Below are 57,671 nucleotides of genomic sequence, written 5' to 3' on the forward strand. Positions count from 1 at the left end.
TTTCCATTTATGACCTCAATAGAAATATCATCTTTTTCAGAAATAGCCAACATATCCTCCGTCATGATTTTCCCGTTCTTTGTCACTATTATTTCATTCAAAAAAGCACTATCAATTTGCAATGTAGGGAAAACTCCCGGATCATCTTTCACGTATACTACCCCGTTAGTTATCCAAATCTTCCCCTTTAATAATTGCTTTTTGTAGCTAGCAAAGCCTTGGTAATCAATCAATTTCTCTACTTTTCCCTTAACTATTTCGCCCTCCATAAGTAAACGCCTCCATTCTCAGTATCTTTCTCAGTATATCCTATTTCCCATTCGAAATATACCAATTTTAGGCTTCTCTATATACCTTATCCAATTTCTTAATTTTTTCCACACAGAATTTCTACTTTATGACTCTTTCTTTGAAAAAACATGGAACACGATAGCTTTTTTGTAGCTTATTTTATTAATTAGTTTTTTTAAATTCCTGTTAGCTTTCTATTGCTTTATGCTTTATGGTATGATTAAAGACACCTACTATCCTTGTTGAGAAATTTGCAAAGGATTGAAGAAGTTTAATTTAGCTGTAGGCGACGATAGTGATAGTAACTTCTCTAATGAGTTAGATGAGTAGAACTAAATATGAAGGTTTAAAAAACGAGTATTAGAAAGGTGATAAAATTGAATTTTAAAGAATTCGAAGAATATTTAGACGCAAATTTAGGAAGTAAAGACATCTTTTTTGAAAAAGCTATGGAAGACCAAATGAGAAGGAACGCTAGAAGACCACCTGCAAAAAGATGGAATGAAGCAAAATTAGAACGGGCTGTTAATAGAATGTGGATAGACATTGTTAGAAGTATCTATGATAAATTTAAAATCACGATCAATACTAAGTCTGCTGATCCCTATCAAGCTTGGATAGAGTTTTTCGAAAAAAATGAAGCTTTAGAAAACTTAGATGAAATGATGAATGATTTAGAATTTGAATAAACACTCATTGGAATAACGAGTTCCATACAAAAAGAGTTCAGACACTTGTCTGAACTCTTTTTGTATTATTTATTCGTTTTAAAATGGTGAGCTTACATCATGCCGCCCATTCCAGGATCCATTCCCATTCCGCCCATTGGAGCATCAGGTTTTGGTTGGTGAGCAACAACAGCTTCAGTCGTTAACAATAAGGCTGCAACACTTGCTGCATTTTGTAAAGCTGAGCGTGTTACTTTAGTTGGATCAATGATACCAGCATCAATCATATTTACCCATTCATCCGTAGCTGCATTGTACCCTACGCCTAAGTCAACGCCTTTTAGTTTTTCAACGATTACTGAACCTTCAAGACCAGCATTCGTCACGATTTGGCGAACCGGTTCTTCAAGAGCACGAATAACAATTTTAACCCCTGTTGCTTCGTCGCCTGTTGCTTCAATTTCTGAAACTTTGCGTTGAACGTTGATTAAGGCTGTTCCACCACCGGAAACAATTCCTTCTTCAACAGCTGCACGAGCTGCATTCAAAGCATCTTCAATACGCAATTTACGTTCTTTTAATTCTGTTTCAGTAGCTGCTCCAACTTTGATAACGGCAACTCCACCAGAAAGTTTAGCTAAGCGTTCTTGTAATTTTTCTTTATCAAATTCAGAAGTTGTTTCAGCTGCTTGAGCTTTCAATAAAGATACACGGTGTGAAATAGATTCAGCAGAACCGGCACCTTCAACAATTGTTGTTGCATCTTTTGTTACAACGACTTTGCTTGCATGCCCTAATTGATCAATAGCTGTATCTTTCAATTCTAGACCTAAATCTTCAGTGATAACTGTTCCGCCAGTTAAGATAGCAATATCTTCAAGCATCGCTTTACGACGATCGCCAAATCCTGGAGCTTTAACAGCAACAACATTGAATGTTCCACGTAATTTGTTTAAGACTAAAGTAGGAAGAGCTTCACCATCCACATCATCCGCAATAATCAACAATGGGCGCCCTTGTTGTAAAATTTGTTCTAATAATGGAAGGATTTCTTGAATGTTTGAGATTTTTTTATCTGTGATTAAAATATATGGATTTTCTAAATTAGCTTCCATTTTATCATTATCGGTTACCATGTATTGAGAAAGATATCCACGGTCAAATTGCATTCCTTCAACTACCGTTAATTCTGTTTCGATTCCTTTAGACTCTTCAATTGTAATAACACCGTCTGTTCCAACGCGTTCCATTGCTTCTGCAACTAATTCTCCTGTTTCACTGCTTCCTGAAGAAATAGATGCAATTTGAGCGATTGCTTCTTTTGAATCAACTTGTTTAGAAATAGCAAGCAACTCATCTACAGCAACTTTTGTCGCCATTTCGATACCGCGACGGATTCCAACTGGGTTAGCACCAGCTGTTACATTTTTCAAACCTTCGCGAACGATAGCTTGTGTTAAAACAGTCGCTGTTGTTGTACCATCTCCAGCTATATCATTTGTTTTAGAAGCTACTTCTGAAACCAATTGTGCTCCCATATTTTCAAAATGATCTTCTAGTTCAATTTCTTTAGCAATCGTAACGCCATCATTTGTAATTAATGGTGAGCCGTAAGATTTTTCTAAAACAACGTTTCTTCCTTTGGGTCCTAATGTTACTTTAACAATATCTGCCAAAATATCTACACCACGCAACATTGATGCACGTGCGTCTTCAGAAAATTTAATATCTTTTGCCATTTTTCCTTCACCTCATTAATTTAGTTTGTTCAAGTTTTTACTCGTTATATTTAATCTATGACTGCAACGATATCGTGTTCTTTTACCACTAAATATTCTTTACCGCCGTATTTCACTTCTGTTCCAGCATATTTTTCAAATAACACAGTATCGCCTACATGTACTGACAATGCTACTGTTGAGCCGTTTTCCAAAACACGACCTTCCCCAACAGCGATTACTGAACCAGTTTGAGGTTTTTCTTGAGCTGAACCCGGTAAAACAATCCCACTGACTGTTTTTTCCTCTTCCTTAGCAACTTCAATGATGACACGATCTCCTAATGGTTTTAACACGTAAATCCCTCCGTTTAAATTATTTCTTCTGTTTTAGCACTCAGACAACTCAAGTGCTAAACTACTTCTTTATCATAACAAATATAGAAAAGAATGCAAGAATTTTTATCTCGCTTCCAATCCCTTTTTAGTTGGAACCTCTTTTATCGAAAAGTAATCTTTGTCTTCTATAGAAGTAGGATTTCTTTTTCACTCTTTTATGGTATACTGAAAAATGAAGTTATTTTCAATTTATCTAAATTTTAGCAGTTGTTACTATTTCATTAGAGAGCTTTTTACGTCTAATAAATAGAACTATCACTAAACTGGGTAAAAAAGAGACTCAATTATTTCGAAAAAAAGAAGGTATTGATCATGATAAAAAAGATCACTAGTCACACATCTATTTTAATTATTGTTTTTTATTTAATTGCTCAATTTTTACCAGTATTTATCATTTCAGCAACTCCAAAAGACTTCCAAACAGAAGCTTCAATTTACGGAACAATCGTTAGTTTTTCTTTAGGAGCCATCGCTATGCTTATACTCAATCGAAAATCTACTATCCGAAATTCGTTGACGTTAAGTCCTTCGTTACCTTTAAAAAGCATTCTTTATTGGGGAATCATTGTTGGAATACCACTCGTACTTTTAGCACAATACATCGCAAATATTATTGAAATTTTAGTATTGGGGCTTCCAATAGACTCTGCGAATACTCAAAATATTCTTGTGATTGTAGAAAGTTACCCTATCTATATGATCATCGTTTCAATTATGGGACCCATTATGGAAGAATTCGTTTTTAGAAAAGTCATTTTTGGTTCCTTATATGATCTTACAGGCGGTATCGGTGCAGCAGTGATTAGTTCGCTTATCTTTGCTTTTATGCACTTTGATGGACATATTTTACTTTACTCTGCTATGGCTTTTGTTTTTTGTTTCTTGTATAGTAAAACAAAAAATATAGCAACTTCAATCATTGCGCACGTCGCTATGAACACAATTGTGCTCTTAACAAGCTTCTTACAATAGCTTGCTAAGTATTAGAAAGGAATTTTCATTTGATAAATAAACGGAATTTTATAATACAAGTTATCTTCACTTACTTGATGTCAGGAGTGTTCATCTGGTTTGCTGTTGATTCTGTTGGCAACTCAGGCTGGACATTTTTTTCTATCCTCTATGTTTTGTTTTCGACAAGTTATTTTGTTAGAGCTTCAAAAATCCTTGAAATTTATTTCAAACTAAAAAAAGGAAACAAACCTTAATCGGTTTGTTTCCTTTTTGTTTAATTACTCTTCTGTTGGTTTGTAATGATCTAAGAAATAAATCAATGTTTGAAGTTCATTTGTTAAATCAACGTTTTGAACTCTCACAGTGTCTGGTACAGAGATTCTAAAAGGTGTAAAGTTCAAAATCCCTCTTACATTTGCTTCAACTAATCGGTCAGTTGTTTCTTGTGCTACATTTGATGGAATCGTGATAATAACAATTTCAATTTGTTGAACTTTCAGTTGTTCAATCATATCATCCATATGGTAAATAGGAACACCACTTAAAATGGTACCTACGATTTCTTTATTTATATCAAACGCGGCACTGATCCGCATATTATTGCTTTGATGGAAGTTATAGTTCAATAAAGCATGTCCTAAGTTCCCTACTCCAATTAGAGCAACATTTGTTAAGCGATCTTGTTTAAGCGTTTTGCTGAAGAAGTTCATCAAATCCTCAACATCATAACCGTATCCTCTTTTTCCTAAAGCACCAAAATATGAAAAGTCTCTTCGAATTGTTGCACTATCTACTTTAATAGCCTCACTCAATTCAGTTGAAGAAACACGTACTTTTCCGGAATCGTGTAAGAATCGCAAATAGCGATAATAAATAGGCAATCGCCTAGCCGTTGCATTGGGTATTTTTTTTTCTACCATTCTTTTTCCTCCATCAGTTATAATCAAATTTCTTCAATTGATTTGCTGTTTCAAATTTCACAAGCAAACAATTATATATTTTCCTTCACAATCTTTTTTCAAGTGAACGGTATTATTATATCACTTCCCTATTATATTACTACCACTTTTTTTGTTTTTTTTATAATTTCATATACTTACTATTAGTTATATTACTAAAATTCACATGAATCCTTGTGAATTCACTTCTGAAAAGTTAGCCTATAATGGATAGTAATTTCCCTTGAACTAAATCTATGCTAAACTACTATTGAGAATGATGAAATGAGGACCAAGACTATGATTCTATTACAAGCACAACATGTTGCCCGTTATTTTGGAGCAGAAGTGTTGTTTGAAAATATTTATTTAGAAATTCAAGAAAACTCTCGTATCGCTTTAGTTGGAAGAAATGGTACAGGTAAATCGACTCTTTTAAAAATGATTGCAGATATCGAGCAACCTGACTCTGGAAAAATTGTTAAAGGCAAACAAGTCACTATTGGGTATTTGGCTCAAAATACTGGTTTAGCCTCTGAAAGAACTATATGGGATGAAATGTTACTGGTTTTTGAACCTGTTATCCAACTTGAAAAAGATTTGCGTACTATTGAAAAACAACTTGGAGATCCAGAGCTGCTTTCTAATGAAGAACTATACCACGCAACATTAAATCGCTATGACCAGATTCAGCACCGCTTTCGTGAGGAAAACGGCTTCGGATATCAATCTGAGATTCGTTCTGTCTTACATGGTTTTCGTTTTTATGAAGAAGATTATCTTAAACAAATCAACCAACTTTCGGGTGGCCAAAAAACGCGATTAGCTTTAGCAAAATTATTATTAGAAAAGAAAGACTTACTGATTCTTGATGAGCCAACAAACCATTTAGATATCGAAACATTAAGCTGGCTGGAAAGCTATTTGCAATCTTACAAAGGAGCATTGCTGATTGTTTCTCATGACCGTTACTTTTTAGACAAAGTCGTAAATGAAGTTTATGAGATTAGCCGTAAAAAGATTTCTCATTACAAAGGAAATTATTCAAGGTATTTAGATCTTAAAGCGGCACAACTTGAGCAAGAATGGAAAGAATTCGAGAAACAACAAGGCGAAATTGCTAAATTAGAAGATTTTGTCAACCGTAACCTAGTTCGTGCATCAACAACGAAAAGAGCGCAAAGCAGACGGAAACAGCTAGAAAAAATGGACCGGATTGATAAGCCTCAAGGAGACGAAAAATCAGCTCGTTTTTCATTTAAATCAGAAAAAGCAAGTGGCAATGTGGTATTGTCTTTAACTAATGGTGCAATTGGTTACGACGATACTATTTTATCTAGTCCTATTGCATTAGATGTGCGCAAATATGATTCTATTGCGTTAGTTGGACCAAATGGAATTGGAAAATCTACGTTGTTAAAATCACTCATTGGACAACTTCCACTAATCCAAGGTGAAAAACAAATGGGTACAAATGTATTATTGGGTTATTATGATCAAGAGCAATCTGATTTGAATTCAACTAAATCGGTTCTAGCAGAGCTTTGGGATGATCACTCAACGACTCCTGAAAAAGACATTCGTTCTATTTTGGGCAGTTTCTTATTTTCCGGGGCAGATGTTGAAAAATCAGTTTCATCCTTAAGTGGTGGTGAAAAAGCACGTTTGGCTTTAGCTAAACTGGCTATGAATAAAGACAATTTCCTCATGTTGGATGAGCCTACGAATCATTTAGACATCGACAGTAAAGAAGTATTGGAAAATGCTTTAATTGATTTTGATGGGACATTGTTGTTTGTCTCTCATGACCGTTACTTTATTAACCGAATTGCGACAACCATCATTGAACTCTCTGAAAATGGCAGTACCCTTTATTTAGGAGATTACGACTATTACATTGAGAAGAAAGCTGAACAAGAAGAGTTGCGTTTGATAGCTGAAGCTGAGACCGCAAAAACAGACAAAAGCGAACCTGTACCAACGATCAAAGCAAATCGAGAAATCAATAAAGAAGAGCAAAAGTTGCTACGCCAATTGACGCGTCGAATTGAAGCGATTGAATCAGAAATGGAAGAATTTGAAACGATTATTACAAATTGCGAAACCCAATTAATTGATCCAGAAGTATTCGGAGATCATTTGCGTGTGCAAGAATTAAATGTAGAAATTAACGTTGCTCAAGAGAAATTGAACAATTTAGTTCATGAATGGGAAGAAAAAAGTCTACAATTAGAAGACTTGCAATAAAATAGCTCAAAAAAAGAAATTGGAATAATCCAATTTCTTTTTTTGGGCTAATTTTTACCATTGATAGCTGAGTTCATGTGAAAAATTGAATTTCTAGAGGAATAGGATTGTTTGTAGCCCTGTAAAGTATTTAATGCGAATGACACAGCGTTAACGATGTGTTCGAGGCATGAAAGCTCTTTAGATTTTAGGCTTAAAACGGTACCAGGGCTCTATACAAGCGAATCCGTCTATTCCATAAGAAATTTTTTAAAAGCATCCACAGTATTTGTTGAATAACCATTTTTTGCTTTAATTAAAAGTTAATCCTGGTTTAGCATTCAACGCATAATCGGTGAATTGATCTTTTTGGTATTGAATAGATGCAGCTGCTCCAATCATAGCTGCATTATCCCCGCAGAGCGACAAAGGTGGAATAATCATTTCTACATCTGGCAATTCTTCAGCCATTACTTTTGTAAAAGTATCACGTAACCCTTTATTTGCAGCTACTCCTCCTGCTAAAAGCAATTGTTTTACATCATATTCTTTAGCTGCTCTAAGCGTTTTTGAAACCAATACTTCAATCACACTTGCTTGAAAACTAGCAGCTAAATTGATATCATTTAAGGGTTCACCTTTTTGGTTAGCATTATGAACAGTATTAATAAAAGAACTTTTTAGTCCGCTGAAACTAAAATCATAATTATCTTCTTTTAGCATCGCTCTTGGAAAGTGATAGGTATCTTCTCCAAGGTGGGCCATCTCATCAATTTTCTTTCCACCTGGATAAGGCAAACCTAGTACTCGTCCAATTTTATCATAAGCTTCCCCAGCTGCATCGTCTCTGGTTTCCCCAATAATTGTGTAGTCCCCATCTTCTTTCATGTAAACCAGCTCAGTATGACCGCCACTAACAACCAGCGCTAGAAGTGGAAAAACAAGCGGTTTAACCAATCGATTAGCATAAATATGTCCTGCCATATGATTGACAGCAATCAAGGGCAATTGGTGAGCGTACGCAACAGCTTTCGCTGCATTAACCCCAATTAAAAGAGCGCCTACTAAACCTGGGCCTTGAGTAACCGCTACTGCAGATAAGTCATCATAGCCAACTTTAGCTTCCGTTAAGGCTTCTTCGATACATTGGGTAATTTGTTCAACATGGTGTCGACTGGCAATTTCAGGAACAACACCGCCAAAACGCATATGACTTTTTATTTGTGACGCAACTATATTTGAATGAACGATCGTTCCATCTTCAACTACAGCCACACTTGTTTCATCGCAACTCGATTCAACAGCTAAAATTAAATTTCTCTTTGCAGACATACTTTTCACTCTTTCTCTAATGAACTCTTTTTATATGCTCAATTGCATAATCAAGGCATGGTCTACTGGACCATGGTAATAGTTTTTACGAACAGCAATCGTTTCAAAGCCTAGTTTTTTATAAACAGCGATAGCTGCTTTATTTTGCTCTCGGACTTCTAAAAATAATTTCTTTATTTTTTTGGCTTTTAAATATTCTATAAAAGAGCGCAAAAACAACTGACCAATTCCTTGATTTTTAAATGGCGTCAGAATACCAAATGTTGTTATTTCAGCTTCATCAAAAAGCAGCGTATAACCGATGAATCCTATTTTTTTATTTTTTTGTAAAGCAATCCCATATTCATTATAAGTTCCTGTCAATTCGCTCTTATAAATTTCAACAGACCACGGACTTCCATGTGGATAACTATTTTCAGCTAATTGATACAATTCCTGTTCGGTTAATGCTGAACTTTGATTAAACGAAAAAAAAAATTCTCGATCTGTACACTGATTATCCATTACTCAAATCCTCATATAAATTTACTCATTTCCAGTGCATCTTCTTTATCACCAGTATAGTAATCTATTTTTATTTTTCCCTTTTGAAACCCCAACTCAGCATATAGGCGTTGCGCAGTGTCATTTGAAATACGAACTTCTAGACTCATTTTTTGCATACCTTCATGCTCAGAAATTTTTTGCAGTTCAGAAATCAAGAACGTAGCGATTCCTTGTTTTTGATAATTTGGAATAACAGCTACATTTGTAATATGGGTTTCTTTTTCTACTAACCATGCACTAATAAACCCGATAGCCTTATTAGATTCCCGAACAATCAAATAAATAGCCCGGTTATTGGTTTTCATTTCCTGTTCTAGCGCTTTTTTATTCCAAGGTGTTTTACCATTGTAACAAAGTGTTTCTATTTCTAAAATATCTGAAATATCTGATACTGACGCGATTGATGCTTTCAAAAAAGAACCGTCATTCAACTGAATCATTTCTCGCTCTAGTCTTGCCCGTTTAGCTAAATTCCCGCTAAAAAAAGGGCGTATAAGCGAATCAATTTCTTCATTACTAAACCACTGCTTAAATTTTTTCAACATACGCTTCCTCCAGTTGATCTGGATGTTCTTTGCGCCAATTTTCCTCCGCTTCTGCTAGTTTCAAGTAATCAGGCGTAAACATGTGAGCATCCACAGTTTCTTCCTTTAATCCTAATAAGCCTAAAACACTTGCTTTTGGAAGGTTGTCTTTTAATGGAGCTTCATACACCCGGTTCATTAAATAACGTTCAAATGTATCTTTAAATAAAGATTGATCTTCGCCAATTAATTCAAATGTTCCTTCTTTTTTACTCAAGTATTCAGCCCACTGTTCAGCCGAAATGTGTTTGTCGTCTTCGATTTGAATCAATTCCCCATTTTGCCATTGGTATAAACCCGTATAAATATTTTTACGGCGAGCATCAAATAAAGGCACAAGATAATGCGGTGAAGATTCACAGTTTCCAGCTAAGGTTTTCAAGCTAGAAATACCCACTAATTCAACTCCTAGAGTCCAAGCCAACGTTTTGGCAACCGTGACACCAATTCGTAAACCTGTATATGAGCCTGGCCCTTTAGCGACTACTATTCGATTTAGGTCACTGGGTTGCCATTGTACATCCTTCATTAATTCATCAATAGCAGGCATTAAGCGTTCGCTATGATTACGTTTGATATTTGTTGTGATTTCTCCTATAACTTTCTCATCATCTAATACCGCAATACTCATTGCTTGATTCGATGTATCTATTGCTAATACCTTCATGAAACGGCTCCTTTTTGTCCAACTTAATTCTAGCTTTATTTTAGCACATATCTCTTGAAAACTTAAATTCCTAATTTTTGACTAATCTTCTGAAAGCGTATTAGTTGATTTTTTATTTCTAAGAAGTTATGCTTTATTTGTAAAGATAATTCTTATCATTTTTCCAAATATTCAATACTATACGTGATTTATTTGGTCAGATAAAATTATCGCCGTAAAAAAATCTAGTTTCATAGGAGGAATTGTTCATGGATAAAGATAACGGAATGAAAGATAAAGCTAAAGGTATTAAAGATAAAGTTGTCGGTGAAGCTAAAGACTCATACGGTGACGCAACAAACGATCACAGTAAACAAGCTGAAGGTAAAGCTCAAAAAGCCAAAGGCGAAGTAGAAAAAAAAGTCGGTAAAGCAAAAGACGAGTTTAATGATAAGAACAATAAGTAAGAATTAACTTTGTTTCCCCCTAAAGAGTACTGCTAACGTGGTACTCTTTTTAACTTAAATTTTTTTCTAAGGAGGCAATCAATTGGCTAAAATTTTAATTACTGGAGCGACTGGAACAATTGGAAAAGTGTTAACGTCTCATTTAAAAAACAACCATGAATTAACTTTAGTGGATATCGATTTCTCTAATTCTGACAAAGAACTTGTGGCAGGTACGGTCATAAAAGAATTGGATTTATCTGTTTTGGCTAATTGGAAAGGTCTATTAAACGGAATTGAATACGTCATCCAATTAGCTGGAGACCCCAGTCCAGATGCTGAATTTTACGACAGTCTTTTAGATTTGAATTACAAACTTCCTCATAATCTTTATATGGAAGCTTCAAAAAATGACTCTGTTAGACGAATTATTTTTGCCAGCTCAATTCATGCTGTCGATGCTTATCCGCAAAATGTTCAAGTAGCTACAAATGACCCGGTTCGACCTGCTGACTTATACGGTGTATCTAAAGTTTACCTAGAAGGTTTAGCAAGTCATTACGCTTTTACAACTGGTCTAGAATCGATTGGTCTTCGAATTGGAGACTTCAAAGAAAACGATAAACCTGCTTTAGATGCACCAGAGGCCATGGCAAATTATTTATCTGGTAGAGATATGTGCCATCTTATTGACTGTTGTTTAACAGCTCAGTTGAAAGAACCTTTCTTATTAGCCAATGGCATTTCCAATAACACTTTTACCCGTTTAGATATCGATCAAGCGAGAGTGGATATTGGCTACCATCCAAAAGATAATGGATTTAATCTGTATGGGTATTTCAAGAATGATTAACTAAAGAAATGGCTTCGTTACTCCCTTAAGAGAGAAACGAAGCCATTTCTTAATTAGGACGTGTTTGAAAAACTACTAAGACTCATTGCGTCTGGTCAAATAGAAAATGACTTCAAGTTGGTCGAATGAGGACTTATTGTGCATACTCAAATAGAAATTGATTTTGAGGTGATCGAATAAAGACTCATTGCTTCTACTCAAATGGAAAACGACTTTGAGTTGGTCGAATGAGGGCTTATTGCGTCTACTCAAACAGATAACAATTTTGATTCGGCCTATCGCAGCTATTTTTCTCGTGATAAACTAGTTTTAAAACACCCCCTAATTTTCCCAATCATTGTACTCACTTTTCCGAATCATTTTCACTTCATAAATAGCTTTTATGACGATTGCTACTACTGCACCTATTAATGCTCCAAAAGGACCAAAAATAAGCAGACAGACAATTGTTGAGATGAATGTGTAAAGCGGTCTTACCCCAATTTCTCTACCTGTCACAAAAGGCTCAGCAATTTGGCGAATCACGGTAATAATGATATAGACCAAGCCTAATTGCCACGCAATAGTTGTATTCCCCATTAAGAAGTGAACAAGTGCCCAAGGAATCATGATAATTCCACTTCCTAAAATAGGGATAATATCGACTACTGCTACTCCTAGAGCTTTTATTCCCCAGTAATCCATTCCTATGATAAAAAATCCAATACATAATAGAATAAATGTTAACGCCGCTAATTTTAATTCTGCTTTGAAATAACCCTTAATCCCTTTTATCGATTTAACTAAAATTTCTTTTATATCTTCCATTGTCATCCCTCCTTTTTCCATTTATTTATTTCTTTATTTCATTGTACGAGATTCATCATATTCTGTAATCCAACTTGAGTAGTATCTTTAATCATACAAAAAAATCCTATTAAACGCCAACAGTACGCTACTGCCGTTTGATAGGATTTCCTTCAGTTACTTTTTATTTTTTTAGATGAATGCCATGATTAAGAAATTCAAAACAAACAATAATGTTGAGACCCATAATACAGGATGAATATCTTTACTTTTCCCTTTGACTACTTTAACAATAACGTAGAAAATGAACCCAGCAGCGATACCATATGAAATGCTATAAGATAATCCCATAAAGATAGAAGCAAAGAATGCTGGAATAGCTTCTTCTAAATTGTCCCACTTGATTTCTAAGAATGAAGACATCATCATCACACCGACTAAGATTAAAGATGCAGACGTTGCTTGAGCAGGTACAAGTGCGACTAGTGGTGAGAATAAGCTTGTTAACAGGAATAACACAGCTACAACAACACTTGTTAAACCGGTTCTTCCGCCGGCGCCAATACCAGCTGCACTTTCAACAAAAGTCGTTGTGTTAGATGTTCCAAAAATAGCGCCTACAGAAGTTGCGATAGCATCTGCGAATAAAGCTTTATCCATTTTTGTTTTAAAACCAGTACTATTGTCTAATGCTTCTTCATCTTCTTTAGTAAAGATACCTGTTTTGCGGCCAGTTCCAATAAATGTTCCAATCGTATCAAATACATCTGACAAACTGAAAGCAAAAATAGTCATGATTACTAAAGGCAACCGTGACGCACTACTGAATAAAGAAATCATTCCTTCACTCCCAAATGCAGCACCAAAAGTCGTTCCTAGTTCTGTAAAAGCACTTCCTAAAGAATTAGCTGGGTTAGAAATGACTGAAACGTCTACTACACCCATTGGAATTCCAATAATCGTTGTAACAATGATACCAATCAGAATAGCTCCTCTTACATTTTTCACTAATAAAATGACAGTGATAATCAAACCAATCAAGGCTAATAATGATCCAGGACTTGTAAAATTCACTAATGCAGGAACAATCCCCCCACCAGTTACGACACTTGAAATACCATCCGAATAAGAAGCTGTTGCATCAAAAGGTGCATTATTAATCGTTTGGATATTACCTGGTTCAGAAGTGAACTGAAGGAATCCTGAGTTTTTAATTCCGATGTAAGCAACAAAAACACCAATTCCAGCACTAATCGCATGTTGCAGACTTTCAGGAATCGAACGAATAATCATTTTACGTATCTTTGTTACCGTAATTAATATATTAAACAGTCCACAAAGAAAGACCATTGCTAAAGCTTCTTGCCATGTAAAACCTAGTGCAAAGACAACTGTATAAGTAAAGAAAGCATTCAATCCCATACCTGGTGCCTGTGCATAAGGTACATTTGCAAATAATCCCATCACTAACGTTCCAATAGCCGCAGCAATCAAAGTTGATAAGAAAACAGCTTGTGAAGGCATCCCCGTTAAAGAAAGAATTGCCGGATTGACAAAAATAATATAAGACATTGCGAAGAAAGTCGTTAGTCCTGCTGTAATTTCAGTACCTACCGTCGTTCCATTTTCTTTTAATTTAAAAAACTTTTCCATTTTACTATATCCCCACTTTATTTATATTACAAAGTGAACCGTACTAGTTAAATCTACTGAGTTTCAGTCTTTCTACCTAACTGTTGGTAAAGCAATAATTACAAAAACAATATAAATAATCACAGTTATCCCAATGCATCTAATGTATCTCTAAATAAACTAAAATGAGTTTATTTAGAACCAATAGTCTGAACATTTACGGTGTTCGGTAGAAACTTAAAGCCCATATCGCTTAATTATATTCGGTTCTAAACATTGCAAGTTAATTATATAAGATGATTTTTTATAAAACAACCTTAAAATGTATATTACATTAAAAAAATCAGTTGATTGTTCGTGTTTTACTCGAAATTCGCTATTATATCACTATTTTGTTTAATTACCGTCATTTTTACTCTTATTTGTTTCTAATTCTCAACCGCTTTCTTTTTCCCATCACTTATTTTCAACAAGCGTTATCTTTTCTAATTTTTCTTTAAATACGTTACAATAGACTCAAACAATACAGGAGGGAATTATTATGGATTTCACACAGGTAAAAGGGTATAGTGAATTAGATTCAGGTCAAATCAGCTGGTTGACCAACGTTTATGCGCAACACATGGACACATTGGATGATCCTCCTAAATATACTAAAGAAAATATTGATGAAGTCCTATGGAATAATGAACTTCAAACAATGGATGTTCACTTTAACAATGGTGAAATTGTTCATTACAGCAGTAATGGAGACTGGCATTACGAATAAATTCGCTTAAAAAACGGCCACTTACTTTTGATGAAATAAATCATCAAAAGTAAGTGGCCGTTTTTTTATTAGAAACACCGCTCTTCTCAGACCAAAAAACATGAGGCTAGCGAAACTTGTTAGTTAATCTATTCGTCATACTGATTTAACTAAGTCATTGTAACGAATTCTTCAGCTCCAGTAGGGTGAATCGCTACTGTGTTGTCAAAATCAGCTTTTGTGGCACCCATTTTAATGGCTACTGCAAATCCTTGGACCATTTCGTCTAACCCTTTTCCAAGTCCATGCAAGCCAACAATTTTTTCGTTTCCTCCTTGGCAAACCAATTTCATATAAGTTTTTTGTCGGTTAGCTGTTATGGAACTATGCATAGAAGTAAAAGTAGATGTGTACACTTTGATATCTGCTTCTCCATACATTTCTTTAGCTTCTTCCTCAGACATACCAATCGTTCCAATTGGTGGATGACTAAAGATAACCGTTGGAATATTCGTGTAATCTAAAAATGAATTTGGTTTGTTATTAAATAAACGTTCAGAAAGTCGACGTCCTGCAGCTATAGCCACAGGCGTTAATTCAATATGTCCGGTCACATCTCCAATAGCATAAATATTTTTGGCCGTTGTATTTTGGTATTGGTCCACTGTAATGTATCCACCAGCATTTAATTCTACATCCGTTACTTCAAGGTTTAAGTTTTTTGTATTTGGTTGACGGCCAATCGCCCATATAAGTGTATCTGTTATATGAGTAGATCCGTCTTCAAAGTGGATCGTTAAAGTGCCGTCTTCATTTTTTATGACTTCTTTAGGAATAGAATGAGTATGCAAAGTTGCACCTTCTCTGGCCATTGTTTCAACCAGTCCTTCCACAATGATTGAATCAAAGTTCCGTAATGGAGCGTGCTTTCTAACAAATAAATGAGTATCTGAACCTAACCCATGTAACACACCTGCTAATTCAACAGCAATATAACCTGCACCAATAATCGCTACTCGTTCAGGTAATTCCGTTAATTCAAAGAATCCATCTGAATCAATTCCATATTCTGCACCAGGAATTTTTGGTAACTCAGGACGTCCGCCTGTTGCAATCAAAAAGTGATCAGCAGTTAGTTGCTCACCATTTACTTCAATCGTATGTGCATCAATAAATTTCGCGTATCCATTGATCAATTCAACGTTGTTGTTAGTTAAGTTTTTTTGATAAATCGTGTGTAGACGCGAAATATAATTTTCTCTATTTTTTACTAATTTTTCAAAATTCAATTGACTATCTTTGATTGTAATACCATAGTCTTCTGCATATAATTTCATATCATCTAGCATTTGAGCGCCATGCCACATAACTTTTTTAGGCACACACCCTACATTCACACACGTTCCACCAATAGCATTTCCTTCAATCAAAGCAACGCTTGCTCCATGCATTCCTGCACGGTTAGCAGAAGCAATCCCGCCACTTCCTCCACCAATTGCAATATAATCATAATGTTTACTCATTTTATAAATTCCTACTTTCTTCCATATGCTTACTTAAGTATAGCGAATTATTAGTCACAAAGAAAGGAGAAGCTTTTGCAAGATTCATTTGCTCGTGTAATTATTCTGCAAGATTCTTAACCTCTTCTTTAAAATGGATTTAATAAGTGAGCTGTTTATGCATTTATTTTTTAGTTGTTGCTACAGGATCTGCTGGCATAATAATATTCAAGATTAATGCTACTAAACAACTTATTACAATCGCTGATTCTCCAAATAAAATTGCTACTAAATCGGGTAAACCTGCCATCGCTTCAGGAACTTGAGTTAATCCTAATCCAAATACTAAAGAAAGACCAATGATTACTTTTGAACGATCTGTTAAAGGCTCTGCCGTTAATATACCAATTCCTGTTAGTGTAATTTGAGAAAAAATGATAATAGAAGCTCCACCAATAACTGCTTGTGGTAAAGTAGAAATCATCGCTCCAAACTTAGGGACTAACCCAGCAGCTATTAAAAAGACTGATCCAACCGCTACAATATAACGACTCATCAACTTAGTAAAAGAAATCATCCCAACATTTTGACTAAAAGAGGTGTTCGGTAAAGAATTGAACATAGCTGCTAATGCAGAAGTCACTCCATTTGCTATGATAGATCCAGATAGTTCTTTATCTGTTGGCTCTCTATCTGACCCACCCATCGTTATTGCGGTAACATCTCCAACTGTTTCTACTGCTGTAACGACAAACATAATCAACATAGGTGCGATAGCACCCCATTGAAACGTCAATGGGAAATAAAAAGGTTGAGGCAATGAAAACCAAGTTGCTTCTTTTATTGGACCAAATTCAACCATGTTAAGAGCAACCGCCACAATATATCCTATAACAATAGCAATTAAAATAGATGATGTTTTAGCCATACCTTTACCGAATTGATTTAAAATTAAAACTAAAAACATAACAAATAAAGAAACTGACCAATTTTTCATTGAGCCAAACGTTTCAGACCCATTTCCACCAGCCATAGCTTGAATACCTGTTGGGAGTAAGGATAAACCAATCGTCAACACGACTGTTCCCGTAGCAACTTTTGGAAAAAATCGTCTTAAGGGTTGTAAAATAAATCCTAATCCTGCACAAAAGAGCCCACCAACGAATGTAGCTCCTAGTAAACCAGAGATACCGTATCCACTAGCGATTGAAATATTAGTTGGTAAAAAACCAAAACTAGTTCCCATTACAACAGGAAGCTTAGCCCCAACTTTCCAGATTGGGTAACACTGTATTAACGTCGCTACCCCAGCCATTACCATTGCACTTTGGACTAAAACGGTTAAATCTCTGCCGGAAATTCCAACTACTTTTGCTACAATTATTGGAACGGCTATATTACCTAAAAACATGGCGAAGATATGTTGCAACCCTAGCGGAACTGCTTCCCTCAATGGAGGAATACCATCTACATCATACTTGCTTCTATTAAAGGGTTTATTTCTCTTCATCGAAGAAAGAAAGTTCATTTAATCAGCTCCTAATTTATACTTATAACTCACGCCTAACTCCGTCGGATACCTTCAATTTTTTCTATTTTCAAATGTTTTCTACTAATTTTCCGACCGCAAAATCAGGTCCTCTATCTTTAGATACGTTGCTCCAATACGTTAGCTCTTTATGATCTTGACTTTTTAATTTTAAAAGAGCAGCTACCAATTTTTCTTCTGTAAACGTGTTCGGATCCAATATTTCAGCTAATTGTTTCATTTCACAATCATAAGCAATATTAAATTGATCGCTTGAAAAAGGTAAAATAATCATTGGTTTGCCATAATAAAGTGCTTCAGTAAAGGTATTGCAACCTCCGTGAAAAATGACGCTATCCATATAAGGCATTAAAGCTTTTTGTGGAATAAATTCTTCAATAATAACAGAATCAGAGCGATATTCGTTTAATTTTCCAGCATTACTTCCTGCTGAAACAATCAAAAGTGAATCTGGATTAGCTTTCTTTGAGCCGATTATTAACTTTTCAAGTACATCCACTCGATTAGATAGAAATGTTCCTAGAGTAATTAATAGTCTATTCTTTTTATCTTTTATTTTGTTTTGCCACTCTTCATCGAGTGTCTCTTCTTCAAAGCAATTACCCATAAAAATTTTATTGGGTAACTGATTAGTATCTTCAATCGAGTCAAAATCAAAATAATTATAAAGGATTGCTTTATCTGAAACTAGACTAAACGCATTTTCTATTGGTTTACGATTGCTCGAACTTTCTTCTATCATTGTATTAAAAATTTTTGTAAATTCGTTTTGAGTTTTTCTTGAAACTTGTTTTAACTCGTGTAGCTGTTTTTGATTCACAGGTATTACAGAAGGCCAATCATTAGGGACACCATAGTTCTCATTCTTCATTGGAATCGTTCGTGGATGAGGTGGACAAAATGTTACAAAAGGAAGCTCTAAGGTATACAACCCTAAAGTAACTCCATAGGATAAAATATCCACCACATATAAATCTACCTCTAAAGAATCAGCTATTTTTTTGATTTTCGAAACGAGTTCCTCCGGTTTATAAAGCATGTCTTTTTTTCTATGCTTAGACTGTGTAATGAGCGTTTCGACAGCTCCTTCTCTGGTTGATTCAAAAAACTCATCTAATCTATCTTTTTCTGAATCAGGCTGGTTCGTGATTTCAGCTTTGCTAATATTTTTATTTTTACTGATATCTATTTCATAAAAAGATAAGTTTGCTTGTTCAACTTGATTTCTAAACTCACTGCTACACCCAAACGTTACCTCTTTCCCGATTTTTTTAAAACTCTTCGCAAGAACTAGTAAAGGCGTAAAATGAGAATAAAAAGGAGGACTTATAAAAAACAGATGATTAGCGTTCATTCACTTTGCTCCTTTCGAATGATAAATAAAACAATAAAAATTCTTTAGCTATTTCTTCCATAGAAAAACGGTCTTTGACGGTTTTTTCTCCAGCATCTTGTATTTTTTTAAAAGCTGCCGGATTATTTTTCAATCGCTGAATAATGAGTTCTGTTTCTTCAGAAATGGTTTGCCAATTGGAAGTATCAATTAAAAATCCATTGACATCATTCTCTAAATAACTTTTTACGCCTCCTCTTTCAGGTCCTAGCACCAAGAACTTTTGTGATAAGGCTTCTAGAATAGCTATTCCAAATTCTTCTTTTTTACTTGAACAAAGATAAATTTGTGGATAATTTTCTTGATGCTCCATAATTTCATTTTCAATCATTCTTATGTTTTCATTTGACAAAGCACCAATATGACAGAATTTATCTCTCAGATGTGGGTGTTCAGTGAAGTATTCTTCAAATGAATGAATCATTTTCATTTCATCATTACTAGGATTCTCTATATCTCCACCAATCAGCAATAAGTTATACACATCTGAGATGCTCGAATTTCCCCATGCTTTTAACAATTCATCTTGAGATTTTAGCTGTTCTAACCTCCCTACATTTAAAATAATTGGTCGATCAAAAAATTCTTTTTTCAAATTGACTTCTTTTAATTCTTTGTTATGAGTTGATTTCTCATCACTATTTTTTGAATTCCCATCAACTTTTATTCCTTCACTAATCATCCACACGGTTTCTTTTTTATCTTCTTTAAGTAATTGTGGGAAATAAGATTCTAATTCTTTTCCCATTATATGATTACCTATTCCAACTATTTGATCACTTTCAAAAATTAATTCGTCACCTATCTTTATTTTATTTAATTTTTGAAAAAAGTCATTCGCATCAAAGGATTTTAATGTTCCATCGTTATTGATCATGTTTCGATGCGGATCCGGCGTTAAGGTGAAAACTAATTTTTTACCTAATTCCTTGCTTAAAAGTGCTACTGCTTTAGACGCATTATCTAAATAGCGAACATGAAAAATATCTGGTTCAATTTCTAATTTCTTTAAGAACCTATCAATTGCTCTTTTAATAAATTGTTCCTTTTTTAAATAAGGATCTTTAATTGTTTCATCGATATAGATAGGGACTCTCAGAAATAAATGGTTATCAGAGTAAAAATTCATCAGGGATTTATTATGGGACCATTCATTTGTAATTGTTAAGGTTACAACTAGAGAAACTTCTTTTGACTTAGACAACTCACTTCCTAGTGTCTTCAAAAATACCGCCATTCCACCATTATTGCCTTTTCCACTATTCTCAAAATCGCCATAGAACATTGATTGTAAAATTGTTAGCCCATTATGCTTAACGAGTTGTTCTCTATTGATGATAGCCATATAATCACTGAACAATTTTTTATTTGTTTGAAAAGGAATTAGACGTTCAATGTCTTCATAATTTAGTTTTTCTAGTGAATAAAGCTCTACCAATAAATCTATCAACTGAATTTTAATATTAATTGGATAATCTTCTTTCAGCCACTCATATATAATTGATTCAAATCCCTCTACTTTAAAATGATAAAGATAGTCTATTACTATCGAGAAAACATCCAACTGCTTTATGTGGTAGGTTACTAAATTTCCCACCATTTCTTTAGTCAATACGTCCCTACCACATTCAATACAACTATCTATTAAGGCATAAACAATTGCTCCATTTGTTTTCTCTTTAGACAACAGATTAATCACTTCTTTATCGAAACCTTCCTGAGTAAGAAGGTTATTGTTGTCCATAACTAACTTTACTAGATACCGATCTAGGTAGTCGTTTTGCCCTAAATAAGCAAGACCTTTAATCAGTTCACTCTCTTCTAGTTCTTTTTTTGTACTGAGTTGTATAATCTCTTTAAACGATTTTAAAAGGATTTCTAATTTTAAAGTATCCACAAGATTCTCTTCTTGATATTTCTTTAAAAAGAATAAAGGGAATGAAGAATTCTGTTCTTTCTCAAAATAATTATTCCTCAATTCAATAAACTTATTCATGGTTTACCACCTTTCTAAAAGAAATCGCATTCACCTTATTCATTCAACTACTGACATTTTTTCTGTTTCAAAACGATGTTTTTAACTAAACTCTTAGAAAATATTATAGCATAGTGCCATAGTAACCGTTAAAGAACCGACTTTGTTTATTCCTGTAGGGCCTGCCCAACTACCTAGTGAATCTAATAAAAACTTAGGAACTAATAATAAATGAATATTACCGTTCCTTAAGTTTTCGAAATTTGTTGTATCACATATTAAAATGATTTTTTTAACGTAAATTCATCGAAGAATACGTTATATTTAATGCCATTGCTTTATCAGCAACCATTTTATTAATGGCTTTATAATAAAATAAATACGAAGCAGTCCCGAATAAGGCTGCTAACAAATAGGATAATTTTGTAAGGCATAACTTTCATTCAACTCTTTTTCACTAGCTTCCAAAAAAAACGATTGTACTCCTATCCATTAGCATATAAACATCACTATCGTCGTCACAAGGGATAAAACCGTTATGTCTGATTGCTCCAATTAAGATTCCTACGAAAAGCTGGTACTAGATTTTATATTTTTCACACAATTGATTAAACTATAATAGAATTTCTACCTGAATGTTTTGTGCCTCTTTAATGCCGACACTTAATCCGAGAATGTGAGTTCATTTTTTTTGCAAATGAAAGATAAGATGATTTTTCCCATTTTTTTCGATTTACAAATCATTCTTCATTTAAGATTGGATAAGGTATAATAGGATTGAATGATTTTTAGGAGGGATTTTTTGAAAAAAGATACATCTTTTTATTGGACACTATTTTTATCTACTTTTACATTAAGTGCTTTTACTTTTGGCGGTGGGTACGTAATCGTTCCACTGATGCAAAAACGTTTTGTAGCTGAATTAAAGTGGATTGATGAAGAAGAAATGCTTGATTTGGTAGCCATTGCTCAATCTTCTCCCGGCCCAATTGCCGTTAACGCTTCTATTATTATAGGGTACCGAATGGCTGGCATTCGAGGGGCACTTTTATCTGTAATCGGTACTTCTTTACCACCTTTAATCATTATTACAATCGTTTCCTATTTTTACTTAGCTTTTCGTGATAATCCTATTGTAAATGCTGTCTTATTTGGTATGCAGGCTGGCGTCGCCGCTGTTATCGTAAATGTGGTTATAAATATGGTTAAAGATATAACAAAAAACAAACTAATTTTGCCTATTGTCGTCATGATCTTATCGTTCATTGCAGCAGCATTTACTTCAATCAATATTGTCGTCATTTTGTTTATTTGTGGAGCTATAGGGGCTTACACGACCCATAAAGAGACACAAAAAACTAAAGGAGGACTAAAATAAATGATTTATTTGCAATTATTTTGGAGCTTCTTCCAAGTCGGTGCTTTAAGCTTTGGGGGCGGTTATGCCGCATTGCCATTGATTCAAGAACAAGTAATTGAGCAACACAATTGGTTGACAAGTACCGAGTATATTGATGTATTAACTATTTCACAAATGACTCCTGGACCGATTGCTTTGAACGCTTCAACTTTTGTTGGTACAAAAGTTGCTGGAATTCCTGGCTCCCTCGTTGCTACTCTAGGTTGTATCACACCTTCTGTTATCATTGTTTTGTTGTTAGCAGTTCTTTATTACAAATACAAAGGTCTCTCTTTAGTACAAGGAGTCATCAAAGGGTTGCGCCCAGCTGTAGTCGCTTTAATTGCTTCTGCTGGATTGTCAATTTTATTAACGGCTTTGTTTAATAAAGATACTCTTCCAATTCAATGGGCTGAATTAGATTTAATTTCTTTAGTTCTATTTATGATAGGTTTAGTTTTGTTACGAAAAACCAAAATTGGTCCTATCTATGTCATGTTAGCAGCTGGTCTGGCTAGATTAATCATTTATGGTTTAACGACTCTTTAGATCAAATTGTTTTCCAGAAAGCAGGTGTCTATATGTTTGAATTGGAATATAGCGAAATTTTTCTTCGCTTGATAATGTCTGTTGTGTTTGGAAGTACTATTGGATATGAACGTGAAATAAAAGGCCATGATGCTGGTTTACGAACACATATATTGGTCTGTGTGGGTGCATGTATTATTACTTTAGTTCAGTTGCAAGTAACTTACAGCACGGTTGAAATGGCATTAAGTGAATCAGATTTAACGCAAGTTTTAAATACAGATATGACACGGATGCCAGCTCAAATCATTAGTGGTATTGGATTTTTAGGCGCTGGTACGATTATCGTAACGAAAAAAAGTGTGACAGGATTAACCACGGCTGCTTCTATTTGGACTGTTGCTGGTTTAGGTATAGCGGTAGGAATGGGAAGCTATTTTCTAGCTTTAATCGGATGTTTGATTATCTTACTCGTTTTACGTGTCATAAAAAAAGTATTTCGTGTTCAAAGTTCGAAAAGAATTGAAATTTATTATACAAACCGTGAAGAAACTAAAAAGTTTTTGACCCGTTACTTTGCTAATATGAGCATTAATGTCCTTGGTTTAGATTACAGCGTAGATACAAATAACGTAGAAAAAAATAGTTACATCAACCTTTATACACTTAGTTTGCCAGACACTATTTCCATTTCTTCAGTAGTAGAAGATCTTTCTGAATTTGAACATATTCGTCGAATTCATACATTAAGAGAAAATTAATTGTAAAATTTTCAAAAAAAGAACAAAAGTGAAAACTCACTTTTGTTCTTTTTTTACGCTATAAAATTGACGGTGTCTCTCTAGTGTTTATTCAAAAACAACTGGTTAATCACTACTAAACCAATTCCTACTAAAGAAAGTATGGCTCCTAGAACTAAAAATGGCGGTTGATACGTAAAGGTAACTTCTGAATTTCCAGCTGCTAGCGGAAGTCCAATGAAGCCTTCATTAACTATAAGCGTTTCAACCTTCTCTCCATTCACTGTTGCTTTCCACCCCTTAGTATAAAGAATCGTTGTGGATAAAATAGACGGTTCACTCATTGTAATTGAGCCGTTAACTTTTTTATTATTAAAAGTATCAATGTTTAATTGATTGTCTCTTTTTTCCGCAACTCTAGCTGAATACTCTTCATCTAATGGAACAATAAAGACTGTAATATCTTTCAAAGCATATTTTCCTGCTTTAGAAAATTGAAGGGTGAGTGTATCATCTGTGCTGTCTTCATCTTGGTATCCCATATTAAACAACATTTTTGATCGCTTAATGTAAGAGCTAAAACTTAGCACATCGGATTGGCGGATGGATTTTTTCCGTTCGCCTAATGCTACTCTAGCCGTAAAACTTGTTGGCGTTCCAGTAAGTGGATCACTCACGCTTGGTGTGAAATCCAATCCTTCCAAGTATACGTAGACTTCAGCATTTCTTAGAATAGTGGGGTCCTCTAATAACAACTCAACTTCTCCATTCTCTTCTTTTACCGTTATCCCGTCTTTTTCGACGCTAACGTTGCTTTGATTCTTTGGACTTATTTGGACTTCTTTACTTTCAACATTTAACGGTTGGGCAAATACGGTTAAGTCCACTGGATCCACTTCTTTTTCATCTATAACAACACCATAAGATAAGAATTGTTCTTTTTCAATAGGATTCATCTTTTCAAATGATTCATACGTTAAATAAGTGGCATTAGCATAAGCAAATGGGAAATAATTTTGAGTTTCAGCTACACTAAAAGTTGAACTTTTATCGGATAGTTCTTCCACTACTTCATATCCATATGGAAGATAGGCTTCATTTTTTTTCTCTGTCAGAATGTAACGGATACCTAAAAAATTATTGGCAATTTGACGGTCGTCGAAGCCATTTCTTAAAGGTTGGATCAGTTGAAATTGACTTGTTTCTAATTGTCGGGCAAAATTTGAAATATATCCATTTGATACCGATAAATAAGAATTCAGTCCCATTTTTTCTAAGATGATCAGTTGGTTTTTCACATGGTTATCTTTACTTGTCACTCCGATTCGAGAAATATCATCATCTTTTGGCAGTTCCTGCTCAAGCCCATCAAAAGTTGATAAATACTCTTCATCTATTGTTCCATAGTCAACGGATAACTCGATTGAATTTTGTCCCCAGGGATAATAGTAATCCATTGCATTGTAGCCTAAATTCACCATAATGAGGACCAGCAAAGAAGCAGAATAAAGCCATTTAGAGCGGATTGTCAGCGTCCTTTTGTCCTGTTGTGTATTTGCTACGACTACTATCAGCCACATCATGCCTGCAAAGATCAATGGAGTGATAAAAGCTGTTCTAAATTCGGTAAACTGAACCATTACAACAATTGCTCCACTGTAAATTAGGAGCACCCAGCCCATAGCTGTATACTCGTTTTTCTTTAATTTGAACCGATTATTGTAAAGCATAGCAGCTCCTAAAGAACTAAACAAAGGGATGGCAAACGTCCATCGATTGTATGGACCTGCAAAGCCGTTCATAATAGAACCAAATACTGGCAATACTAACATTACTGCAAACAAACCTAGACTAGCTGAAATAAAGCCGAATTTTTTTCGTTTTATCCAAAGCATAGGAAGCAATAATAATGCAAAAGAAGAGAATCCAAATACCGTCCATAGGTACCGTTCAGAAATAAATAAATTTAGAATCAAAGACCAATAGTACTTAACAGGGTAAACAAGCAGTCCACTGGCAAACTTTCCAGGTTCTCTTGAAGACTGTAGGAATCCCCCTACAATCGGGACAAATAAAGCACATGAGAGCAATAACCCAATCAAATAAGAATAAACGGCTTTCCAAACATAATTCAGTAAATGTTTGATGGGTTTCTTTCCATAAAGATGAAAATACCGTATAACAGCATAAATAAAAATCAGTACACTCAACATATAAAAGAAATAGAAATTGCTGCACGCACTGAGAAATATGATTGCAATAAAGAATGTGTTTGATTCATTGTGCAGAATCTTTTCGATCCCAATGCACAATAACGGGAAAAATAGCATCGGCATGAGGAAAAATGGATGCCTCGTGACATTTAAAACAACATAAAAAGTAAAGGTATACATCACTGTACCGACTAAAGCACCCGAGCTGCCGACTTGCATCCTGCGACAATAAAATAAAAAGGCAACTCCTATAGCGTAAACACGTAGCAATACCAACACATGGTAAGCAAGTTCAGTCATACTTGCGGGAAACAGCAACCCAAGATAAACAAACGGATCCCCGACCACATAATACCCATAAGCACTTAGTACATCTGCTCCCATACCGTTTGTCCAGTCCCAAAAGGGGAAACCAGCTGCTGGGTCTGCAAAATAATCTTTGATTATAGTCAGGTAATCTTTAAAAATTAAATAGTGCTGTGAAAATCCATCACCTTCCCAGATAAATGATTTTTGCAACACTACAAAGTAACTATAAATACCAATAATCATAATTAAAAATAATCCAGTAAAGAGAGCAAAAGTTTGTTTAGTGATTTTTTTTTCTTCAAATAAATTTCTGCCAAGGTTTTTTAGCACTTACTTCACTTCCCTTGTTTGAAAATAAAAAATTTACTAAAGACATAGTTCAAAGCAACAACAATGAATTGTGTAATGATTTTTGCCAAATTAGCATCTATATCTAGTCCATCAACCAGAAGCCACATGCTTCCCATATCAAATACAGCCGATAATAAACGAAAAGACACAAATAAACTAAATTCTTTCAGCCACATTTGAAAGGTTGGTGTTTCTGATTTAAACACATACTTTTTATTGGTAAAAAAGGCAAATAAAATTGAAACAATAATGGCAATGGCATTTGCAACTAAGTAATGCGCTCCAAAAATAGAATCAAATAAATAAAATACAACAATATTAACCACGGTCGTTAGGCCGCCAAAAACTAAATAACCAATTACTTCTTCGTATCTGCTAATAAACTTTTTTATCTTAGTCATTTCTACCGTCCATCTCTTTCTTTAATTCTTTTGTTTCATCGGAATCTGTTTTACCCTTCTCACTTTCATTTTCTGAATACTCTTGAATAAAGTAAACTGGCCGTTCCTTCGTTTCAACAAAAACACGACCTAAATATTCACCAATGATTCCAAGTGAAATGAGTTGAATACCACCTAAAAATAAAATACCCGCAATTAAGGATGGGTATCCAGCTACTGTTGTTCCAAATAAAGCCGTTCTTATAATCTCAATAGCTAAGTAGACAAAAGCAAATATTGAGATGATACAGCCAATAATTGACCAGATCCTTAAAGGAATCGTACTATAAGAAGTTATTCCATTCAATGCTAAATTCATTAAAGCCGAAATTTTCCATTTTGTTTCTCCAGCTGCTCTAGCTTCTGCTATATACGAAATTTCTTTCTTTTTAAATCCTATCCAGCCATACATTCCTTTGGTATAACGCTCATGTTCTCTCAGTTGTCTTAAAGCTTCAACACATTTTTTATCCAATAATCTAAAGTCTCCAGCTTGAGGATAAACTTTTACTTTAGCTACTTTTTGCAACACACGGTAGTACATATCAGATGTCCATTTTTTTAACCATTTTTCTCCTTGACGTTCTTTTCGAACAGCATAGACGTCATCATACCCTTCTTCCCACCAATGGATCATTTCAGCGAATGTTTCTGGCGGTTGCTGTAAATCAGCATCTATAATGATTAGCGCATCTCCATTAGCATAATCAAACCCTGCTAACATGGCTGTCTCTTTGCCAAAATTGCGTGACAAATCAACATATTGTACGCGCGAGTCTTTTTGCTTGAATGCTTTTATTTGTTCAAGCGTTCTGTCTTTACTGCCGTCGTTCACAAATAGAAATTCAAATGCATACTGAGATAACTCTCCACAAACTGCCTCTAATTTTTTGTACATTTTGTCAATAACTGCCTCTTCATTATAAGCAGGAATCAATATTGTAATAGTTTTCATTCAATCTAACCTTTCATTACCATCCTTAGAACTATATCATGCATACGTTCGTCTCCTATCCAGTATATATTACAGGAAAATAGACGTCTAATTTTGACACTTCAAATGAGAATATTCTCTTAAATCGCTAAGTGTACACGGTTTCATTTCATGAATAAAGAAAAAAAACGGAGTAGAAAGACTACTCCGAATAAAGACTAGTTATTTTTTAATCTCTTTAACCTTCTCCTTTTTCGAATGAAGGGTATAAAGACATGCCGCCATCAACAAATAGCGTAATCCCTGTTACATAGCTTGACTCATTAGAAGCTAACCAAGCTGCTGCAGCTGCGACTTCTTCTGGTTTTCCGATGTAATTTAGTGGAATCATTTTTAACGTCGCTGCTTTTTGTTTCTCATCTTCAAATTTTTCAGCATTGATCGGTGTATTGATTGCTCCTGGAGCAATGCTATTGACGCGTATTCCTTTATGGGCATATTCTAGTGCAATCGTTTCATTGAACCCTTTCACTCCGGCTTTACTTGCTGAGTAGTGGGCAAATGTTGGCCATGGGATACGTTCATGTACTGAAGACAAATTAATGATATTCCCTTTTTTATCGTGTTCTAAGAAATGATTCAAAGCTGCTTTAGATCCTAGAAAAACACCTGTCAAGTTCACGTCGATTACTTTATTCCAGTCGTCTAAAGTTAACTCGTGTGTTGGAACTTGATTCTCCATACCCGCATTATTAATCCATAAATCTAACTCACCAAAATTAGAAACCGCCGCATCTAGCAAAGCTTGTATGCCTTCTTCACTGCTTACATCTGCTTGCACTGCAACAGCTTCTCCACCAATTTTCTTCAAGTCTGCTACCGTTTCTTCGGCACCCTTTTTGTCGCTATGGTAATTGATTACAACTTTCATTTTTTCTTCAGATAATCGTCTAGCAATTGCATTTCCGATTCCTTTTGAGCCGCCTGTAACGACTGCAACTTTTCCTTTTAAATCGTTGTACATCTAACTCCTCCTCTTATTTTCATTTGATAAAGGCTCCATTAAGTATAACTCACCAAAAATACAGCGTCTATTTTCAACCCTCTACCTCACCATTAACCTGATTTAATCGTTCAGCTTATTATTCGCTTTTAAACAAAACAAGAGTAAAATGTAAACTAAAGAGGATTCATGTACACCATTAATTACAGGAAGTAGGGATTAAATTGAAACTTATTTTTGTGCGACACGGATTGAGTGAATGGAACAAGTTAAATCAATTTACCGGATGGATGGATGCTGATTTAAGTGAGCAAGGGTACGAAGAAGCTCGCAAAGCCGGACAAAAAATCAAAAAAGCAGGAATTGAATTTGATTTTGCTTTCACATCGGTCTTAAAAAGAGCCATTAAGACTTGCCACATCGTATTAGAAGAATCAGATCAATTGTGGGTTCCAGAAGTAAAATCATGGCGCTTGAATGAACGCCATTATGGAGCTTTGCAAGGGTTAAATAAACAGGCTACTGTTGAAAAATTTGGCCCGGAACAAGTTCAAATTTGGCGCCGTTCTTATGATACTTTACCGCCATTATTGAAACCAGATGATCCTAATTCCGCTTTAAATGATCGTCGTTATGCGAATCTTCAAAAAAGAACCATTCCAATGGGTGAAAGTTTAAAAGTCACTTTAGAACGTGTGATTCCTTTTTGGGAAGATCACATTGCACCAGCCATTCTAGATAACAAAACGGTACTCATTGCTGCTCATGGAAACTCCATTCGAGCTTTAATCAAGTATTTAGAAGAAATACCAGATGATGAAATCACGGCATTAGAAATTCCAACAGGTCAACCACTCGTTTATGAACTGAATGAAGAATTGGCTGTAACTAAAAAATATTATTTAGACTAGGGTGTGTTTTAAAACTAGTTTATCTCGAGAAAAATAGCTGCGGTAGGCCGAATCAAAATCGTTATCTGTTTGAGTAGACGTAATAAGTCCTCATTCGACTCACTCAAAGTCGTTTTTCATTTGAGTAGACGCAGCGAGTCTTTATTCGATTAACTCAAAACCAATTTCTATTTGAGTATGCACAATAAGTCATTATTCGACCAACTTGAAGTCAGTTTCTATTTGAGCAGACTCAATGAATCTTAGTAGTTTTCAAACACGTCCTAATCAAAAAGTCATCCCTTACGAAAAGAGATGACTTTTTTGCTTTTTTCTATCTAGTTTTTTTGAGCAACACTTGCTCTGCATTTTTCTACTTCAGCTAACGCTTTTTCTAAATGATTCTTATGCCATTTGGTTCCTGTAGCTAGTTTATTTATTTTTAAAGGCAGAATTTGTTCACCGGCTGTAAAGGTTACCTTGTGTAGCAGCATATTTTTTCCTACTTCCACCGAATCTAATTCTTCAAACGGGATGATAAGCGGTTCTTTCTTGTAATCCATTTTACCTGTTACTTTATGAACGGGCAATAAAATAACTTTATCTTGCTCCATACATAACACAAAGTAAGACCCTTTTAACAACTGAGCATAAGCTCCAAATACCAATAAGGAACCTGTAGAAGGCATGATTTGTGCCCATACAGCTGTACTCTCTGTCATTGGATTCAATAAACTATTGGCATCTAAGTACGCTATTATCTCTTTTTCTGATAACATTAATCCCATCTTGTTCCCTCCCTTTTATCATTTAACAGACTACTTTAAAAATCTATTAAATCCTTTTCGATTTTAAAAATGCGTTCAACAAACTAGCCCACCAAACTAATCTGTCTTTGAGATATAACTAAATTCAGTATAACATTCCGTATTATCGATCACTATTTTTAACTATCGGTACTAGATGAGTCTATCCTCACACTCATATGGGATGAAAAAAAGGCTGTTTGATATTTTCTGCTTATTAAAGTGCAGTCTTCTACACTAAAGAAGTCCGGCATGTTAAAATCATACTAACTAAACTTTTCAGGGGGATGAGTAACATGTTAGAAAAAACGCTTGTATTAATTAAACCAGATGCTGTTGAACGAAATTTAATCGGAAATATTTTAGTAGAATATGAAAGAAATGGTCTGAAGGTCCTAGATATGAAATTAATCCATGCCACTACAGCATTGGCAGAGCAACATTATGCAGAACATAAAGGAAAACCTTTTTTTAACCGCCTAGTTTCTTATCTTACAAGAAGTCCATTAGTTGCTCTTATTTTGGAAGGCGAAAATGTTATCAGCCGCGTTCGAACTTTAAATGGAACAACAGATCCTGAAACCTCCCAAGACAATACGATTCGTGCGTTGTACGCTCTTAGTATGTCTGAAAATGCTGTACACGCTTCTGACTCGAAAGAAAGTTCAGTTCGAGAACGTGCCATTTGGTTTAGCTAAAAGCTGTTCTCACTAAAAGAATCTTTTTTAGTGTGGAACAATTGGGGCTGTGAGAACAAACTAAATTTCTTCCGGAATGAATCCTTTACAGGACTACAAGCAATCTTTATTCCTTCAGCATTTCATGGCATAAGGAGTCCCTAATCATTCTGAGCAAACCTTGGTTTTTCATCATTATTTAGTTTGCCAAATTATTAAAAAATAACTCATTTATTTAACTCCTCTTTATTGTATACTTAAGAAAAGCTCTACTATGGGAGGAAAAAAATGAAAAAGACTTTTTTATTTTTGATGAGTTCTCTGTTTTTAAGTGCTTGCACAACAACCAGTACCTTACATACATTTTCAATTGATGCCCGAACAAAAGATGTTGCTCTGGAAAACTTAGTGATTGTATCCAATGGTGCTGAATTATACATTCAGCCAACCTATCAACTATTTGCTATTGAACATACAAATAGCGACCCTGTTGATTTAGTTAAACAAGCTAGCTTTGGTCTATATGATGAAGAAGATACTCTTTTTTACTCAGTCAATATGGGCTCAAATCAAGCAGGCGTTCTTGACACACGCACTAATCCATTAGAAGGTGATTTAGTTGGTTTTACTGTACCTTCTAAAAATATAGAAACTGGAAAAAATATTAGTATTGAATTTACATATGAGAAAAACAATCAAGAAATTACAAAAAAAGTAGAGGTCGCTCTTCAAGAAAGCAAATAATACGACATTTATAGCCTAAAGAACAGGGAAATTACTGTTCTTTAGGCTATAATTCTTCGCTATTAAAAAATAAAATGGTGTATAAAATTAGCTTTGTTTATAAAAATCTATTCCATCTCTACCCTAACCAAACCATCTTTTTTCAATTCATACACTTGATCGCAGACTTCTTTTAAAAACATCCGATCATGGGAAATAGTAATGATGGAACCACCAAAGTTTTTGAATAGTTTCCGCAGTTCTGGTTGAGAGAGCGGCGAAAAATTACGTGTCGGTTCATCTAAAAGCAATACATTCTGTCCTGATAAATCGATTTTCAATAATAACAACTTGGCTTGCTGTCCTCCTGATAGTGACTGGATTGGATGATGCATTTCATCTGTCGTAAAACGCATGCTTCCTAAATAAGTCATCACTTGAGTGCGTTCTTCACTGTCTCCAGTTTTACTCAGAAATTCAACCGGTGTTTCACCCATCAGCAAATACTCAGCATAATTTTGCGGCATGTATCCAGCTGCAATATCTGTACGCTGACTTAATTCTGTCCATAATTGCTTCAGCAGTGTGCTTTTACCTACCCCGTTTTGCCCGATGATTCCTATCTTTTGAGGAGACTTCACTAGCAGATTCAGTGAGTGTGCTAAAACTTTATCTCCTAGCTTCACACTCTTATCTTCCAAATGAAGAATGGTTTTGTTTGTAGGAAGAGATTTGGTATTTGAAAATTTTACTAAAATAGCATCTGCTCTTAATGGAATCTCTTCAAAGTTTTCCTTTTCGCGTTCAAATCTTTTACCCATTGATTTTACTGCATGCATTTTCTTTTTTAATAACCTTGCTCCAGACGGATCCTGTCTTGAAATGGCTCCTTGTGCATGATGGACACTGCTTTCAACTTGTCGGTACTTGTCCATTTGTTTTTGGTGTTCTTCTCGTTGCTTGTTGGCAACTTGAGATTGGTGTTCATAGCGTGCTTCTTTTTGTTCAATGTATTCTTTATAAGATAACTTGGACACAGTCGCGACGGGTACTGTCTTATGCCTTAATAGCTCAATCTGAATGACTTTGGTCGCTGTCGCAGCAAGCAGAGATTCGTCATGCGAGATAAAAATAATCGTTAGTGGTGTAGCTTTTATAAAGTGCTCTAACCATTTGACTGTATCAAGATCCAAGTCATTAGAAGGCTCATCAAGCAATAGCAAATCAGGATCTGTTGAGAGTGCTTTTAGTAGCTGAACTTTGATTTTTTCGCCACCAGATAAACTGCCTAATGTTTGCGAACTGGTTAACCGATCAGCATCAAATCCAAGTTGTCCCACTAATTGATAGAGCATTTGGTAGTCGATGTCCATAGCATCAGCTTGACTGAAAAAGTACTGATCAACAGTATACTCCATATATTCTTGCGGTAAGGATTGCGGCAAATAAACGGTGCGACTGAACTGGTTAATCAATTCCCCTTCTGCTTGAATATAAGATTCAATACTTTTATCTTCAAGAATCCATTTTAATAAGGTTGACTTACCATTTCCTTCTTCACCGATAATGGCTACTTTTTCTCCAGGATTGACTGTAAAACTCAAGTCCTTGATGATTTCTTTTAAATCCATTAAGTGGTGCAAGGTCAAATTTCTCACTTGTAACATGCTGATTCCTCCTATCTAATAAATAAAAATGACCGCCAGCAAGTTTCTGCAGACGGTCAGTCAGTTTCAATTAAACAGATAGAATCCTAGCGTACCTATAGATGGCAACTCTATTCCCGATTCAAAAAGTTGTTTAAATGATGTATCTAAAAAAACCGTTGCAAAGAAACCCACCCTATTGGCAGAAAAAGTTTCTTCTTCAATTACGATTTGTTTTAGATAGTGTACATTTAAGCACAACCTTTCGATTTGTTAGGTGTATTATAGCAAGTATAGGTATTTTGTACAATAATTATATCGCTTTAAATAAGTATATGTACTGAAGTTGCTTCTAATGATATCATCTTATATACAATAATATTATTCTTTAAGAAATACTAGTTTCTTAGAGATTTTTTTGTGAAAAATTGTACTTATAGCCTTCCACCTTAAAGAACTTTTGAAGTTATCATAATGAACTGTTTTTTATTAAAAGATAAATGGTAGTGATTTGAAATCTGTTCAATAGATTTCAAAGTTTCCTTATTAATAGATTTCATAAAACTCTCAATTTCTTCAATTAAAACTGGAGTGCATTTGTCTAAATATTTCAATTGAAATTTTGTTAATTTAGATCTATTTCCCTCATACTTACTCCAGTCACCCAATGAATTTGGTTGATATCCTAGTTCAACATACCAAAAAGCAACTAGAATATTTTTTAATATCACGGTACATGATTCACAGTAGTTGTACTCCTTACGTTCTTTTCGACGATATAATTCATGGTAAAAGGCAAAATACTTTGATAGTAATTCATCAAATTCGTTTTGTGTAATGCGATAGACTAATTCTTTAGCTTTATTTTTTAATTCGTTTAAAAATCCTTCTTTATCAAAGATAATAAATATGTTTTGCAACCAAATATTGGGCATTAAATCTGATTTATAATACACAAAAATATCTAACTTAATAAAGTTGTTAAAATGAATGACAGCATAAGAAGTTGTTCTTGTTTCTATAAACATTATTTCACTAAGATCATCCAAAAAGAGTTGAATAAATTCTTTTTTCAAATATGAATCATTAAGCAAAATTCTCAAATCGATATCTGAAAAAGGGTCTTCACTTTTTGCAGCTATCGATCCTCCAAGAAATATACCCTCTATTCCTGAAAAACTCGAGACTTTTTCTATCAATACGTTTAAAAGATCGTGTCTATTTTTCGCAAGCTCTCCTTCATTCATGACCTAACCTCACTTAGCTTTTTTATAAGAATTATAGTATATCAACTGTAAGTTGTGAACATTCCATTCCTTCATATACTATTTCGTCTAACTCGTATGTATCCAGCAAAAGGATTCTGGTTATTCTCATAACTTTCCAGCTTTTTCTCTTTTTGTTTACTATCAAAAAGAAAAAACTTTTCATCGTCATTAATATTTAAGACATTCAAAATATTATCAAAAATATTATGTATATCTTTTTTTAGCGTACCTAGTTTTACCAAATCATTAATAGTTTGAATCGTTTCTTTGATACTCCGAGAGATTTGTTATGAATACGACCGTTTTTTATTTATACTAATATTATAAAACTATTTAAAGCAACAGACTAGCCAAATAATTTTAACAACAACTATATTTAAATACTGTTATATTCAGTTTGTGGTTGAATGTTAAAATTCTTATATAAATATTTCTTTAGATATATAGTTAAACCTGAATAATTCATACTTTTAATTAAAACCATGTGAAACTGCCTCACGGCAGCTTACAATTACTTTTTCATCTTCACCCGTTAAGTGATGAAAAAAGAACCCCTTTCTGCTATGGTTAAAGTGACTAAACCAACCAAAAGAAAGGAGTTCTTCTAATGACTAGCTTACACAAAAACCAAGTAAAATTCAATTCAAATATCACTATTTCTCATACAGGTGGTCAATTATCGAGTGATTCGGGTCTCGTCCTAGTGAAAGAGCTGATGAACACCTTCGGTTTTTCTGAACTGGCTAAGCAACACATTCACATTGAAGACGAACGAGCATATTTTACTCATGACAACTTATCCATACTTGAGCAGTTCATTATGCAATTAATTGCTGGTTACTCAGCTGATTCTGCAGCTAATCTCCTGAGACAAGATCCTGTGTTTAAAGCTGTTTTAGATAGGAAAGAACTCGCTTCTCAATCTTCACTTTCTCGATTTTTAGATCGACTATCTGAGGAGAATATCCATGAACTTCAAGCTTTGAACCAAGAACTTATTGATAAAGCACGCCTCATCCGTAATGATACGGAATTAATCATTGATTTAGATTCGACCCATTCAGATACATTTGGTCACCAAGAACAAACGGATTATAATACCCACTACCAAACCTATGGTTATCATCCATTGGTAGCTTTTGACGGATTGACTGGTGACTTCTTAAAAGCTGAACTACGTTCAGGAAATCAATATACATCAAAAGGCGTAAAGGAGTTTCTCACACCTTTATTAGAGCACTATAATCACTCTCTACCAAACACTGACATCTTGGTTCGTGGAGACAGCGGGTTCGCTACACCTGGTGTGTATGATTCGTGTGAATCAAAAAAGAGTCATTATGTTATTCGACTGAAGAATAATCGTAGACTAGGTCAAATAGCTGAGAAATCAGTACTTTATGGCGATAATCAAAAGTGGGAAGAACGAGAAGTTCAGTACTTCTCCACCACTTATCAAGCACAAACCTGGTCACAAAGTCGTCGCGTGTGTATACGCTCAACACGTGAAGCGGGCGAACTACTCTTTCGACATGAGTTTATCGTGACGAATCTATCAGAAAATGTTTCTCCTGATACCATCTTTTCTCTCTATGCCAAACGTGGCACAATGGAGAACTTCATTAAAGAAGCGAAAGCTGGCTTTTACTTTGACAAGACAGACAGTCCTCGCTTTTTGGAGAATCATGTCCGAATGATGCTCAGCTTGATAGCTTACAACTTAGTCAACTTCTTAAGAACGATTGGCTTTGAAGAAGTCCAAAAGGGAATGACCATTCATTCTATTCGATTGAAGTTTCTGAAAGTTGCTGGGAAATTAGTCCAAACGGGTAGACGAGTCTATCTCAAATTATCTAGTTATCATGTGTATCAGAATGAATTCTACAGGGTCTTTGCTCGCCTGAGGCGAGCCAGTCAATGGATCTAATCCAACAATCTAACGATTTTTTTACTGGGAAGTTATCCAGGGAGAAGTATGCTCAAAATGCCTTACACCCAAAATTTATTCCTCAATATTTTTGAACAGTGAATGTTTGAAGTAACTTTTTAGTCAAAATCAGTTGATAGGGATATTAGTGATACATATTTCAATAAAATGTACCAAAGAATTAAAGCTATGAATTATTCAGGTTAAAAGTTAAAACTAATGGATTTTATAAAATTGGAGGAAATACTTTGGTGAATAAATTTGATGAGTTCCTAAAAATAACTACTTTGTTAAATGAAGCAAATATAACACCTCTGCTTATGGGGTCTTTAGGACTTGAGTATTTGACCCAGAAAAATTGGGATGCACGAGATGTAGATATACACGTTCCTGGTGATCCTAGAGGATGGGAAGCTCCAGATAATTTCCGTATTTACAATTGGACTATTATTTGTACTATCATGAAAAAATTAGGCTATCAGCTGATTGATCTCCATGAACATGAATTTAGTAATGGAGTGTTTAGTGTTGAGTTTGGCGTACTAGATACTTTACCAAAATCAACAGGTATACCTCTTGATAAGTTAGAACTAAAGAACGAGCATCAAGTAAATTTTTTCTTACCTTCAGAAGAACAATACTTAAAAATATATACATCTTCTTTTCAAGATAATTATAGAGCTGAAAAAAATAATTATAAAGATCTCAATAAAATTCAATATTTAAGATCAATTGTATATTGATAGGTCTATTAGAATGAGATTCACACATATCTTTATGATTTATAAGTATTATGCATAAAGAAAAATGGATGACTTAAAAAAATTATCTATCCATACAAACAAGTAAAAAAAGCTGGGAAACATTGTTAAACAATGTTTCCCAGCTTTTTGCTTTTTATTCCCACTCAATAGTTGATGGTGGCTTGCTCGTAATGTCATACACGATACGGTTAACGTGTTTCACTTCATTTACGATACGGACAGAGATTTTTTGCAAGATATCCCATGGGATGCGGGCAAAGTCACTTGTCATACCATCAATAGAAGTAACAGCACGGATTCCGATAGTGTAGTCATACGTACGTCCATCTCCCATAACTCCGACGCTGCGGAATCCAGGAAGAACGGTGAAGTATTGCCAGATGTCACGGTCAAGACCTGCAGCAGCAATTTCTTCTCTTAAGATGTAGTCACTATCGCGAACGATTTCTAGTTTTTCTTCAGTAATTTCACCGATTACACGAATTCCTAAACCAGGACCTGGGAATGGTTGGCGCCAAACAAGACTTTCAGGCATTCCTAATTGAATTCCTAATTCACGAACTTCATCTTTAAATAACGTATTCAAAGGTTCAATCAGTTTGAATTGCATATTTTCAGGAAGTCCACCTACATTATGATGTGATTTAATTGTTTGAGCAGTATCTGTTCCACTTTCAATCACGTCAGTGTACAGCGTTCCTTGTGCTAAGAAATTAACGCCGTCAAGTTTGGTTGCTTCATCATCAAAAACATAGACAAATTCGTTTCCGATAATTTTACGTTTTGTTTCTGGATCGCTCACACCAGCTAATTTAGCCATAAAACGTTCTTTCGCATCTACACGAATGATATTCAAGCCAAATTTACCAACTAAACTTTCCATTACTTGTTCGCTCTCGCCTTTACGCAATAGACCGTGGTCAACAAAGATACATGTCAATTGATCGCCGATTGCTTTTTGTAAAAGCACACCAACCACACTTGAGTCTACTCCGCCTGATAAACCTAGCAATACTTTCTTATCGCCAACTGTTTCGCGAATAATTGCAATTTCAGATTCGATGAAATCAGCAATACTCCAGTTGCCTTCACAGCCACACACATTAAAAGTAAAGTTTTTCAACATGTCATTTCCGTGTTCTGAATGACGTACTTCAGGATGGAATTGAACAGCGTGAAAATTCTTTTGAGGGTTGAACATTGAAGCAATTGGACAATGTGGACTAGTTGCAGAAACAACAAAACCTTCTGGAACTTGAGTAACCAAATCTCCATGGCTCATCCAAACTGTTTCATTTTCAGCTAAAGAATGAAATAAAGGCGCTTCTTTTTCATTGATGTTGATGTTTGCTTTACCATATTCTCTATTTTGACTGCTTTCAACTTTTCCACCTAAAGCAGTTGTCATTAGTTGCATACCGTAACAAATACCTAAAATAGGAATACCCATATTAAAAATTTCAGGATCAACTGAAAAAGATCCTTCATCATAAACACTCATAGGACCACCTGAGAAGATGATTCCTTTGGCATTCATTCCTCTTAATTCTTCAGCTGTCACTTTATGTGACAACAACTCAGAATAAACACCAAATTCGCGGATACGTCGTGTAATGAGTTGGTTATATTGACTTCCAAAATCTAGCACTATCATTTTTTCAACGCTTGTTAAATCTGTAACCATTACCACACAGTCCACCCCAATTTATTATTTTTATATCTATTTTCACCTATATTTTTTCATTTTACCGGCTATTTCACTATTGGTCAACCGCGTAGTGAATGAATGCCTTTTCTACTCTAATACTTTTTTAATAAAATTTGGTCGATGTAATGATTTTCAGTTTTATGGATAATCAACTCTGCTCGATTTTTAGTAGGCAAAATGAACTCTTTTAAATTTTCTAAATTCACTGTTTTCCAAACTCCACGAGCCATTTCAAATGCCTCTTCTCGGTCTCCTTCAGCATAAGAAGAATAATAGTTTCCTGGTTGTTTGAACGCGGTACCTAATAATAGACCGAATCGTTGCAAATACCACTTTTCAATTAGTTCAGCATCGGCATCTACGAAAATGGAAAAATCAAAAAAATCACTGATGTAGATTTGTTGATTTGCAGGCAGTTGCAGTACATTAATGCCCTCGACAATTAAAATATCGGGCTGTTCTAGAACATGCTCTTCACCTTCGATGATGTCATAATATTCATGAGAATACACTGGAGAAACAACTGATGTTTTGCCATTTTTTACATCTCCCAAAAAAGAGATGAGTCGGTTCATATCGTAACTTTCTGGAAATCCTTTACGGTTCATAATGTCTTTTTCCAAAAGTATCTTATTAGGATACAAAAAACCGTCTGTTGTAATTAACTCAACTGATTTTTCTTTATACACTCTTGATAACATAGTCTGTAATAACCTTGCTGTGGTGCTTTTCCCAACAGCCACACTACCCGCAATTCCAATAATGTAAGGTTTATGAATAATATCTTTTTTTAAGAACTTATTTTTTCCATCTTGTAGCTGTTCGTAATTTTTTAAATAGGTATCTAATATATGGACTATTGGTATGTAAACATCTTCAACATCGGTAATAGAAATTTGGTCATTTAAGCCTTTTAACTCTTCTAATTCTATTGAAGACAATGATGTAATACTATCCGTATTGAATTTTTTCCATTCTTCACGTTCAATGATATGAAATGTGGCAGACTCTTTCATGTGTTTTCAAGACCCCCGTGTTCCTAGACTACCGAATTATTGTACCAAATATCGCTATCTTTTTATAGTTTTTCTTCTTTCATTAGTGAATAAACGCCTACCTTAAAAGAAACTTAACTAGCCATCTATCTTATCTATAGTGTAAAATGTAGTCTGATATAACTATATTTTCTTTAATCAACTGTAACGACTAAAAATGCACAAAGGAGAACGTTATGAAAAAGGGTAAACAAGAAAAAATTGAAATTTGGGGAGACGTAGTTGAATTAAGAGACTTAATCATTGCGATCCTTTTATCCAGCGGTTCTACTATGGGAGCTTATTTTTTAGCACCTAGCGACGACAAGACAAAACAACTCTTCTTTGGTTTGGCTGGTGCAGTTATTGGATTTATTCTTTCGACAGTTTTTACTAAGCCTAAAAGAATCATTACGATAGATAACGAAAAAGAGAACAATTAAGAACAAGTATTGGAGAGAACAAAAATATGGAATTGTTAGTGTTGGTTCAAATGGTCATAGCTGCTCTTGCAGCAATTGTTTTATATACTTTTATTGGTTTCATCCCTGGTACCGATGAAACATCGGTTTTAATGCCGGTTACGTTAGCTATTATTCTGGCTGGAACAGAGCCTGTTGTTGTCTTAACTTTTTTTATCGCAGCCATTGTTACGTTAAATCTTACGAATTCAATGCCTACTGCTTTAGTTGGGCTTCCCGGAGGTGTTCTTTCTAGCCCTATGATTGAACATGCGTTATACTTGAAAAATCGTGGCATGTCCGAGATCACCATTAAAAAAATGGCCGCTGGAGCCTTGATAGGAACCTTAATATCCGTTCCGATTGCTTTATTATTAGCAGAGTTATTAACGCCTTTTGCTGAAATTATTCAACCTTATTCGTCTCTTTTATTTGTAATTGGAGCTATTTTCCTTTCTTTAATAGGAAAGAATAAAATTTTATCTCTAGTGAGCATTCTTCCTTTGGCTATGCTTTTCCAAGGTTTGCGTCATTTATATTGGGGCATTGGCGTTGTACCGAAAGACGTCAATATTACAACATCCTTCTTTTTAGGCATTACGATTGGTCCTTTAATCATTTCGATTCTGTCACTGCTAAATAAAACGAGTCGCGAAAAAATGTTGACCGATGACTTTAAAAGAATTGCGTTACCAAAAAAGACGACTACTCATCAAACAATTAATCCTTTTAAACTATTGTCTAAAAGCGAACTTAAAGCCGCATCTTTTTCAGCTTTGATTTCAAATTTTCTTTTTGTCTTAAGTCCAGTGGGGCTAATTATTTTATTTGGCGAATTTGTTTCAAATAAAAAAAAGGATCCCGTTGAAAAAGCTTCTACAGCTATTATTACAATGAGTGCTTTAGCCCAATCGACTTATCTTTCTGGAATAATTATTCCGTTGATTGCATTGGGTATCCCTTTGTCACCAACAGCAATTGGTCCTGGAAGTCCTTTGTTCAACGCCCCACCCGTTTTTACCGTTGATCATAACTTGCACCATATATTGAGTAGAAGTGATTTTACGTTTGCCATCTTGATTGGATCAATTCTAGCTGCACTTATCAGTTATTTTGTAATCAATCGCTATGCTGGAACAATTTCACAATTTGTTTTACAAAAAATTCCTCATGAAGCTATTTTAGGATTATTCATTTCTTTCATTTTACTGTTAGCTTATATGGATGCTGGGTTAATTAATATTTTCGGCGTTCTTTTGATTGGTATTACAAGCGGAACATTGAATAAGATGGGCATGAATTATGGCGTCCAGTTTATGACACTATATGCAGCCCCATGGTTAGTTGAAAAAATTGCTCAATTCTAATTTGCTACACGTTAATTCAATCAATTTATTATGAAATAAAGGAGTTACAACATGATTAATATTAATCAATCTGCAACAGGAACAGCTAATGGAAAGATTATTTTAATGGGAGAACACTCTGTGGTTTATGGAGAACCTGCCATTGCTATCCCTTTTCCTGCAACACGCGTTGAAGTGGCCGTTACATCTGTTGAAGGTCCGGTTCAACTAGATTGTGTTTATTACCAAGGAAACTTATCTGCAGCACCTAAGCAGTTAGCAAACCTGATAGCCGTTGTCGAGTCAACCCTTAATGAACTAAATCAAGACTTAAAAAATTTCAAATTGACTATCGATAGTACGGTTCCGGTTGAACGTGGTATGGGTTCAAGTGCCGCAGTAGCTATTGCGATGGTTCGTGCTTTATTCGCTTATTTTTCGACAAACCTAACGAATGATGTTCTATTAGCGTTAGCAAATGTCTCTGAAACAATTGCTCATGGAAATCCAAGCGGTTTAGATGCGGCTATGACGAGTGGCAAACAGCCACTCTATTATATAAAAGGAGAGCCTTTTGTCCCCTTTCCATTATCAATGTCTGCCTATTTAATTGTGGCAGATACGGGTTTAAAAGGTCAAACAAGAGATGCAGTTGCAAGCATTGCTCAATTAAATCAAGAAAACCCAAAACTAACGATGGATGCCATTCATCAATTGGGTGCTCTAGCCAAACAGGCTAAACTTGCAATTGAAGCCAATATTCCTGTAACATTAGGTCTGGTTATGGATTCAGCTCATGAAAAACTTTCTTTTTTAGGTGTAAGCAATGACACACTGAATCATCTAGTGAAAACTGCTCGAACAAATGGAGCACTCGGAGCGAAACTAACTGGCGGCGGTCGCGGAGGCTGCATGATTGCTTTAGCAGCTGATAAAGATACAGCTACACGTATTTCAGCTGCTTTATTAGCTGCCGGCGCTGTAAATACATGGACACACCCATTAGGAGATGACTAAATTGAGCGACACGAGAAAAGTACGCGCGTATACAAATATTGCGTTAATTAAATATTGGGGAAAGAGAGACGATAAACTTATCTTACCCACCAGCAGTAGCCTATCCCTTACTTTAGATGCTTTTTACACTGAAACAGCTGTATCATTTGATGAATCGTTAGAAAAAGATACTTTTTACTTAGATGACAACCTTCAAGATGAAGCTGCTACTCTAAAAGTTAGCCGTTTTTTAAATTTATTTAGAGAACAAGCAGATTTAAAAGCACCGGCACTTATTAAAAGCACTAACTATGTTCCAACAGCTGCTGGGTTAGCTTCTTCCGCTTCTGGAATGGCTGCTTTAGCTGGAGCCGCTAATTTAGCGTCCGGTTTAAATTTAACACCTCAAGAACTTTCTATTTTTGCAAGACAAGGTTCTGGATCAGCTTCTCGTAGTGTTTATGGCGGATTTGTAGAATGGCAAAAAGGGACCTCTTCAGTGGATTCTTATGCTGTCAAAGTAGATAACGCTGATTGGGATATCGGTATGGTTGTGGTCGTCGTGAATAAAAATCAAAAAGAACTTTCTAGTCGTGAAGGTATGAAACAAACTGTTGCAACATCCCCTTTTTATGCAGGATGGATTGAAAGTACCGCTGTTGACCTTGTGAATATAAAAAAAGCCATTGGTCAACGTGACTTTGAACAAGTCGGAGAAATCACAGAAAGCAATGGCATGAAAATGCACGGAACCATGTTAGGCGCTAATCCTCCAATTTCTTATTGGGAACCAGATAGTGTTTTAGCAATGCAATTAGTAAGAAAATTGCGCAAACAAGGTATTCCTTGTTACTTTACAATGGATGCTGGTCCAAATGTTAAAGTCCTTTGCCGTCTTTCTGATAGTAAAGAAATCAAAACAGCCTTTTTAAATTACTTTAGTGAAGAGCAACTCATTGTTTCTGGTCCCGGAAGTGACTTAAAAGAAATTACTTTCTAACACATTTTAAAACAAGGTTTTATTACTTAGGAGGAATTACAGTATGATTGAAGCTTCTGCGCCTGGTAAGCTATATATTGCGGGAGAATACGCCGTTGTTGAACCTGGATATCCAGCTATCTTAGTAGCTGTTGATCAATTTATCACCGTCTCACTTGAAAAATCTGAACGCGTTGGAAGCATCACTTCTTTCCAATATGGGAATCTTCCTATTTTATGGAAACGTGAAAATGACCGTCTAGTACTTGATAAACGGGAAAATCCCTTTCACTATATTTTAGCTGCTATTCGGGTGACCGAAGAATATGCGAAAGAACAAGGAAAGGAATTATCTTTTTATCACTTAACTGTTGATAGTGAATTGGATAGCTCACAAGGAAAAAAATATGGCTTAGGTTCTAGTGCCGCCGTTACGGTCGCTACGGTTCATGCCTTATGTCGTTTTTATAAACTCACTGATAGTAAGAATGTTATTTTTAAATTGGCTGCTCTAGCTCATTTATCGGTTAAGAGTAATGGCTCATGTGGTGATGTTGCTGCCAGTGTTTATGGCGGATGGCTAGCCTTTACAACGTTTGATCCGGCATGGGTACTGGATCAAAAAGAACACAATACCGTAAAAGAATTAGTTGAAATGGATTGGCCTCACTTATCTTTTACGCCACTATCTCCGCCAAAAGATTTACGTTTAGTTATCGGTTGGACAGGTTCACCAGCATCTACTTCTCATTTGGTGGATGAAGTCACCAATAAACGCAGTCAAGATGCAATGGCTTATGACATCTTTTTAGAAAAAAGTAAAGAATGCGTCAATGCAATGATTACCGCTTTTCAAGAAGGAAATGTCACTGAGATACAGCGCCAAATTAGAAAAAATCGTCAACTTTTGCTTCAAATGAGTCAAGATACCTCTGTTACGATTGAAACGCCTGCTTTGACAAAACTATGCGAAATGGCAGAAAAGTTCAAAGGTGCTGCTAAATCTTCTGGCGCTGGTGGCGGAGATTGCGGGATTGTTATTTTTAATCGTAAAGAAGGCTTATTATCACTCATTACCGATTGGGAAAAAGAAGGCATTATCAATCTTCCCTTGCATGTCTATCAGAAAACAGATCTTTAATCCCTTTTCTATGGATAAAGATTTTTGGAGGGTCACATTATGAAACCAATGAATAATCGAAAAAATGAACATGTATCATTAGCAGAAAAATTTGCTAAAGAAAACAGAAAGTCTGATTTTGATTCTTTCCGTTTCGTTCACCATTCTTTTCCTGAAATGAAAGTTTCCGATGCCACTCTTTCTACTTCATTTGCTACATTAGATATGGCATTTCCTTTTTATATTAATGCTATTACAGGGGGAAGCCCTTGGACAAAAAAGGTGAATGAAAAGCTAGCGTTGATTGCTCGAGAAACTGGGATTGCTATGGCAACTGGTTCCATTAGCGCTGCTCTTAAAGACCCTACTGTTAAAGACAGTTTTACGATTGTAAGAGAGATTAATCCTACTGGCAAAGTTTTTGCTAATCTTGGGACCGGTCAAACATTGGAAAATGCAAAAAAAGCTGTTGAGTTGGTTCAAGCGGATGCCTTACAAATCCATGTGAATTCTCCGCAAGAAATTGTTATGCCAGAAGGCGATCGCGATTTTTCCAATTGGTTAACTGAATTAGAAAAAATTGTTCACCATGTCTCTGTACCCGTTATTGTTAAAGAAGTTGGATTTGGCATGAGCCGCGAAACCATCCAACAATTGACTTCGATTGGCGTACAGACCATTGATATCAGCGGCCAAGGTGGGACAAACTTTGCCCAGATTGAAAACTATCGCCGGGACAGCGATAAATATGATTATTTAGAAGGTTGGGGACAATCCACCGTTATCTCATTAGTGGAAGCACAACCTTACGTTAATCAGGTTGAAATACTTGCCTCAGGAGGTATCCGTAATCCTTTAGATATCATTAAATCCTTGTCTTTAGGGGCACGTGCTGTTGGCATTTCTGGCCTCTTCTTGCATATGGCTCTAAGAGATGGTGTAGAAACTACTATTTTAGAAATAGAGGCTTGGAAAAAACAGCTTGTTTCGATCATGACGCTACTAGGAAAAAAATCAATCAAAGACTTAACTCAAACAGATGTGATTTTATTAGGAGACGTAAAAGATTGGTGTGACGCTCGCCACATTGATGCATCGCTTTTTGCTAATCGTTCTTCAATAAAATAGCTCAACCTATACAGTACTCATTAATAATAAAAATGCATTCCCACTATTGGATAACTATTCCAGTAGTTTTGGGAATGCATTTTTCGTATTCTTTAGTTATTTTTATTTTTCACTTAATTTTGACTAACAAAATTATGAAAGAGCTTTTCATAATTTTCTTCAAATTCAGTATAGTACTGTTCAGGAGATTGTTGCTTTGAGCGTTTCCATTCATACGCTAATCCAATCACGGACCAACTAATAATCGCTGCAAAAGACTCTAGTTGTCGGGCATCTTCTTTTGGGTAAGTGGCTTGAATGGCTGTCAAGATTGTTTGTGCCACTTCATCTCGTAAAACCTGACTCGTATATAAAGCCAGTTCTTCAATGTAGCTTTTTTGGCAGATAGTAGCCAAATTGGTGTGGAAACCCGTTAGAATCAAATAGATTTTTTTAATAAATTCAGGCGAGAATTCCTCTTGATCAATTGAATTCTCTCGTATTTGTACCAACAGTGTTTCTTCCACCATGGTATCTAATAATTGATACTTATCCGTATAATAATTATAAAATGTAGCTCGATTAATTTCAGCTGCATTAGAAATATCAGATACACGAATGGCCTCAAAACTCTTGTGATTCAGTAGTTCTTTGAATGAATCCATAATTAATTTTTGTGTTCGAATAGTTCGAATATCAGTGTTCTCCGTAGTAGTCATAGTGGATGCTCCTCGTATTTATAATTGATATCTATTATGAAATATACAACACTTCTACAGTATTGTTGATTGTATATTTCTTCAACGTTCGTTACAATGAGTATATACGACAGACGTTGTAAATGCAACAAGGGTTGTTTAAAAAATAACGAACGGAGTGTTATTAATGACTATAGATAAACTAAAATTTGGTTTAGATACGTTTGGTGACGTAGCGCGTGACAGCAAAACAGGAGAACGCATTACTTATGAAGAGTCCATTCGAAATATGGTAGAGGAAGGAAAATTAGCTGAACAGGTGGGCATAGATATCTTAGCTTTAGGCGAGCATCACAGAGAAGAATATTCGATTTCAAGTCCAGAAATTATTTTAGCAGCATTGGCTACAGTGACTAGTAAGATTACTTTAGGAACGGGTGTGACTGTCTTGAGTTCGGATGACCCTATCCGGTTGTATCAACGCTTTGCGACTTTAGATGCCCTCTCAAATGGACGTTCGCAAATCATGTTAGGGAGAGGATCATTTACTGAATCCTATGGTTTGTTTGGTTATGACTTAAAAGAATACGATGAATTATTTGAAGAAAAAATTGCTTTATTCGATGAACTAATCAAAGGTGGTCCTATCTCTTGGCAAGGAAAGCACACTCCTACACTTAAACAGGTCGAAGTGTATCCGAAAATGACCGAACGTAAAATGGATGTACACGTCGGTGTTGGTGGAACACCAGAGTCTGTTATTCGCGCTGCAAGATACGGTTATCCACTCATGTTAGCAATTATTGGTGGACAACCCACTCGATTTAAACCCTATATTGATTTATACAGGAAAGCGGTCGAACAATTTGGTCAACCACTCCATCCTGTGGGCATGCATTCGCCAGGAATCATTGCGGATACCGATGAAGAAGCTAGAGAACTAGCTATGAAGTATTTAGTACCTGCAATGAATAAAACAGGATTAGAACGTGGTTGGTCTCCGATGACACAAGAACGCTTTGATTATGAAGTAAATCAAGGATCTTATTACATTGGAAGTCCAGAAACAGTCGCACAAAAAATGGCTCGTGTTATTAAAGATATGGGCATTGAACGCTTTGACCTCATTTATGGAATGGGCGGTTTTACACAAGAAGAACGATTTAAAACAATCGAATTATATGGAAAAGTTGTTATTCCTCGCATAAAAGAATTATTGAAAGAAGGAAACTAAATTGACTAAACCAATTATAGGAATTATTGGTGCAGGTAAATTAGGTACGACTCTAGGGAAACTGTTGGTCGAGGCTGGCTATCCTGTCCTCGTTTCTGGGTCCCAATCTGCTGATAAAATTCAATTAACAATTGATATCTTAGTACCAGGAGCCGAATCGTTAACCACTGAAGAAGTAAGTAAGCGAGCGGATATTGTTGTGTTGGCCCTTCCTCTAAGTAACTATCATCAAATTGATACACAATATTTAGAGCATAAATTACTAATTGATGCGATGAACTATTGGTGGGAAATAGATGGGCTTGAAGAGGTATATTCTGATGCTGAGCAGTCTTCATCTGAAAGAGTTCAAGCGTATTTTAAAAATAGTACGGTTATCAAAGCCTTTAATCATATGGGTTACCATAACTTGGGTGATGATGCCCGTCCGAACACGCATGAAGATAGAAAAGTAATTTTAATCGCTGGTGATCAGGTGGATGCTGTAAGTAAAGTTGAAACGATTGTTGATCATATTGGATTTACACCACTACACATCGGTGAACTTAAAACTGGCATCATCTTAGAATCAGGATCCCCTTTGTTTGGCGCAAGTCTAGGTTTAGAAAAAGTGCAAGAACAGTTAAAAATAAGTCTAAAAGAAATCGCTAATACCTAGTGCTTCTTAATCAGATTCAAATTTCGTTTACTGTTTAATGCATAAAAGTTCTTATAGCTGCCTAGCCATGTGCTACCACTAAGATAGCTATTCAAAAAGAAAACACCATTTTCATCTCTTGAAAATGGTGTTTTTTTCGCTATCAAGGCTGAGAGCAACTTATAGCCTCAATCCTTTCTTTTTTTATCTTTTTTGTTCTCGTTTTACACTTTGCTTTTTAGCATAATCCACTTTTGAGTGTCTTTAAAGCCTAAGTGTTGATACACTCGACCAGCTTCAGGATTAGAATAAAATAAACAAGCCGTTTTTTTCTTTTGGATACAAGTATTTACTAACGCAGCCGTTATAGCTGTTGCATAACCTTTCTCACGGTAATTTTGAATTGTTCCGACAGCAACGATCATCGCTGAAAGTTTTGTTTCAATAGCAATTCTTCCCGTTGAAACGATTTTACCCGTTTCATCTTTGATCACTTGAATAGCATTTGAATCCCGGTCCAATTCATTTGTAATTTCTTCGATTGTTTGTTGCTTCATCATCCCAATTTCTTTTAAACAATCGAGGTATAATGAAATATCTTTTTTGTCTAAAGGAACTACTTCTTGAATTATGGGGCTTTCCATTGCTAGTTCCTTGCATTCAGCTAAATAGGTTTCTTCTTTTTCATAGTCTTCAAATTCTTCTTCATATTGGGCAATAACTTCCTCACTACCGGATATATAATGAGGTGTTAAACTTTGAATCAAAGGTAAAAAGGTATCAAATCCTTCAAATTCGTTTCCATGGATAGGCATTACGTTTTCTTTATAACGAACCAACACACCACTAATTTCATCTTTACTATCTACATAAGCCCAAACATCTAAATCAAAATGCTCAAATCCGTATGTTTCAATATCGCCAATAGCAAATAAATTCACACTTGGCTCGTTATATAAGAAATTTAATAGATCTTCACGCTTATTTTCATCACATTTGTAAATCATTTTCTTTCTTCCTCCCAAGTGACAACCTTTATCCATTTAGTATACTTTTTTTTAAAAAAAATTGTATCTTTTTGCACTTTATTTGACCAGTTAATTGTGAGTATCTTAAACCAAATAAACCATTAGAGTAATCGCACTAATTCCCAGCACCATAGACCATAAAAGATTTTTTGTTTTATATGCCACGTAAAAAACAATAACTGAAGGAATCAGTTTTATATTGGTTACGGGATCTATGGTGAACTGATTTTTCCAAAAGAAAATATCCGAAAAAATTAAAGCTGAAAATATAGATACAGGTATAAATGACATCCATTTTGAAACTTTCTCTGGTATAGTTCGGTTATTTAAAACCAGCATGGGTAAAACTCGAGGCAGATAGGTGACTACCGCCATACCCAAAATCAGTTGGATGTGTTGACTAGTCATATTCTATCCCCTCTTTTCGTGTGTATTCTTTTCTATTCGTAAAATAGTCATCTATAAAATAGCCTATAAAAGAAGCTACTACTGCAGCAATCACTAATGCAATAGTGTGTTGTAAAAGAATCGTGAAGATAATCGCTAATACTCCTGCAGTCAATCCTACAAAAACATACAGCTTAGATGCAAATTGACTAACAAGTAGACTAATAAACATAGCTATCAAAACATAGTTGATGATTGTTGTATCAATAACCCAAGCACTTCCAACTAACGCACCAACAAAAGTACTAATTGACCATGTTGCATAAGCCAATGTGTTTGTTGCTAGTGCTTTATTTGCAGTCCATTCATGATTTTTAAATTGATTGTAATTGATAGCAAATGATTCGTCCGCAAGGGTATGGCTAAAAAAAAGTGTGAACGGTAAAGAAGGCTTTTTAATAAGTCCAGACATACTCGAACTCATTAATAAATGACGCAAATTCAAAAAGAATGTCATTGTTATAATTGCTGAGACTGATGCTCCCATACTTACCATTGAAGCAGCCATAAATTGAGCAGCTCCTCCAAATACGAGTAAACTCATAGCTAAAATAGTTATTGCATTTAATCCTGCATCGTATAAAACCATGCCCCCAGCTAAACCTAGTGGTACATAACTAATGATGACTGGATACATTACTTTCAATCCATCCAACCAATCTTGTTTTTTCATCTTTACCCTCCTAAACGAACATGTAACAGCTATTATATCACATTGTTAATTCTTTTTACGTTTATTTTGTATTTCAAATACTAAATAAAAAAACAACTTATTTTCACTCATTTCCATTGTAACTTGGGCTTAATTTTGCTACTGTAAACCTATTGAACTGCTTATGAAAGGAGTTATTGTCTGTGTTAAAAAGAATCGTTTTCAGCTCTTTTTTTATCAGTATTCTTTATTTTTTGGTGTACGCGTTTGTTCCGGCACTTAAAAATGCTGTTTATAGTGGTGGGTTTTGGGCTGTTTTACATGCATTGATGGGTATTATTTTGATTGTCGGTGTCTTTGGTATCATTTTATTCACCTTTCACTATTTATTTTCAGATCCTAATAAAAATTAAAAAAAGAGTGTTGAGAAAAAATCTCAACACTCTTTTTGTCTTTTCAGTTGATTAATCTATGATTACTTCATGGATTAATGGAATAGGCGTAGCTGAATCTGCTATTGTAATACCTTCCCAGATTTTTTGTTCTACTTCTGGTACTTCTTCTTTATTTGTGTGAATTGTTAATAACGCTTCACCTTTTTTAACAGCGTCGCCGACTTTTTTATGCAAAACAATCCCTACTGCTAAATCAATTTCACTTTCTTTTGTAGCACGTCCTGCTCCTAACATCATAGCCGCGATTCCTAATTCATCTGCTATGATTTCAGAAACAAAGCCATCTTTATTTGCTAAAACATCGATTTGATAATCTGCTTTAGGCAATAATTCCGGATTATCAATCACACTGATATCTCCACCTTGAGAAGCGATAAACGTTTTGAATTTTTCTAATGCTTTTCCATTTTCAATGGACTCTTCTAATAATGATCTTGCTTCATCTAAATCTTTTCCAATACCTGCTAAATGAACCATTTGACTTCCTAACGTTAAACACAAGTCCAATAAGTCAGCTGGACCTTTACCATTTAATGTATCAATAGCTTCTTTAACTTCTAACGCATTTCCGATAGCGAAACCTAGTGGTTGACTCATGTCAGAAATAACAGCCATCGTATTGCGTCCTACACGGTTCCCAATTTGAACCATTGCATGAGCTAACAGTCTCGCATCTTCAGTTGTCTTCATAAATGCCCCTGCTCCAGTTTTCACATCTAAAACAATTGCATCCGCTCCAGCAGCAATTTTTTTACTCATAATTGAACTTGCAATCAATGGAATCGAATCAACTGTTCCCGTTACATCTCTTAAGGCATACAATTTTTTATCCGCTGGTGTTAAGTTTCCAGATTGCCCAATAACGGCTACTTTATTTTCATTTACTAACTCAATAAATTTTTCTTGTGTCAATTCTACATGGAAACCTGGAATTGATTCTAGTTTATCGATTGTTCCACCAGTGTGACCTAAGCCACGCCCACTCATTTTGGCAATTGGAACACCTAGACTTGCTACTAAAGGTGCTAAAACAAGAGTTGTAGTATCGCCTACTCCACCTGTTGAATGTTTGTCTACCTTTACGCCTTTAATCGCTGATAGGTCAATTTCTTCTCCAGAATGAACAATACTCATCGTTAAATCGCTTTTTTCGCGGTCATCCATATCTTTGAAATAGATAGCCATTAACATTGCACTCATTTGGTACTCTGGAATCTCTCCAGCAGTATATTCTTTAATCATTGTTTGGATTTCTTCAGTTGTTAATGCTTTGCCTTGTTGTTTTTTTGTAATTAAATCGACCATTCTCATTTATCATATACCCCTTTTTAATTTTAATTGATTTGCTAAGTTTACCACATTTGCAGAAAAAACGCTTTCACAACTTAATCATTCTAACGCTTACCTAATCAATACCAAATCTTTTAGCCATTGAAACTCTTTAGTTTAGTTGATTATCAGCGTGCTTCTATAATTTCAAGTCCTGTATTACGCCCTACAATAATAGTATTTACTCGGTCCAAAAATAATCCGTGTTCCATAACTCCTGTTAAACCATCTAACCAAGTCGCTAACGAATGTGGATCTTCAATTTTAGTCATATGCAAATCAATAATATAATGACCACCATCTGTTAAATAATTTCCCCCAACATCATTTTTTCTCATAGTTGGTTGAAACCCTTTTTCTTCAAAAATGCGCACTAACTGTTGGCTACCATAAGGCATGACTTCTATCGGCAGTGGAAATGCACCTAACGTTTCCACCATTTTGCTCTCATCAACAATCCAAATTACTTTTTTAGAATAATCTGCAACGATTTTTTCAAATAACAGAGCTCCACCGCCACCTTTTACTCCTTGATACTTAGAATCAATTTCATCTGCTCCGTCAATCGTTAAATCAACCGATTCCACTTCATCAATGGTTTTCAGTGGAATGCCTAATTTTTCTGCTTGCTCTTTTGTTCGAGTTGAAGTTGTCACTCCGGTAATAGTCAAACCTTCTTTAACTCGCTTTCCTAAAGCTTCAACCATGTAGTAAGCCGTTGATCCAGTTCCTAATCCTACAACCATACCGTCTTTCACATATTCTGCTGCTTTTTCTCCAACTAGTTGTTTTAAATTCATTTTTCTACTCCTTCTGCTTCATGTCTTTATTCTCTATTAGTATAGCATAATACCTGTTTTATAGAGCCTAATCTAGCAAAAAATTAATTACAAAATGGATTGTTTAATCGTCACTAATTACCAGCCCATTCTCTCTTTAAAAAAAACAAAACCCACTGGAAATTAGTCAGTGGGTTTTGTTGAGTAGATTCTAAGAAGCTTCGTAGACCGTTTGGCATCCTTTAATTGAGCTGCATATCTTTCAGGGTCTCTTCGCATCCTTTTAGTTGAGCTGCGTTCGACAGACTCTCGGAAAAAACGTAATCTCTTCGAGGATGAAACATCCTCTGCGATATTTCTTATTTTTCTGTCAAGCCTGAACGTCGAACTCCGCATCCTTTTTTAGTTGAGCTGCGTTCGACAGACTCTCGGAAAAAACGTAATCTCTTCGAGGATGAAACATCCTCTGCGATATTTCTTATTTTTCTGTCAAGCCTGAACGTCGAACTCCGCATCCTATTATTTTCTGTGCATTTTGAATTCTAGGAAGTAGTCATTATATACACCAATGTACTTAGATCCTAGATCTTCGTATACTTCTAGATTTTTCATAGTTTCTTCATTCGGGTAAAATTGTTCATCTTCGGTTATTTCAGCTGGTAGAATTTTCATTGCTTCTTTATTAGGCGTGGAATAACCAACGTATTCTGCATTTTGAGCCGCATTCTCTGGCTCTAGCATGAAGTTGATAAAAGCGTAGGCCGCTTCAAAATTCTTAGCTGTTTTTGGAATAACAAAATTATCAAACCATAAGTTAGAACCTTCGCTTGGTATCACGTAATGAAGATTTTCATTTTCGTATAACATTTCAGAGGCTTCTCCAGAAAAAGTAACCGCTACTGAAGCTTCTTCTTGGATCATATACATTTTGATTTCATCCGCAACAATCGCTTTTACGTTAGGGGTCAAACCGCTTAGTTTTTTAGCCGCTGCAGCTAATTGATCATCCTCTTTTGAATTCAAAGAATTCCCTTCGCTATCTAACGCCAAACCAATAATTTCTCTAGCGCCATCAATTAGCATCACTTCATTTTTCAACTCTGGATTCCACAGATCATCCCAATGCTGAATAGCATCCTCTTCCACAAATTTGTCATTATAAATGATTCCTAGAGTACCCCAAAAGTAAGGAATTGAGAACTGATTGCTTGGGTCAAATGACTGATTTAGGAATTGAGCATCAATATTAGCAAGGCCTTTTATTTTTGAATGATCCAATTCAATTAATAAATCCTCATCAATCATTCGTTCAATCATGTATTCACTGGGAACAGCTAAATCGTAATTCGTCCCACCTTGTTCAATTTTTGTATACATGGCTTCGTTAGAATCGAATGTTTCATAAGTTACTCTATAACCCGTTTCATCTTCAAATTTCGTGATAAGTTCTGGATCAATGTAGTCGCCCCAGTTGTATAAATTCAAACTATTTTCTCCTGTGATCCCTTTAGCTTTTTCCAACTGATCAGCACCAATGTATAAACCGGCACAAATTAATAGAATAGCTAAAATCATACTTATTAATTTTTTCATCGCATGCTCACCGCCTCAGCATGTTGTCGTTTTTTATTTTTTTGTTTTTTTGTCATATTGTGTTGTTGAATAAAGTAATAACCAATTACAAGAATCAAGGCAAAGACAAACATTAAGGCACTTAAAGCATTAATCTCTAAGCTAACACCTTGACGAGCTCTTGAATAAATTTCTACTGCTAATGTTGTAAAGCCATTTCCGGTCACAAAGAATGTTACGGCAAAATCATCTAATGAATACGTAAATGCCATGAAATAACCTGCTAAAATACCAGGAGTGATACTTGGCAAGATAACTTTTAACAGCACTTGCCAAGTATTTGCACCAAGATCTCGAGCTGCTTTGATCATTGTGTCGTTCATTTCTTGTAATTTTGGCAAAACCATTAAGACGACAATCGGAATACTAAAAGCAACGTGTGATAATAAAACAGACACAAAGCCTAAACGAAACCCAATAAAAGTAAACAAAATTAAGAAACTAGCTCCAATAATAACATCTGGTGAAACCAATAAAATATTATTGAAACTCAATACAGCATTTCTTGTTTCCCTTTTTTTTACAAAATAAATTCCAATAGCACCAAATGTTCCAATGGTAGTGGCTATTAAAGAAGACAACAACGCAACTAAAAGAGTGTTCAAGACGATACCTATTAACCGCGTGTCTTCAAATACTGCTGCATAATTATCTAAAGTAAATCCAGTAAAACTGGTCATTGTTCCGCCATCATTAAACGAATAAAAAATTAAAAAGGCAATTGGCGCATACAAAACGATAAAGATAAAGATGAGGTACAAATTAGACCACTTAAATCGCTGTTTTTTCATTTATGAGCCACCCCTTTCTTTTTCTTTTCTCCTGTAAAGAGCATGATAAGAATCATAGCAATAATTAATACCACTCCAATAGTTGAACCCATACCCCAGTTTTGTGTTACTAAGAAATGTTGTTCAATAGCTGTGCCTAACGTGATAACACGATTTCCACCAATTAAACGAGTTAACATAAATAGGGATAACGATGGAATAAAGACTGCTTGAACGCCACTTTTAACGCCAGTCAGTGTTAATGGAAAGATAACTCTTCTAAATGTTTCAAAATTATTTGCACCTAAATCACGACTGGCTCTAATGAATGAAGGATTCATTTCTTCAAGAGCATTAAAAATAGGCAGAATCATAAAGGGGATTTCAATATAAGTCGCTACAGCTAAGAAGCTGAAATCAGTAAATAAAATTTGTTGTCTGCCTATTCCTACAAATGCAAGAAAGTCGTTCACTGTTCCATTTGCACTAAAAATCCCAATAAACGCATAAGCTTTCAATAATAAATTGATCCAAGTTGGCAATATAATCAACAAGAGCCATAACTGTTTGTGCTTCGTTTTATTCAGCAAATACGCTGTCGGATAGCTAATGAGTAAAGTAAATAAAGTAATCAAGAATGCATACCAAAATGAATTTAAAGTCATTCTAAGGTATGTACCCGATTGAAAATAAGCTTGGTAGTTGTCTAGTGTAAATTGTCCATCAACAGTGAAAAATGATTGATAGACAATCAAGACTAAAGGTGCGACAACAAACAATAGGAGCCAAAAAGTATAGGGTATAAAATAAAATACATTCGATTTTTTCGTCATTTTTCTCCCCCTATTCCTCTTCGTAGCTTTCAAGACGAGCATCAAAGTCTTGTTCAGTTTCGTTAAATCGCATAACGTGGATGTCTTCTGGTTCAAAGTACAAACCTACTTCTGTTCCAACAATCGCTTTTTTAGTCGAATGAACCATCCATTCGTTATTGTCGCGGTCATATCCAATAATTTCATAATGCACGCCACGGAATAATTGAGTATCCACTTTAACTGTCAATTTTCCTTTTTCTACCGTCGTTAAGGCTAAATCTTCTGGACGCAAAACAATTTCAACCTTTTCATTCGGCTTCATTCCCGCATCAACACATTCAAAGGTATGTCCAACAAACGAAACTTCATAATCTTGGACCATTGTTCCTTTAACGATATTGCTTTCGCCAATAAAATCTGCCACATAACGATTAATTGGTTCATCGTAAATATCTACTGGCGTACCACTTTGGATAATTTTCCCATTTTTCATAACGAAAATTTCATCACTCATAGCTAAGGCTTCCTCTTGATCATGCGTAACGAAAACAAATGTGATACCTAAACGTTGTTGCAGTTCGCGCAATTCATATTGCATTTCTGTTCTCAATTTCAAATCTAGTGCTGATAAAGGCTCATCT

The 57,671-nt window shown here is 35.2% G+C and carries 57 protein-coding genes, 1 pseudogene and 1 riboswitch (2 of these 59 cut by a window edge); of the genes and pseudogenes, 24 read left to right on the forward strand and 34 right to left on the reverse strand.

Annotated elements, in window-relative coordinates; all coding sequences use genetic code 11:
- A protein-coding gene (locus BP18_RS07835) for a DUF342 domain-containing protein (protein ID WP_035050572.1) crosses the window boundary here: on the reverse strand, positions 1 to 269 show its 5' portion. The gene continues 1,567 nt to the left of window position 1, outside the view; 269 of the gene's 1,836 nt are visible here — the first part of the coding sequence; the start codon lies at positions 267 to 269; its stop codon lies beyond the left edge, outside the window.
- Positions 270 to 659: 390 nt separating this feature from the next.
- Between BP18_RS07835 and BP18_RS07840 the strand changes: the two genes are divergently transcribed.
- Positions 660 to 980, forward strand: coding sequence for a hypothetical protein (locus BP18_RS07840; protein WP_231549455.1), 321 nt, complete (start codon positions 660 to 662; stop codon positions 978 to 980).
- A gap of 92 nt (positions 981 to 1,072) precedes the next feature.
- Here the strand turns inward: BP18_RS07840 and groL are convergent, their stop codons facing one another.
- Both groL and groES read right to left on the reverse strand, forming a co-directional pair.
- On the reverse strand, positions 1,073 to 2,698 hold the full coding sequence (gene groL / locus BP18_RS07845; RefSeq protein ID WP_029277306.1) for a chaperonin GroEL: 1,626 nt from the start codon (positions 2,696 to 2,698) through the stop codon (positions 1,073 to 1,075).
- 50 nt (positions 2,699 to 2,748) lie between these two features.
- A complete protein-coding gene (groES, locus tag BP18_RS07850; protein ID WP_029277305.1) occupies positions 2,749 to 3,033 on the reverse strand; it encodes a co-chaperone GroES in 285 nt (94 codons plus the stop codon).
- Between the two features lie 354 nt (positions 3,034 to 3,387).
- Here groES and BP18_RS07855 point away from each other — a divergent pair, with 354 nt between their 5' ends.
- A complete protein-coding gene (locus tag BP18_RS07855) occupies positions 3,388 to 4,047 on the forward strand; it encodes a CPBP family intramembrane glutamic endopeptidase (protein ID WP_029277304.1) in 660 nt (219 codons plus the stop codon).
- A 77-nt stretch (positions 4,048 to 4,124) separates the two neighbouring features.
- The gene (locus tag BP18_RS12450; RefSeq protein ID WP_231549472.1) at positions 4,125 to 4,283 is read left to right on the forward strand and encodes a DUF4305 domain-containing protein; all 159 of its coding nucleotides are present in this window, start codon (positions 4,125 to 4,127) and stop codon (positions 4,281 to 4,283) included.
- A gap of 24 nt (positions 4,284 to 4,307) precedes the next feature.
- On the opposite strand, the gene BP18_RS07860 is transcribed toward BP18_RS12450, so the two are convergent.
- On the reverse strand, positions 4,308 to 4,949 hold the full coding sequence (locus BP18_RS07860; RefSeq protein ID WP_029277303.1) for a redox-sensing transcriptional repressor Rex: 642 nt from the start codon (positions 4,947 to 4,949) through the stop codon (positions 4,308 to 4,310).
- A 318-nt stretch (positions 4,950 to 5,267) separates the two neighbouring features.
- Between BP18_RS07860 and BP18_RS07865 the strand changes: the two genes are divergently transcribed.
- Positions 5,268 to 7,214, forward strand: a complete 1,947-nt coding sequence (locus BP18_RS07865; RefSeq protein WP_029277301.1) for an ABC-F family ATP-binding cassette domain-containing protein — start codon at positions 5,268 to 5,270, stop codon at positions 7,212 to 7,214.
- 291 nt (positions 7,215 to 7,505) lie between these two features.
- Here BP18_RS07865 and tsaD read toward each other — a convergent pair whose 3' ends face one another.
- The 4 genes from tsaD to tsaB are packed head-to-tail and all read right to left on the reverse strand — an operon-like array spanning position 7,506 to position 10,322.
- Positions 7,506 to 8,525, reverse strand: a complete 1,020-nt coding sequence (gene tsaD, locus BP18_RS07870; RefSeq protein WP_029277299.1) for a tRNA (adenosine(37)-N6)-threonylcarbamoyltransferase complex transferase subunit TsaD — start codon at positions 8,523 to 8,525, stop codon at positions 7,506 to 7,508.
- A 30-nt stretch (positions 8,526 to 8,555) separates the two neighbouring features.
- Positions 8,556 to 9,029: a ribosomal protein S18-alanine N-acetyltransferase gene (rimI, locus tag BP18_RS07875; RefSeq protein WP_035050575.1), complete on the reverse strand. Its 474-nt coding sequence runs from the start codon at positions 9,027 to 9,029 to the stop codon at positions 8,556 to 8,558.
- Positions 9,030 to 9,040: 11 nt separating this feature from the next.
- Complete coding sequence (rimI, locus tag BP18_RS07880; protein ID WP_029277295.1) at positions 9,041 to 9,616, reverse strand: ribosomal protein S18-alanine N-acetyltransferase; 576 nt, start codon at positions 9,614 to 9,616, stop codon at positions 9,041 to 9,043.
- Complete coding sequence (gene tsaB, locus BP18_RS07885; protein ID WP_029277294.1) at positions 9,600 to 10,322, reverse strand: tRNA (adenosine(37)-N6)-threonylcarbamoyltransferase complex dimerization subunit type 1 TsaB; 723 nt, start codon at positions 10,320 to 10,322, stop codon at positions 9,600 to 9,602. Before tsaB ends, rimI (BP18_RS07880) begins: the two co-directional genes overlap by 17 nt.
- Positions 10,323 to 10,570: 248 nt before the next feature.
- Between tsaB and BP18_RS07890 the strand changes: the two genes are divergently transcribed.
- Both BP18_RS07890 and BP18_RS07895 read left to right on the forward strand, forming a co-directional pair.
- Positions 10,571 to 10,768, forward strand: a complete 198-nt coding sequence (locus tag BP18_RS07890) for a CsbD family protein (RefSeq protein WP_029277292.1) — start codon at positions 10,571 to 10,573, stop codon at positions 10,766 to 10,768.
- A gap of 82 nt (positions 10,769 to 10,850) precedes the next feature.
- Complete coding sequence (locus tag BP18_RS07895; RefSeq protein WP_029277290.1) at positions 10,851 to 11,600, forward strand: NAD-dependent epimerase/dehydratase family protein; 750 nt, start codon at positions 10,851 to 10,853, stop codon at positions 11,598 to 11,600.
- A 321-nt stretch (positions 11,601 to 11,921) separates the two neighbouring features.
- Here BP18_RS07895 and BP18_RS07900 read toward each other — a convergent pair whose 3' ends face one another.
- Positions 11,922 to 12,407: an AI-2E family transporter gene (locus tag BP18_RS07900; RefSeq protein WP_029277288.1), complete on the reverse strand. Its 486-nt coding sequence runs from the start codon at positions 12,405 to 12,407 to the stop codon at positions 11,922 to 11,924.
- A gap of 171 nt (positions 12,408 to 12,578) precedes the next feature.
- Entirely contained in the window at positions 12,579 to 14,039 is a 1,461-nt protein-coding gene (locus BP18_RS07905; protein ID WP_007723899.1) for an NCS2 family permease, read from the reverse strand.
- 164 nt (positions 14,040 to 14,203) lie between these two features.
- Positions 14,204 to 14,304: riboswitch (purine riboswitch) on the reverse strand.
- A gap of 255 nt (positions 14,305 to 14,559) precedes the next feature.
- Between BP18_RS07905 and BP18_RS07910 the strand changes: the two genes are divergently transcribed.
- Positions 14,560 to 14,787 carry a hypothetical protein gene (locus tag BP18_RS07910; protein ID WP_007723900.1) on the forward strand — a complete coding sequence of 76 codons (228 nt, stop codon included), beginning with the start codon at positions 14,560 to 14,562 and terminating at the stop codon, positions 14,785 to 14,787.
- Between the two features lie 149 nt (positions 14,788 to 14,936).
- On the opposite strand, the gene gorA is transcribed toward BP18_RS07910, so the two are convergent.
- From gorA to BP18_RS13020, 5 genes and pseudogenes are all read right to left on the reverse strand, one after another.
- Positions 14,937 to 16,289 carry a glutathione-disulfide reductase gene (gorA, locus tag BP18_RS07915; protein ID WP_007723901.1) on the reverse strand — a complete coding sequence of 451 codons (1,353 nt, stop codon included), beginning with the start codon at positions 16,287 to 16,289 and terminating at the stop codon, positions 14,937 to 14,939.
- 163 nt (positions 16,290 to 16,452) lie between these two features.
- Positions 16,453 to 17,796, reverse strand: a complete 1,344-nt coding sequence (locus tag BP18_RS07920; RefSeq protein WP_029277286.1) for a uracil-xanthine permease family protein — start codon at positions 17,794 to 17,796, stop codon at positions 16,453 to 16,455.
- A 70-nt stretch (positions 17,797 to 17,866) separates the two neighbouring features.
- A complete protein-coding gene (locus BP18_RS07925; protein WP_029277284.1) occupies positions 17,867 to 19,171 on the reverse strand; it encodes a glycosyltransferase in 1,305 nt (434 codons plus the stop codon).
- Positions 19,161 to 21,206 (reverse strand): glycosyltransferase family 4 protein, encoded by a 2,046-nt coding sequence (locus BP18_RS07930; RefSeq protein WP_029277282.1) that lies wholly within the window; start codon positions 21,204 to 21,206, stop codon positions 19,161 to 19,163. Before BP18_RS07930 ends, BP18_RS07925 begins: the two co-directional genes overlap by 11 nt.
- A gap of 436 nt (positions 21,207 to 21,642) precedes the next feature.
- A pseudogene (locus BP18_RS13020) lies at positions 21,643 to 21,753 on the reverse strand (LicD family protein); the annotation flags it as partial.
- A 234-nt stretch (positions 21,754 to 21,987) separates the two neighbouring features.
- Between BP18_RS13020 and BP18_RS07935 the strand changes: the two are divergent.
- The 3 genes from BP18_RS07935 to BP18_RS07945 are packed head-to-tail and all read left to right on the forward strand — an operon-like array spanning position 21,988 to position 23,873.
- Positions 21,988 to 22,563, forward strand: coding sequence for a chromate transporter (locus BP18_RS07935; protein WP_007723907.1), 576 nt, complete (start codon positions 21,988 to 21,990; stop codon positions 22,561 to 22,563).
- On the forward strand, positions 22,564 to 23,133 hold the full coding sequence (locus BP18_RS07940; protein WP_007723909.1) for a chromate transporter: 570 nt from the start codon (positions 22,564 to 22,566) through the stop codon (positions 23,131 to 23,133).
- A 32-nt stretch (positions 23,134 to 23,165) separates the two neighbouring features.
- Complete coding sequence (locus BP18_RS07945; RefSeq protein ID WP_007723911.1) at positions 23,166 to 23,873, forward strand: MgtC/SapB family protein; 708 nt, start codon at positions 23,166 to 23,168, stop codon at positions 23,871 to 23,873.
- 80 nt (positions 23,874 to 23,953) lie between these two features.
- On the opposite strand, the gene BP18_RS07950 is transcribed toward BP18_RS07945, so the two are convergent.
- The 4 genes from BP18_RS07950 to BP18_RS07965 all read right to left on the reverse strand — a co-directional run bounded on the left by BP18_RS07950 (position 23,954) and on the right by BP18_RS07965 (position 29,123).
- The gene (locus tag BP18_RS07950) at positions 23,954 to 26,704 is read right to left on the reverse strand and encodes a YfhO family protein (protein ID WP_029277277.1); all 2,751 of its coding nucleotides are present in this window, start codon (positions 26,702 to 26,704) and stop codon (positions 23,954 to 23,956) included.
- A gap of 5 nt (positions 26,705 to 26,709) precedes the next feature.
- A complete protein-coding gene (locus BP18_RS07955; RefSeq protein WP_035050577.1) occupies positions 26,710 to 27,126 on the reverse strand; it encodes a GtrA family protein in 417 nt (138 codons plus the stop codon).
- Positions 27,119 to 28,120 (reverse strand): glycosyltransferase family 2 protein, encoded by a 1,002-nt coding sequence (locus BP18_RS07960; protein WP_029277273.1) that lies wholly within the window; start codon positions 28,118 to 28,120, stop codon positions 27,119 to 27,121. The genes BP18_RS07955 and BP18_RS07960 overlap by 8 nt, the downstream gene beginning before the upstream one ends.
- Positions 28,121 to 28,337: 217 nt before the next feature.
- A complete protein-coding gene (locus BP18_RS07965; protein ID WP_029277271.1) occupies positions 28,338 to 29,123 on the reverse strand; it encodes a glucose-1-dehydrogenase in 786 nt (261 codons plus the stop codon).
- Positions 29,124 to 29,326: 203 nt separating this feature from the next.
- Here BP18_RS07965 and gpmA point away from each other — a divergent pair, with 203 nt between their 5' ends.
- Positions 29,327 to 30,013 carry a 2,3-diphosphoglycerate-dependent phosphoglycerate mutase gene (gene gpmA / locus BP18_RS07970; RefSeq protein WP_029277269.1) on the forward strand — a complete coding sequence of 229 codons (687 nt, stop codon included), beginning with the start codon at positions 29,327 to 29,329 and terminating at the stop codon, positions 30,011 to 30,013.
- Between the two features lie 317 nt (positions 30,014 to 30,330).
- On the opposite strand, the gene BP18_RS07975 is transcribed toward gpmA, so the two are convergent.
- Positions 30,331 to 30,780 carry a hypothetical protein gene (locus BP18_RS07975; protein ID WP_007723933.1) on the reverse strand — a complete coding sequence of 150 codons (450 nt, stop codon included), beginning with the start codon at positions 30,778 to 30,780 and terminating at the stop codon, positions 30,331 to 30,333.
- Positions 30,781 to 31,094: 314 nt separating this feature from the next.
- Between BP18_RS07975 and ndk the strand changes: the two genes are divergently transcribed.
- Together ndk and BP18_RS07985 are read left to right on the forward strand one after the other, a co-directional pair.
- The gene (gene ndk / locus BP18_RS07980) at positions 31,095 to 31,496 is read left to right on the forward strand and encodes a nucleoside-diphosphate kinase (RefSeq protein ID WP_007723936.1); all 402 of its coding nucleotides are present in this window, start codon (positions 31,095 to 31,097) and stop codon (positions 31,494 to 31,496) included.
- A 267-nt stretch (positions 31,497 to 31,763) separates the two neighbouring features.
- Positions 31,764 to 32,219 carry a hypothetical protein gene (locus BP18_RS07985; protein WP_007723938.1) on the forward strand — a complete coding sequence of 152 codons (456 nt, stop codon included), beginning with the start codon at positions 31,764 to 31,766 and terminating at the stop codon, positions 32,217 to 32,219.
- 107 nt (positions 32,220 to 32,326) lie between these two features.
- Here the strand turns inward: BP18_RS07985 and BP18_RS07990 are convergent, their stop codons facing one another.
- Both BP18_RS07990 and BP18_RS07995 read right to left on the reverse strand, forming a co-directional pair.
- Positions 32,327 to 33,865, reverse strand: a complete 1,539-nt coding sequence (locus BP18_RS07990; RefSeq protein WP_007723940.1) for an ATP-binding cassette domain-containing protein — start codon at positions 33,863 to 33,865, stop codon at positions 32,327 to 32,329.
- A gap of 428 nt (positions 33,866 to 34,293) precedes the next feature.
- Positions 34,294 to 35,091, reverse strand: coding sequence for a nucleotidyltransferase domain-containing protein (locus tag BP18_RS07995; protein WP_007723941.1), 798 nt, complete (start codon positions 35,089 to 35,091; stop codon positions 34,294 to 34,296).
- A gap of 628 nt (positions 35,092 to 35,719) precedes the next feature.
- Between BP18_RS07995 and BP18_RS08005 the strand changes: the two genes are divergently transcribed.
- Together BP18_RS08005 and BP18_RS08010 are read left to right on the forward strand one after the other, a co-directional pair.
- A complete protein-coding gene (locus BP18_RS08005; protein WP_029277017.1) occupies positions 35,720 to 37,039 on the forward strand; it encodes an IS1380-like element IS1678 family transposase in 1,320 nt (439 codons plus the stop codon).
- A 248-nt stretch (positions 37,040 to 37,287) separates the two neighbouring features.
- The gene (locus tag BP18_RS08010; RefSeq protein WP_029278413.1) at positions 37,288 to 37,782 is read left to right on the forward strand and encodes a hypothetical protein; all 495 of its coding nucleotides are present in this window, start codon (positions 37,288 to 37,290) and stop codon (positions 37,780 to 37,782) included.
- Between the two features lie 154 nt (positions 37,783 to 37,936).
- On the opposite strand, the gene guaA is transcribed toward BP18_RS08010, so the two are convergent.
- Together guaA and coaA are read right to left on the reverse strand one after the other, a co-directional pair.
- The gene (gene guaA, locus BP18_RS08015) at positions 37,937 to 39,487 is read right to left on the reverse strand and encodes a glutamine-hydrolyzing GMP synthase (RefSeq protein ID WP_029278415.1); all 1,551 of its coding nucleotides are present in this window, start codon (positions 39,485 to 39,487) and stop codon (positions 37,937 to 37,939) included.
- A gap of 116 nt (positions 39,488 to 39,603) precedes the next feature.
- The gene (coaA, locus tag BP18_RS08020) at positions 39,604 to 40,527 is read right to left on the reverse strand and encodes a type I pantothenate kinase (RefSeq protein WP_007723944.1); all 924 of its coding nucleotides are present in this window, start codon (positions 40,525 to 40,527) and stop codon (positions 39,604 to 39,606) included.
- Between the two features lie 215 nt (positions 40,528 to 40,742).
- Here coaA and BP18_RS08025 point away from each other — a divergent pair, with 215 nt between their 5' ends.
- The 6 genes from BP18_RS08025 to fni are packed head-to-tail and all read left to right on the forward strand — an operon-like array spanning position 40,743 to position 46,575.
- Positions 40,743 to 40,988, forward strand: coding sequence for a hypothetical protein (locus BP18_RS08025; protein WP_007723945.1), 246 nt, complete (start codon positions 40,743 to 40,745; stop codon positions 40,986 to 40,988).
- 26 nt (positions 40,989 to 41,014) lie between these two features.
- Positions 41,015 to 42,373: a tripartite tricarboxylate transporter permease gene (locus BP18_RS08030; RefSeq protein WP_035050580.1), complete on the forward strand. Its 1,359-nt coding sequence runs from the start codon at positions 41,015 to 41,017 to the stop codon at positions 42,371 to 42,373.
- Between the two features lie 51 nt (positions 42,374 to 42,424).
- Entirely contained in the window at positions 42,425 to 43,369 is a 945-nt protein-coding gene (gene mvk / locus BP18_RS08035; RefSeq protein ID WP_007723949.1) for a mevalonate kinase, read from the forward strand.
- Positions 43,362 to 44,348, forward strand: a complete 987-nt coding sequence (gene mvaD, locus BP18_RS08040; protein ID WP_029277856.1) for a diphosphomevalonate decarboxylase — start codon at positions 43,362 to 43,364, stop codon at positions 44,346 to 44,348. Before mvk ends, mvaD begins: the two co-directional genes overlap by 8 nt.
- 43 nt (positions 44,349 to 44,391) lie before the next feature.
- Positions 44,392 to 45,468 (forward strand): phosphomevalonate kinase, encoded by a 1,077-nt coding sequence (locus tag BP18_RS08045; protein WP_007723952.1) that lies wholly within the window; start codon positions 44,392 to 44,394, stop codon positions 45,466 to 45,468.
- Between the two features lie 39 nt (positions 45,469 to 45,507).
- Positions 45,508 to 46,575, forward strand: a complete 1,068-nt coding sequence (gene fni, locus BP18_RS08050; protein WP_007723953.1) for a type 2 isopentenyl-diphosphate Delta-isomerase — start codon at positions 45,508 to 45,510, stop codon at positions 46,573 to 46,575.
- Positions 46,576 to 46,688: 113 nt separating this feature from the next.
- Here the strand turns inward: fni and BP18_RS08055 are convergent, their stop codons facing one another.
- Positions 46,689 to 47,273: a TetR family transcriptional regulator gene (locus tag BP18_RS08055; protein ID WP_007723954.1), complete on the reverse strand. Its 585-nt coding sequence runs from the start codon at positions 47,271 to 47,273 to the stop codon at positions 46,689 to 46,691.
- 166 nt (positions 47,274 to 47,439) lie between these two features.
- Here BP18_RS08055 and BP18_RS08060 point away from each other — a divergent pair, with 166 nt between their 5' ends.
- Together BP18_RS08060 and BP18_RS08065 are read left to right on the forward strand one after the other, a co-directional pair.
- The gene (locus tag BP18_RS08060) at positions 47,440 to 48,486 is read left to right on the forward strand and encodes an LLM class flavin-dependent oxidoreductase (protein WP_007723956.1); all 1,047 of its coding nucleotides are present in this window, start codon (positions 47,440 to 47,442) and stop codon (positions 48,484 to 48,486) included.
- A gap of 1 nt (position 48,487) precedes the next feature.
- A complete protein-coding gene (locus tag BP18_RS08065; protein WP_007723958.1) occupies positions 48,488 to 49,144 on the forward strand; it encodes an NADPH-dependent F420 reductase in 657 nt (218 codons plus the stop codon).
- 203 nt (positions 49,145 to 49,347) lie between these two features.
- Here the strand turns inward: BP18_RS08065 and BP18_RS08070 are convergent, their stop codons facing one another.
- From BP18_RS08070 to BP18_RS08080, 3 genes are all read right to left on the reverse strand, one after another.
- Entirely contained in the window at positions 49,348 to 50,130 is a 783-nt protein-coding gene (locus BP18_RS08070) for a GNAT family N-acetyltransferase (RefSeq protein WP_007723960.1), read from the reverse strand.
- 105 nt (positions 50,131 to 50,235) lie between these two features.
- Positions 50,236 to 50,559 (reverse strand): AzlD domain-containing protein, encoded by a 324-nt coding sequence (locus tag BP18_RS08075; protein ID WP_007723962.1) that lies wholly within the window; start codon positions 50,557 to 50,559, stop codon positions 50,236 to 50,238.
- Entirely contained in the window at positions 50,552 to 51,271 is a 720-nt protein-coding gene (locus BP18_RS08080; protein WP_029277859.1) for an AzlC family ABC transporter permease, read from the reverse strand. The genes BP18_RS08075 and BP18_RS08080 overlap by 8 nt, the downstream gene beginning before the upstream one ends.
- 182 nt (positions 51,272 to 51,453) lie before the next feature.
- Here BP18_RS08080 and BP18_RS08085 point away from each other — a divergent pair, with 182 nt between their 5' ends.
- A complete protein-coding gene (locus tag BP18_RS08085) occupies positions 51,454 to 51,663 on the forward strand; it encodes a hypothetical protein (protein ID WP_007723965.1) in 210 nt (69 codons plus the stop codon).
- A 51-nt stretch (positions 51,664 to 51,714) separates the two neighbouring features.
- Here BP18_RS08085 and BP18_RS08090 read toward each other — a convergent pair whose 3' ends face one another.
- The 6 genes from BP18_RS08090 to BP18_RS08115 form a co-directional block, all read right to left on the reverse strand.
- Complete coding sequence (locus BP18_RS08090; RefSeq protein WP_007723967.1) at positions 51,715 to 53,016, reverse strand: pyrimidine-nucleoside phosphorylase; 1,302 nt, start codon at positions 53,014 to 53,016, stop codon at positions 51,715 to 51,717.
- 146 nt (positions 53,017 to 53,162) lie between these two features.
- On the reverse strand, positions 53,163 to 53,834 hold the full coding sequence (gene rpiA / locus BP18_RS08095; protein ID WP_007723976.1) for a ribose-5-phosphate isomerase RpiA: 672 nt from the start codon (positions 53,832 to 53,834) through the stop codon (positions 53,163 to 53,165).
- A 498-nt stretch (positions 53,835 to 54,332) separates the two neighbouring features.
- Positions 54,333 to 55,406 carry an ABC transporter substrate-binding protein gene (locus BP18_RS08100; protein WP_007723978.1) on the reverse strand — a complete coding sequence of 358 codons (1,074 nt, stop codon included), beginning with the start codon at positions 55,404 to 55,406 and terminating at the stop codon, positions 54,333 to 54,335.
- Positions 55,403 to 56,236: an ABC transporter permease gene (locus tag BP18_RS08105; RefSeq protein ID WP_007723980.1), complete on the reverse strand. Its 834-nt coding sequence runs from the start codon at positions 56,234 to 56,236 to the stop codon at positions 55,403 to 55,405. Before BP18_RS08105 ends, BP18_RS08100 begins: the two co-directional genes overlap by 4 nt.
- The gene (locus BP18_RS08110) at positions 56,233 to 57,048 is read right to left on the reverse strand and encodes an ABC transporter permease (protein ID WP_007723982.1); all 816 of its coding nucleotides are present in this window, start codon (positions 57,046 to 57,048) and stop codon (positions 56,233 to 56,235) included. The genes BP18_RS08105 and BP18_RS08110 overlap by 4 nt, the downstream gene beginning before the upstream one ends.
- 10 nt (positions 57,049 to 57,058) lie before the next feature.
- A protein-coding gene (locus BP18_RS08115) for an ABC transporter ATP-binding protein (protein ID WP_007723984.1) crosses the window boundary here: on the reverse strand, positions 57,059 to 57,671 show its 3' portion. Its footprint extends 482 nt past the window's final position; the window shows 613 of its 1,095 coding nt (coding positions 483–1,095); its start codon lies beyond the right edge, outside the window — the gene reads right to left on this strand; its stop codon occupies positions 57,059 to 57,061.

Source organism: Carnobacterium jeotgali MS3 (assembly GCF_000745125.1).
GTDB lineage: Bacteria > Bacillota > Bacilli > Lactobacillales > Carnobacteriaceae > Carnobacterium_B > Carnobacterium_B jeotgali.

Coding starts and splice junctions, on each gene's coding strand:
- groL (WP_029277306.1), bottom strand. CDS start 2,698: ATGGCAAAAGATATTAAATTTTCTGAAGACGCACGTGCATCAATGTTG.
- BP18_RS07855 (WP_029277304.1), top strand. CDS start 3,388: ATGATAAAAAAGATCACTAGTCACACATCTATTTTAATTATTGTTTTT.
- BP18_RS12450 (WP_231549472.1), top strand. CDS start 4,125: ATGTCAGGAGTGTTCATCTGGTTTGCTGTTGATTCTGTTGGCAACTCA.
- BP18_RS07860 (WP_029277303.1), bottom strand. CDS start 4,949: ATGGTAGAAAAAAAAATACCCAATGCAACGGCTAGGCGATTGCCTATT.
- BP18_RS07865 (WP_029277301.1), top strand. CDS start 5,268: ATGATTCTATTACAAGCACAACATGTTGCCCGTTATTTTGGAGCAGAA.
- tsaD (WP_029277299.1), bottom strand. CDS start 8,525: ATGTCTGCAAAGAGAAATTTAATTTTAGCTGTTGAATCGAGTTGCGAT.
- rimI (WP_035050575.1), bottom strand. CDS start 9,029: ATGGATAATCAGTGTACAGATCGAGAATTTTTTTTTTCGTTTAATCAA.
- rimI (WP_029277295.1), bottom strand. CDS start 9,616: ATGTTGAAAAAATTTAAGCAGTGGTTTAGTAATGAAGAAATTGATTCG.
- tsaB (WP_029277294.1), bottom strand. CDS start 10,322: ATGAAGGTATTAGCAATAGATACATCGAATCAAGCAATGAGTATTGCG.
- BP18_RS07890 (WP_029277292.1), top strand. CDS start 10,571: ATGGATAAAGATAACGGAATGAAAGATAAAGCTAAAGGTATTAAAGAT.
- BP18_RS07900 (WP_029277288.1), bottom strand. CDS start 12,407: ATGGAAGATATAAAAGAAATTTTAGTTAAATCGATAAAAGGGATTAAG.
- BP18_RS07905 (WP_007723899.1), bottom strand. CDS start 14,039: ATGGAAAAGTTTTTTAAATTAAAAGAAAATGGAACGACGGTAGGTACT.
- BP18_RS07910 (WP_007723900.1), top strand. CDS start 14,560: ATGGATTTCACACAGGTAAAAGGGTATAGTGAATTAGATTCAGGTCAA.
- gorA (WP_007723901.1), bottom strand. CDS start 16,289: ATGAGTAAACATTATGATTATATTGCAATTGGTGGAGGAAGTGGCGGG.
- BP18_RS07920 (WP_029277286.1), bottom strand. CDS start 17,796: ATGAACTTTCTTTCTTCGATGAAGAGAAATAAACCCTTTAATAGAAGC.
- BP18_RS07925 (WP_029277284.1), bottom strand. CDS start 19,171: ATGAACGCTAATCATCTGTTTTTTATAAGTCCTCCTTTTTATTCTCAT.
- BP18_RS07930 (WP_029277282.1), bottom strand. CDS start 21,206: ATGAATAAGTTTATTGAATTGAGGAATAATTATTTTGAGAAAGAACAG.
- BP18_RS07940 (WP_007723909.1), top strand. CDS start 22,564: ATGATTTATTTGCAATTATTTTGGAGCTTCTTCCAAGTCGGTGCTTTA.
- BP18_RS07945 (WP_007723911.1), top strand. CDS start 23,166: ATGTTTGAATTGGAATATAGCGAAATTTTTCTTCGCTTGATAATGTCT.
- BP18_RS07955 (WP_035050577.1), bottom strand. CDS start 27,126: ATGACTAAGATAAAAAAGTTTATTAGCAGATACGAAGAAGTAATTGGT.
- BP18_RS07960 (WP_029277273.1), bottom strand. CDS start 28,120: ATGAAAACTATTACAATATTGATTCCTGCTTATAATGAAGAGGCAGTT.
- BP18_RS07965 (WP_029277271.1), bottom strand. CDS start 29,123: ATGTACAACGATTTAAAAGGAAAAGTTGCAGTCGTTACAGGCGGCTCA.
- BP18_RS07975 (WP_007723933.1), bottom strand. CDS start 30,780: ATGGGATTAATGTTATCAGAAAAAGAGATAATAGCGTACTTAGATGCC.
- ndk (WP_007723936.1), top strand. CDS start 31,095: ATGTTAGAAAAAACGCTTGTATTAATTAAACCAGATGCTGTTGAACGA.
- BP18_RS07985 (WP_007723938.1), top strand. CDS start 31,764: ATGAAAAAGACTTTTTTATTTTTGATGAGTTCTCTGTTTTTAAGTGCT.
- BP18_RS07990 (WP_007723940.1), bottom strand. CDS start 33,865: ATGTTACAAGTGAGAAATTTGACCTTGCACCACTTAATGGATTTAAAA.
- BP18_RS07995 (WP_007723941.1), bottom strand. CDS start 35,091: ATGAATGAAGGAGAGCTTGCGAAAAATAGACACGATCTTTTAAACGTA.
- BP18_RS08005 (WP_029277017.1), top strand. CDS start 35,720: ATGACTAGCTTACACAAAAACCAAGTAAAATTCAATTCAAATATCACT.
- guaA (WP_029278415.1), bottom strand. CDS start 39,487: ATGGTTACAGATTTAACAAGCGTTGAAAAAATGATAGTGCTAGATTTT.
- coaA (WP_007723944.1), bottom strand. CDS start 40,527: ATGAAAGAGTCTGCCACATTTCATATCATTGAACGTGAAGAATGGAAA.
- BP18_RS08025 (WP_007723945.1), top strand. CDS start 40,743: ATGAAAAAGGGTAAACAAGAAAAAATTGAAATTTGGGGAGACGTAGTT.
- BP18_RS08030 (WP_035050580.1), top strand. CDS start 41,015: ATGGAATTGTTAGTGTTGGTTCAAATGGTCATAGCTGCTCTTGCAGCA.
- mvk (WP_007723949.1), top strand. CDS start 42,425: ATGATTAATATTAATCAATCTGCAACAGGAACAGCTAATGGAAAGATT.
- mvaD (WP_029277856.1), top strand. CDS start 43,362: ATGACTAAATTGAGCGACACGAGAAAAGTACGCGCGTATACAAATATT.
- BP18_RS08045 (WP_007723952.1), top strand. CDS start 44,392: ATGATTGAAGCTTCTGCGCCTGGTAAGCTATATATTGCGGGAGAATAC.
- fni (WP_007723953.1), top strand. CDS start 45,508: ATGAAACCAATGAATAATCGAAAAAATGAACATGTATCATTAGCAGAA.
- BP18_RS08055 (WP_007723954.1), bottom strand. CDS start 47,273: ATGACTACTACGGAGAACACTGATATTCGAACTATTCGAACACAAAAA.
- BP18_RS08060 (WP_007723956.1), top strand. CDS start 47,440: ATGACTATAGATAAACTAAAATTTGGTTTAGATACGTTTGGTGACGTA.
- BP18_RS08070 (WP_007723960.1), bottom strand. CDS start 50,130: ATGATTTACAAATGTGATGAAAATAAGCGTGAAGATCTATTAAATTTC.
- BP18_RS08075 (WP_007723962.1), bottom strand. CDS start 50,559: ATGACTAGTCAACACATCCAACTGATTTTGGGTATGGCGGTAGTCACC.
- BP18_RS08080 (WP_029277859.1), bottom strand. CDS start 51,271: ATGAAAAAACAAGATTGGTTGGATGGATTGAAAGTAATGTATCCAGTC.
- BP18_RS08090 (WP_007723967.1), bottom strand. CDS start 53,016: ATGAGAATGGTCGATTTAATTACAAAAAAACAACAAGGCAAAGCATTA.
- rpiA (WP_007723976.1), bottom strand. CDS start 53,834: ATGAATTTAAAACAACTAGTTGGAGAAAAAGCAGCAGAATATGTGAAA.
- BP18_RS08100 (WP_007723978.1), bottom strand. CDS start 55,406: ATGAAAAAATTAATAAGTATGATTTTAGCTATTCTATTAATTTGTGCC.
- BP18_RS08105 (WP_007723980.1), bottom strand. CDS start 56,236: ATGAAAAAACAGCGATTTAAGTGGTCTAATTTGTACCTCATCTTTATC.
- BP18_RS08110 (WP_007723982.1), bottom strand. CDS start 57,048: ATGACGAAAAAATCGAATGTATTTTATTTTATACCCTATACTTTTTGG.